This is a genomic window from Buttiauxella sp. B2, assembly GCF_006376615.1.
GTDB lineage: Bacteria > Pseudomonadota > Gammaproteobacteria > Enterobacterales > Enterobacteriaceae > Buttiauxella.
On record NZ_VEXQ01000006.1, the window covers coordinates 115,344 to 173,014 of the forward strand.

The window sequence follows — 57,671 nt, forward strand, 5'->3', positions numbered from 1 at the left end:
CATGGATCCAACGCGCCAGGTGATGTTGAAATGGCCCGTAGCCTGCCTGCTGGTGCCTTGACGATGATTGTCGGTGGCCACTCGCAAAACCCAGTCTGTATGGCTGCGGAAAATAAAAAACAGGTTGATTACGTGCCAGGAACGCCATGTGCACCGGATAAGCAAAACGGTATCTGGATTGTTCAGGCGCATGAGTGGGGCAAATACGTCGGGCGTGCTGATTTTGAATTCCGTAACGGCGAGATGAAACTGGTGCATTACCAGCTAATCCCTATCAACCTGAAGAAAAAAATTACCTACGATAACGGTGAAAGTGAGCGTGTGCTTTACACCCCGCAAATTCCTGAAAACCAGCAAATGCTCTCATTGTTGACGCCATTCCAGAACAAAGGCCAGGCACAGCTAAATGTGAAAGTCGGTAGCGTAAATGGTCATATGGAAGGGGATCGCAGCAAAGTTCGTTTCGTGCAAACCAATCTGGCGCGTCTGTTGCTTGCGGCACAAATGGACAGAACCGGTGCAGATTTTGCAGTGATGAGCGGGGGTGGCATTCGTGATTCGATTGAAACCGGCGACATTACTTATAAAGATGTACTGAAAGTGCAGCCATTTGGTAATACCGTGGTTTATACCGAGATGACAGGCAAAGAAGTGACGGAATATCTGAGCGCGGTTGCACAGAAGAAACCAGACTCTGGTGCCTATCCGCAGTTCTCGAATGTCAGCTTTGTGGCAACCGCCGCAGGTTTGCAAGATTTGAAAATCAAAGGTGAGCCAGTTGACCCTGCGAAAACCTACCGTATGGCGACGTTAAACTTTAACGCCACTGGTGGTGACGGTTATCCTGAAATCGATAAAAAACCGGGCTATGTAAACACCGGTTTTGTCGATGCCGAAGTGTTGAAGCAGTACATCGAAAAGAACTCTCCGCTCGATGTAAATGCTTACGAACCTAAAGGCGAAGTAAGCTGGCAGTAAGAGCTTGCTCCTCTCCGCCTGGAGAGGAGCTATTTTAATGGCAACAAAATATCCGTCTGCTGCGCGTGCTCGGGATGGTTTTTATCCAGTTCCAGGTAGCGGAAGTAAACCGGGAAATCACGTAATTCCTCGCCACTTTGCGGTAACCACTGGCGATAAAGATAGTAAACGCTATCGCTGATTCGCTCATAAGCACCAACATGCCGAACGATCGCACAACGCCCGCCAGGAATGGTTTTACTGATAACGCCCTGCGGGTTTTCAGGAACTTGCCCGTTGGCTTCGGGGTTCAATTCACCGCAGACATCGAAACGAAACTCATCACCAGGTGTGGTGAGCGGATCGTTCCACGGCACGCCGTATGTGCCTTGCGTGGTGTAGTCTGAAAGACCTGATGCTTTACGCCACTCAATAAACGTCGCGACCGTATTATTCACGAGCATCGGGTCGCCAAGATGTTCCAGAACAGCCACTTTCATCGGTTCGACGTTAATTATTTTCACATCCATATTCGCAAGCCTCTGCTGATTTTCCCGTCCGGGAAATTGAAAATGTATATGCCAGTCAACCCATACAGGATCTTTGCGAAATTCGCTGGGCGTCAGGCCGAAGGTATTTTTGAAGGCTCGGGAAAATGATTCAGGATTTTCAAATCCGGCATCAAGGGCAATGTTAATCACTCTTTCCTGCGGGTCATTCACCAGCCGGAAAGAAGCCCTTTTCAGCCGCATCAGCGTGATATAACGGCTGATGCTTATTCCGCAGAACTGGCTGAACTGGCGATGAAAGTGAAAACGTGAAAAACAGGCGACGTCACTGAGTTGCTCGACGGATAACGAGCTGTCCAGATGCTGTTCAATATAGGCAAATACTTGTTCAAAACGCCGGGTATATCTTTCGTGTTTTTCGCTATTCATTATTCCTCCCTCAAGGCGTTAACTTTGCCAGTGACCATTGAACTTGTCCTGACCGAGATTGCTCTTTTGGAGGGATGTCTGCGTAAAACACGTTAGTCTCGGCGGGCAATTTCAGCGAAAGTCGCATTCAGCAGTTTTGCGAGATCTGTGGCGGCTAGTTCAATATCCAGACCGCGTTTTCCGCCAGAAACATAAATGGATGAGAATGTCTGTGCCGGGGCGTCGATGACTGTCGGCAGGCGTTTTTTTTGCCCCAGAGGGCTAATCCCTCCCACCAGATAACCGGTAATCCGCTGGGCAACCATCGGGTCGGCCATATCCACTTTTTTGGCTCCCAACGCTTTCGCCACTTTTTTTAAATCCAGTTGGCCGGAAACCGGAGTCACCGCTACCGCTAACTGCTTCATGTCGCCATTAATGGCAACCAGCAACGTTTTGTAGACTTGCTCGGCATTCAGTCCAAGTTTGCGTACCACTTCATCACCAAAATTTGTTTCACTCGGATCATGGTCATAAGCATGTAACTGAAATGGAACGCGGTTTTTTTCGAGAAGTTTAACGGCTGGTGTCATGTGTCCTTCTTAGTGCTTTGTCTGAAAAGCGCACAAATTAATAAATGGAGTGATAAGTTTATTAAATATTATATTGTCACTTAATAGTGATAGCGTTAATCGTCACATTGAGCGACAATTCTGTTTCTGGTCATTAATTTGGTCAGAATAACTACAATAATATACAAATTCCTCTTTGACGGGCCAATAGCGATATTGGCCGTTTTTTTATTTGTTTTTCAACAACTCAGATAAATTCCCTTCGCCATACAAATGCAACGCTCCTACAGCAACAACATAGCTTCCTTCGGGTAATCGTTGCAAAAAAGCCTGCCACCGAAGGTTACGCTGAAGCATAAGTACATCATATAACTCGTCACCAAATGTATTGGGCAGTGAAACTTTCCCGCGTAGTGGAGGGCTTTCCATCCACCAGCTGATCATCGTTTGTAGCAAACGTGCGTTGGTATGCCAGTGTTCGAGGGTGTCGGTTAACAGCGGCATTCCGCCATCGGGTAATTTGGTGAGGATATCAATCTGATGTTGAGCACCTTCCAGTTCAATCACTGGAACCGCCATGGCTTTTGCGGCCTCCAGTAACTGAAAATCAATCCCGTACTCAGCGCGCAAACCCAGGCGCTGCGCCTGATAAGCTTGCAGCACCAGCGCAATTTGCCAGGCAGGCTGGTTATCAATTTGGCTCAGTGGGATGCCCAATTCCTGCGATAACGAGACAATCTGCGCCCAGTCATCGGCGGGCAGGCGTTGCTCAAGCGGGAGTTCATCGGGATTATTCGGGAAAGGCGAGCCGCCTTCAGAAATATCAGCTTCGACAATCAGTGCGTCGGCATCTCTGAGCTTGTTGATAAGCTTATCGGATAGCGGCGCCATGTCGCGCGTGCCCATATGGATGCTGCCGACCAGGTGTAGCGAACGGTTGCCCGCAAGTGTGATATCAAGCGCAGGCCAGGGATAAGTGGTGGCAGTTAAGCGGGAGAAAAGCGTGCGAACTCTTTGCAACAGACCCATATAGCTGATTTCCTGGCTAAAAAGTCATGCTACCGCTGCGATGAGTCTGGTGCAAATTTCCCCACGCGAGGTAGCGTGGGGAAGATGGATTAGTCTTTCGGTTTAAAGCGCAATAAACGGTTGGCGTTGCTGACCACCGTAATGGATGACAGCGCCATTGCAGCCCCGGCAACAACTGGGTTCAGTAATGTTCCTGTCAGCGGGTACAAAATCCCTGCAGCAATCGGAATCCCCAGAGTGTTGTAAATAAACGCCCCCATCAGGTTTTGCTTCATGTTGCTGAGCGTAGCTTTGGATATCGCCAACGCATCAGCCACCCCAACCAGACTGTGGCGCATCAACGTAATTGCGGCGGTTTCGATAGCGACGTCACTACCTCCACCCATCGCAATCCCTACTTCAGCTTGCGCTAATGCTGGCGCATCGTTGATACCGTCACCAACCATCGCAACCTGCCGGCCTTGTTGTTGCAGGTTTTTAATCGCTTCGGCTTTGCCATCAGGCAATACGCCTGCGATAACTTCATCAATACCTGCTTCTTTGGCAATCGCGTTAGCGGTGGTTGGGTTGTCCCCGGTTAACATCACCAGACGGTAGCCGTTACGGTGCAAGCGTTGCAATGCACTGACGCTATCGGAGCGCAGTGGATCGCGGATGGCGAACAATGCGACCAGTTTCCCGTCTATCGCCAGCAGAACCGGTGTGGCCCCACGGCTGGCCTGAGCTTCAATTTCTGCGGCCATCAGACGGGTATCAACACTTTGTTCATCAAGCAGCGCTTTGTTGCCGAGCAGTAACTGATGCCCTTCGGTTTCACCGCTGACACCCAATCCACGCAAAGTGCGGAAGGCATTCACCTGCGGCAATTCAACACCGTCCGCTTTATCAAGAATAGCGCGGGCGAGTGGGTGGCTGGAGCCTTGTTCCAGCGCTGCGGCCAATCTCAACGTATCAGCCTCAGACCAGTCGTTGTAGGTCACAACTGTGACGACCTGCGGTTTACCTTCGGTCAGCGTACCGGTTTTATCAAAGACGATAGTATCGAGCGTGCTGGCGCGTTGCAGGGCATCGGCATCACGTACTAACACGCCAAACTCAGCGGCACGGCCCACACCAGAAATAATCGACATCGGCGTTGCCAGACCAAGCGCACAAGGACAGGCAATAATTAGCACCGTGGTGGCAATCACTAGCGTGTATACAATTTGCGGGGCCGGGCCGAAGAAATACCAGATTGCGGCGCTAAACAGGGCAATCAGAACCACTACTGGCACGAATACCGCTGAGATTTTATCGGCCAGTTGGCCGATTTCAGGCTTGCTGCTTTGTGCCTGGCGTACCATACGGATAATACGAGACAGCGTAGTGTGGCTGCCTGTTGCTGTGGCGCGGAACAGCACGCTGCCATCTTGCACGACAGTCCCCGCATGAATAGGCTCATCGGTAGATTTTTGTTGTGGCACCGGCTCGCCAGTCAGCATCGCTTCATCAAACCAGGCTTCACCCTGGGTAATTTCCCCGTCGACTGGCACACGGTCACCGGTCGTCAAACGCAGAACCATGCCTGCTGTCACTTCCGCCAGAGGGACACTTTTTTCGCCTTCATCAGTAACCACTCGTGCAGTTGGGGGCGTTAAATCCAGCAGGCGTTCCAGCGCTTTAGAAGAGCGTTGGCGAGCGCGTTGTTCCAGCATATGCCCAAGGTTAATCAGGCCAATAATCATTGCGCTGGCTTCATAATAGAGATGGCGTGCTTCCATCGGGAAGTGCTGTGGCCAAATGTTGACAGTAATGGAGTAAATCCACGCGGCACCGGTACCCAGAGCGACCAGTGTATCCATGGTGGCGGTTTTATTGAGCAAACTGCGCCAGGCGCTACGATAGAAATGACCACCAGCGAATACCATTACGCCTAACGTGACAATACCGATTGCCAGCCACAATGAACGGTTGTCGTCGGTGACCATCATATTGTCACCGAACATTCCCCACACCATCACCGGAATACCAACGGCAAGGGCTAAAATAGCTTGCCAGCGGAAGCGTTTAACGGCGGCATTGGCAGTTTCTTGCTGGCGTTCACGGCGTTTCGCATCGTCTTCGATGGCTTCTGCCCCGTATCCGACGCTTTCAACCGCTTTTACTAAAGATTCGGCAGAGGCAGAGCCCATAATCAGGGCGCTGCGCTCGGCAAGATTTACCCGTGCCAGGCTGACTCCGGGGACGTTTTGCAACGCACTCTGTACCCGGGTCACACAACTGGCGCAGCTCATCCCGTTGATCAACAACTGTTGGCTATCGTCGTCATCTTCGGTGGCTGTCGGAAGCTGTGGAGCGGCCGCTGTCAGTGCTTCCGACGGGGTTGATGACTCTGTCAGCGGATCAGACTTTGGGTGGCTGGCAGCCGCCGCGTCGTACCCGGCTTGTTTCACTGTGTTGATTAATTCGTCAACGGTTGCAGTGCCCGTTACGCTGGCGTGAGTTTGTGTGACTTCGGCCTGCTCAACGTCAGGGCGTTGTTCCAGACTTTCTTTAACGCGTTTAACGCAATGACCACAAGTCAGGCCATCAAGATTTAGATCGATAACGTGAGACATCATCCGACTCCTTTTATTTGGGATTACGATAAGCCTAAACCTTCCATCAAGGGGAAGGTCAAGGTTTTATCTGGCAGATGATCGTTTTAGATCTTTTATTACAGTAATAGCAGAGTGAAAGAGAGATAATCGAGGGCAATAAACAGCCTATCACCATGAATAGTCAATTTATTTCATGAATGAGATCGCGTTTCTTCCACCGCGTTTAGCTTTGTAGAGTTCTTTATCTGCGGCTTCCAGCAATTCCTTTAAGTTCATTCCGGGCTGCCATTGGGCAATCCCCTGGCTGACAGTGAGCAATGAGGAAACCTCAGAACCTTGATGAGGAATTTTTGCCGCGGCAATATTCGCTTTGATGCGATGGCTGATTTTGATGGCCTGGCCAATATCTTTGCAGTGTGTGATAACAACAAACTCTTCGCCGCCAAAACGAAATGCAGCATCACTGGTCTGGCGCAACGAATTCTCAATACATTGTGATGTTTTGAGCAAGCACTCATCACCCGCTACATGCCCGTATATATCGTTGTACTGCTTAAAAAAATCAATATCCAGGACAATAAGAAATAACTTTTCCTGCCGTTTTTCCAGTGCGCGAATACTGTCGTGATAAAACGTCGCCAGGCTGCTTTTGTTATACAAACCCGTTAGCGAATCATAATGAGCAAGCTTAGTGAGCTTCTGGATTAACAGGTTTTTTTCATATTCACTGCGTTGTGAACGTTGATACCACTCGAGCAGGATGTAACGTGCAGAATAGATAACTGCCATAATAATGAAATAAGCCGCTATTTGTAGCAGATTAAACTCCTGCCATGGGCCTACGTCACTACAAAACCATGCAAGAATTAGCGGGACTGAAAAAATTAATAATAATTTCCCTGAGATATAAAATGCAATCGTCGCTGGAAGCAGGATTATCAGCATGAAACAGAGAGAAATCATCGTATTTTGGTAGAGGGCAATCAAAGTGAAAAGTATCGCGGCCCATAGCAAACTGAACACTAAGACAATGGCAGGAAGCAATCGTTGGTACAGTTTTTTAGCAATGCTCTGCTTTAAAGTTACATAAAAAATAAGGTTTATAGCAGCGAAGGAAATTATGCAGATGTTAAAAGCCGTGAGATTGCTGGATTGATAATGTGCGTGCGGGGTATAAATATTCCATAACATCAGCCAGGTGCAACAAACAATATTCAGACACAAAAACCACGCATATCCTTTACTGAATGCAATGCTAGTCTTCGTTTCTTTTTTCTGATTATCTTGAAAATTCACACATTTTCCTCTTTCAATCTGACTAATACAGTAGGTGATTAAGCCTCTTATTTCAAAGGGAAATGGCATTTAAGGAAGTAGAGTCCAATGACTGTATTGATCTTTCACATAGAAAACCTTGTGAGATCATATATATAAGGATTGGCTGCAACTCGAACGATTTGGGGTTAATATCACAGCTTCTTCCACGAACGGAAGATTGAGGAGGAAACATGAATATCAGCGATGTCGCGAAGAAGACGGGTTTGACCAGTAAAGCGATTCGTTTTTACGAAGAGAAAGGGTTGGTGACGGCGCCTCTTCGCTCTGAAAACGGCTACCGTAGCTATACGCAAAAGCATCTTGATGAACTGACGTTACTGCGTCAGGCACGACAGGTAGGGTTCAATCTTGAAGAGTGCCGTGAACTGGTTAACTTGTTCAATGATCCGGCGCGACACAGTGCAGATGTGAAAACCAGGACACTGCAAAAAGTGGCAGATATTGAGCAACATATCAGTGAATTGCAGGCGATGCGCCAGCAACTGCTCGCGCTCGCCGAATCATGCCCTGGAGATGACAGCGCTGATTGCCCGATAATCGACAATCTTGCGGGCTGCTGCCACCGCCAGTAACAAGTTTAAAGCGCTTTTACTTTCAACGTGATGCCTTCAACAGCTAACACAACCACTTCTGTGCCAGCAGTTAAATCGCTATCTGCCATCACCGGCCATGAGCTATCCGCAACCCGCACATGGCCACGACCATTCACCAGCGGAGCGTCCAGGCGCAGATGCCGGCCAATAAGCTGGTGGCCGCGCTGGTTAAGCACTTCTCCGGGTTCTTGCTGTTTGCGCGTTGACAGCCAGCGCCACCACAAAAATGCGGCAACCAGCGTCAGAATAGCAAAGCAAACACCTTGCCATTCCCAGCCTAACGGCACAATCCACACCAGCAAACCGGTTAGCACAGCCGCCACACCACTCCATAGCAGATAACCACTGGCACCTAACATTTCAGCAGCCAACAGCAGGCCACCTAGCGTCAACCAGAAGATATGTGCGTGGGCAAACAGCAGGGCTATCATTTTTTACGCTCAGTACCGCTTTGCGCGATAAGTTCGCTAATCCCGGCAATAGAACCCATCAGACTGGTAGCGTCCAGTGGCATCAACACCACTTTGCTGTTATTGGCAGAACCAATCTGTTGCAGCGCGTCGGTGTATTTCTGGGCAACAAAGTAGTTAATTGCCTGAATGTCACCTTTGGCGATAGCCTCGGATACCATTTGCGTGGCACGAGCTTCCGCTTCAGCACTACGTTCACGGGCTTCTGCTTGCAGGAATGCAGACTGACGCTCACCTTCTGCTTTCAGGATTTTCGATTGCTTGTCCCCTTCAGCTTTGACGATTTCAGCCTGACGGATCCCTTCGGCTTCCAGAATATACGCACGCTTAGTACGCTCGGCTTTCATCTGAGCATTCATCGCGTCTATCAGTTCAGCGGGTGGACGCACATCACGAATCTCGATACGTGTGATCTTAATGCCCCACGGATTGGTGGCTTCATCGACGATATGCAGCAGGCGGGTGTTGATGTTGTCGCGTTGCGAAAGCATTTCGTCCAACTCCATAGAGCCGAGCACGGTACGGATGTTGGTCATGGTGAGGTTCATGATAGCCAGCTCAAGATTACTGACTTCATAAGCGGCACGCGGGGCGTCGACGACCTGAATAAAACACACAGCATCGATAGCAACGTTGGCGTTATCTTTGGAAATAATTTCTTGAGAAGGGATGTCGAGAACTTGCTCCATCATATTGATTTTGCGGCCAATACGGTCCATAAATGGCACCACAAGGCTCAGTCCTGGCATCAGGGTTTTGGTATAACGGCCGAAGCGTTCCACAGTCCATTGGTAGCCCTGCGGCACGATTTTTACCCCTGCGCCAACGATGATCAGCGCGACGAGGATCAGTACGGGAATGACGATTAGCATCAAAAAACCTCCATTGTTATTTTGATGTAAGTCTAACTCTTAACGCGGAAACATTCAGTGACTTCCCTGTCCTGAATTGCTCATTTATTAAATGAACACTTAATACAGCAACGAATAAATCTGGCGGCGATATTTAGAAGCCAGCGCGTCACCCGTTCCGAGGGCGGCGAGGATCTCCATCATGATTTTGCGTATTTGCCCATCGGCAGCACCCAGGTCTTTCTTCAGATGGGTAAACAGTAACTCCAGTGCCTCTTCATTACGCCCAACCTGATGCAGTTGCAGCGCCAGTTGGCTGGCAAGCTGTGCATTTTCAGGATCTTGCTTAACTTGCTGTTGCAGCAATTGGATCTCTGGAGTGTCAGCGGCTTGTTTGAGCAGATCAATCTGCGCGACCAGCCCCTGATAACGCGAATCTTGATCCTGCAACGGAATGGTTTTCAGCACGGCTTCTGCATCTTCGCTACGGTTCAATGTAATTTGCACTTCCGCCAGCAACAGACCAATTTCGCTGTTTTGACTGGAAAGCTGCCACGCATCTTTCAGTAACGGCAGCGCTTCAGAATGCTTGCCTTCTTGCATCAACTGCATGGCTTCTTGCGCTTTAAGCTCTTCTTCACGCGGCAATACCTTTTCCAGCAGCGCACGAATCGCTTCTTCTGGCTGCGGCCCCTGGAAACCGTCCACTGGCTGCCCGTTTTGGAACAGATAAACCGTCGGAATACTGCGCAAACCAAACTGTGAAGCGACCATTTGCTCGGCATCACAATCTACTTTGGCAAGAATGAACTGGCCTTGATACTGCGCGGCGAGCTTGTCCAGAACGGGTGTCAACTGCTCACAATGTTGGCTGCGCGCTGACCAGAAGTAGAACAAAATCGGTGTAGTAACAGATTGCTCCAGCGTCTCGTGCAGATTCGCTTCGGTAATGTCGATATTGTATGGTGCAGACATGGCTTAGCTCTCTTTTAAATATTTAACATTTACATGGGGGTTGGCTATTGGCGCTTCAACTAACCACGTAAAATTTTATCCAACATACGACCAGGCAACAGGCGGCGTAACCAACTTAAAGCATGGGCGACCAGTGTTACCGGATAGCGTAATTTCGGCTTCGGGCTCGCAAAAGCATGGCGTACTTTTTCCACTACCGCTTCCGGGCCTAGCGTAAAGCGTGCAGCGATACCCGGATTTTCTACCGGTTTGTCCGCTTGCGTCTGGTTTACGTTTTGCGAAAACTGCGTACGAATCGGGCCCGGTTCAATCAAACAGACTTTAATACCGCTGTGATGCAGTTCCATACGCAGCGCATCTGACCACGCTTCAAGCGCGTATTTGCTGGCGGCGTAGGCTCCGCGTCCTGGTGTGGCCACCAGTCCCATTACCGAGCTCGTCATCACAATGCGCCCTTCACGATGAGGCAACATGGCGGGGAGTAGCAGCATGGTTAGCTGGTGGGTGCCAAATAAATTGGTTGAAAATTGTTGCTCAAGTTGTTCGCGGGAAAGCGTCTGTAACGGCCCGTAAACGCCAAATCCACCATTATTAAACAATCCGTATAGGCGATTATCAGTCAGCTCGATAATGTATGCCGCTGCTGTTTTTATGCTTTCGGGGGAGTCGAGATCGAGCTGTACGCCGGTAAATCCGCTTTGATTCATACGTTCGACATCTTCAGGCTTGCGACACGCAGCCAGAACGCGATAACCCTGGCGCTTTAAATCTTGTGCGCAGGCAAGACCAATCCCGCTGGAACAACCTGTAATTAAGACTGATTTTTGCATAACTTTACCCGAGAGGTACCCCGATTGTTCATGAGTCGTGGTTAACTAAAGGTGCCAGACGGGAAGACATCCAGTCGGCGATAAACGGTTGAGCATCACTGTTAGGATGTATACCGTCATCCTGCATCCATTGCGGTTTTAAATAGACCTCTTCCATAAAAAATGGCACTAGAGGAATCGCAAACTCTTTGGCAAGCTGCGGATAAATAGCGCTAAAAGCTTCATTATAACGACGCCCGTAGTTTGCTGGCAGGCGTATTTGCATCAGCAATGGTTGAGCGTTTGCTGCTTTCACATCGCTGATTATCTGACGCAAGCTTTTTTCGATGGCTTGTGGCTGAAAACCGCGCAGGCCGTCGTTGCCACCAAGTTCAATTAACACCCAGCGAGGCTGATGTTGTTTCAGCAGTGCCGGTAACCGTTCCAGCCCTTGTGGCGCGGTGTCGCCACTAATACTGGCGTTCACGACTTTAGTATTTTGCTGGTGCCATTTCGCATCCAGTAAGGCAGGCCAGGCCGCAGTTGCCGACATTCGGTAACCGGCGCTCAGGCTATCGCCCAAAATCAACAACGTGTCCGCATGTGCGGCGCGAAAGGTCATCAAAGCCAGAAACAGGAAGGGCAAATGCCAGCGGAAAACATTGTTGAAGTTCATCATCTTAGTAAATCCGTAGGAACTGGGGAACATCAGCTCTCCATCCTTACTGGAGTTGAGCTGGTTGTCAAACCGGCGCAGACCATTGCGCTAATCGGTGAATCAGGTTCGGGGAAGTCTACACTACTGGCGATTCTGGCAGGGCTTGATGACGGCAGCGAAGGGGAGGTTCACCTTTGCGGGCAGCCACTACATAGCATGGATGAAGAAGCGCGAGCCGCGCTGCGGGCAAAAAGCGTCGGTTTCGTGTTCCAGTCATTCATGCTGGTTCCCACGCTCAACGCGTTGGAAAACGTCGAACTTCCCGCACTGCTGCGTGGTGAAAACGATGCATCAAGCCGCACGCAGGCCAAAGTATTGCTTGAACAGCTTGGCTTAGGAAAACGCCTGGATCACCTTCCGGCGCAGCTTTCAGGTGGTGAACAACAACGTGTCGCGCTGGCCCGTGCTTTTAATGGCCGTCCTGGCGTTTTATTTGCCGATGAGCCAACCGGCAATCTCGACCGCCACACGGGCGATCGTATTGCAGATTTACTCTTCTCTTTGAATCGTGATTTCGCCACCACGCTCATCCTTGTGACACACGATGAACAGCTCGCTGCCCGCTGCGACCGCCGCTTACGTTTGCGCGAAGGCCAATTGTGGGAGGAAGCATGATTGCCCGCTGGTTCTGGCGCGAATGGCGCTCACCATCGTTATTGATTGTCTGGCTGGCGTTGAGCCTGGCTGTGGCGTGCGTTCTGGCGCTGGGCAATATCAGCGATCGAATGGAGCAAGGGCTGAACCAGCAAAGCCGTGACTTTATGGCGGGTGACCGCGCGCTGCGCAGTTCGCGTGAAGTCCCACAAGAATGGTTGGATCAGGCAAAAAAAAACGGTCTTAAAGTCGGCAAACAACTGACGTTCGCCACCATGACGTTTGCCGGAGATACTCCACAACTGGCATCGGTAAAAGCAGTGGATGATGTATATCCGATGTACGGTCAACTCGATACCGACCCGCCAGGGCTTAAACCAGAGCCCGGAAGTGTGCTGTTGGCACCGCGTTTAATGGCGTTGCTGAATCTTAAAGTCGGCGACATGCTTGACGTTGGTGACACCACACTGCGCATTGCAGGTGAAGTCGTCCAGGAGCCAGATTCGGGTTTTAACCCATTCCAGATGGCTCCGCGCTTAATGATGAATTTGGCTGATGTGGAAAAAACCGGTGCAGTTCAACCAGGTAGTCGCATCTCATGGCGTTATAAATTTGGCGGCACGCCGCAACAGCTAGAGCAATTTGAAAAATTTGTTCTGCCAAAACTCAAGCCGGAACAGCGCTGGTACGGCATGGAACAAGATGACGGTGCGCTGGGGAAATCACTTGAGCGCTCACAACAATTCCTGCTGCTTTCAGCACTTCTTACGCTGCTGCTTGCAGTGGCTGCTGTCGCGGTGGCGATGAACCATTATTGCCGTAGCCGTTACGATTTGGTCGCTATTCTGAAAACACTCGGAGCGGGGCGTGCCGCGCTTCGTAAACTAATTATCGGTCAGTGGTTGATGGTATTGGCGTTGGCGGCAATTACGGGAGGAGCCGCCGGGTTGCTATTTGAAGCGGTGCTGATGCGCTTGCTTAAACCGGTATTGCCCGCAGCACTGCCGCCCGCGAGTTTGTGGCCATGGGTGTGGGCCATCGGTTCTATGGTGGTGATTTCTCTGCTGGTGGGTTTGCGTCCTTATCGTTTATTACTGGCAACACAACCGCTACGCGTTTTGCGTCGTGATGCGGTGGCAAATGTATGGCCGCTGAAAATCTATCTGCCGATTATCGTGATAGTGGTGGTGGCGTTGTTAGCTCTGCTAATGGGCGCAAGCACGCTGCTGTGGGCGGTACTAGCAGGAACGGTCGTTCTGGCCGTACTGTGTGGTGTTGTCGGCTGGGGTGTGCTGAAGCTGCTCAAAAAGCTGACGCTGAAAAACCTCGCACTGCGCCTGGCGGTGAACCGGTTGCTGCGCCAGCCATGGGCAACGTTAAGCCAACTGGCTGCGTTCTCGCTGTCGTTTATGTTGCTGGCGTTATTGTTGGTGCTGCGCGGGGATCTCCTCGACAGATGGCAACAACAACTGCCGCCAGAAAGCCCGAACTATTTCCTGCTCAACATTGCTACTGAGCAGGTTCAACCAGTGAAAGAGTTTTTGGCTGAACACCAGATTATCCCGGAATCGTTCTACCCGATTGTGCGTGTTCGCATGACTGCGATAAACGGTAAGTCTACTGAAGGCAATCCTGATGAGGCACTTAATCGCGAGCTAAATCTGACGTGGCAGAGCCAAAAACCGACGCATAACCCAATCCTTGCAGGCACCTGGCCACCAAAAGCGGGTGAGGTTTCGATGGACGAGGGTGTGGCAAAACGCCTGAAAATTGAACTGGGCGATACCGTCACATTTATGGGAGATACCCAGGATTTCTCGGCGAAAGTATCCAGCTTGCGTAAAGTCGATTGGGAAAGCCTACGTCCTAACTTCTATTTTATCTTTCCACCAGGTGCTCTGGATAATCAGCCACAAAGCTGGCTGACCAGTTTCCACTTAGAAGGTAAAAATGGGGTACTAACACAGCTTAACCGTGAGTTCCCAACCGTCAGTTTGCTGGATATTGGCGCGATTTTGCGCCAGGTAAGCCAGGTGCTGGATCAGGTAAGCCGGGCGCTGGAAGTGATGGTCGTGCTGGTCACGGCTTGCGGTATCTTGCTGTTGCTCGCTCAGGTTCAGGTAGGCATGCGTCAGCGCCATCAGGAACTGGTAGTTTATCGCACACTGGGTGCTGGAAAACGCCTGCTGCGCACTACGCTGTGGTGTGAGTTTGCGGTACTAGGTTTGGTTTCCGGGCTGGTTGCCGCGATTGGTGCTGAAACGGCGCTAGGTCTACTGCAAACTCAGGTGTTTGATTTCCCATGGGAGCCAGACTGGCGTTTGTGGGTGATTTTGCCGGTTAGCGGTGCGGTGCTGTTATCGATTTGTGGCGGATGGTTAGGTGTGCGTTTGCTGAAAGGCAAAGCGCTATTCCGCCAGTTTGTTGCGTGAATTTAACGGTGCTATAAATCCCGTAATGGTGCTGGTGTTGTCCTGAAACAAACGGACAATTTCCAGCGCCGCTTTCCCTGTCTGCTCTTTATGCCAGGCCAGACTCAGTTGAGACGGCGGGCGCATTGCTGGAATCATTCGTGCCACGAGATCGCCACTTTCCAGGTAACGTTGGCACAGAGAACGCGGTAAAAAACCAATGCCCACGCCTGCGAGATGTGCCGCGAGTTTGGTTTCCAAATCAGACACCTGAATTTCTTTTTGCCCCGTCAGTCGCCAGGCCACACGCTTGGTTATGCGCCGGGCGCTGTCTTCAATATTTATGGCTGGATATTGCCGCAGCCTTACCTCGGTCAGCATCGCCGTTTCCTGAGCCAGCGGATGATTCGCCGCCATCACAAATACCCAGTCAATTTCCCCTAGCGTATGTATTTCTACCGTATCTGAAAGCGTTTCGGTCCCTGAAACACCAATGGCCAGTGCAAAATCATCGTGAAGAAGTGCATCCCATACGCCCATATAAATCTGGCGTGAAAAGGTGAATTGTGTCAGGGGGAATTGAGCCACAAGGTGTGCCATTAGCTGCGCAACAGCATGCGGGGCGTATAGCAAATTGTTGATGACGATATTAACCTGCCGCTCAACGCCATCATTAATCTGGCGCAGTTCACCGGGCATCGCGTCTAGCCAGGCAAGCCATTCACGCGAACGTTCCAGAAGGTGCAACCCTGCAGGTGTCAGCAATACGCTGCGGGTTGTACGATTAAAAAGAGGCGCGCCAGTGTTCTCTTCGAGCAGTTTTATACGGTAGCTAATCGTCGCCGTTGTTTTATGTAACCGCTTTGCTGCGTCTGAAAAACTGGCCGTTTCGGCGACGGTCAGAAACGTACGGATCATTTCTTGATCTAACATCGCGTTCTCCTTGAACTCTTAATGTTTTCTTATCTTGCTGATTTGTAATTATATTTACAGATTAACCTTAATAATGATGTGGCACACATCTCTTTTTTGGAAAAATATTCCAACTTAATGTTGATCCAGTGAAGGGTTAGGATTTAGATTGTCTGCAGAAGGTTGCTGAGCTACCAGGCAGAGCAACAATAAGGATTGAAAATCAGCAAGGAAAAGTAGATGAAACTCAAGATATTACCGCTTACTCAGGACGCATTTGCGCCTTATGGCGATGTAATCGAAACGCAGGGTAAGGATTTTTTCCATATCAATGATGGGCAGACCGAGCGCTATCATGACCTGGCAAAAATCGATGTGATTGAACAAATCAGGCCACTGATCAGCATTAATCGCGCTCAGCCGCTCGATTTTCCTCTGACGGTAAAACTGCTGGAACGCCACCCGCTTGGCTCACAGGCCTTTGTACCGATGAACGGTGAAGCTTTTCTCATCGTTGTCGCTCTGGGTGATGACAAACCTGAACTGACCACGTTGCGTGCATTTTTCACCAATGGTCTCCAGGGTGTGAATTACAACCGTAATGTTTGGCACCATCCGTTATTTGCATGGAAAACAGTGACTAATTTCTTAACTGTTGATCGTGGCGGCCTGAATAACTGTGACGTGGCCGAACTCCCATTTTATGAGCTTGAACTTAGTAAGGATCCGGCGCATTAACGGGACAAAAACCGTGACGCTTCTGGGTATCTTTCATAAGATGGCAGCGTTTATTCATGAACGCTGCACGCTTCCTGAAACGTTTTTACTGACGAACAGGCGTGGGAGATAAAAGAAGTATGACTGAAGTAAGACGCCGTGGTCGGCCAAGCCAACCGGAGTCGGGAGCGCAAAAAGGTGCCCAGGCCCTGGAAAGAGGGATTGCGATTTTGCAATACCTGGCAAAAGCCGGAGGGAGCTCCTCAGTGACAGACATTGCCGAGACTCTCGAACTTCCGCTCTCTACGACCTTTCGATTACTGAAAGTGCTTGAGAACGCAGAGTTTATTTATCAGGATACTCAGCTTGGCTGGTGGCATATCGGACTTGGGGTATTTAATGTCGGTGCGGCTTACATCCATAATCGGGATGTATTGTCAGTTGCCGCGCCCTTTATGCGACGCCTGATGCTATTGTCTGGCGAAACAGTGAATGTCGCGATTCGCAACGGCGGCGAAGCAGTACTGATTGGACAGCTTGAATGTCAGTCGATGGTGCGAATGTGTGCCCCGCTAGGCAGCCGCTTGCCCCTTCACGCATCCGGTGCTGGGAAAGCGCTGCTCTATCCGCTGATGGAAGAAGAACTGATGGATTTGATTGTTAAAACCGGTCTGAAGAGTTTTACTCCAGGTACACTGGCCGATTTGCATCAGTTAAAGAAAGACCTGATATTGTCGCGTAAACGCGGTTATATAGTTGATAAAGAAGAACATGTTATAGGTCTTAACTGTATCGCTTCAGCGGTTTACAACAGTGCAGGTGATGTCGTTGCGGCTATCTCCATTTCCGGCCCCAGCTCTCGTCTTTCACCAGAACGTTTTGACAGCCTGGGTGAATTGGTCAGAGAAACGGCAAAAGACATCAGTACCGCTCTTGGACTGAACGCAGTTACACGTTAATAGAAACTATCCCACGCCAGTGCGCGTGGGATTTTTTGAATTATTTTTAATGTTGGAAAAATATTCCAACAATGACATGCGAAAAGGAATAGTACCATGGCCAAAATGAGAGCCGTTGATGCGGCAATGTATGTACTGGAAAAAGAAGGCGTTACTACGGCCTTTGGCGTACCGGGAGCAGCAATCAACCCCTTCTATAATGCGATGCGCAAACATGGCGGAATCCGTCACGTATTGGCGCGCCATGTGGAAGGTGCTTCACATATGGCAGAAGGATATACCCGCGCCAAAGCCGGGAATATTGGCGTGTGCCTTGGCACATCTGGCCCTGCGGGCACAGATATGATCACCGCACTTTACTCAGCTTCCGCCGACTCGATTCCTATCCTTTGCATCACCGGTCAGGCACCACGCGCTCGTTTGCATAAAGAAGATTTTCAGGCAGTTGATATTGAATCCATCGCTAAACCGGTCAGCAAAATGGCGGTAACGGTACTGGAACCAGCGCTGGTTCCACGGGTGCTTCAGCAAGCTTTCCATTTAATGCGTTCCGGTCGTCCTGGCCCTGTACTGGTGGATTTGCCATTTGATGTTCAAGTTGCCGAAATAGAATTTGACCCAGACAGCTACGAGCCATTGCCGGATTACAAACCCGCGGCTTCCCGCAACCAAATTGTAAAAGCTTTGGAAATGCTGATGCAGGCCGAACGCCCGGTGATTGTTTCGGGTGGCGGTGTGATTAATGCTGATGCATCGGAACTTCTACAACGCTTTGCGGAAATTACCCAAGTTCCGGTGATCCCAACGCTGATGGGCTGGGGAACTATTCCTGACGATCACGAACTGATGGCGGGTATGGCGGGTCTGCAAACGTCACATCGTTACGGCAATGCCACACTGCTCGCATCCGACATGGTGTTTGGTATCGGCAACCGTTTTGCTAACCGCCATACCGGTTCGGTAGAGAAATATACCGCAGGCCGTAAAATCGTTCATATCGATATCGAGCCTACGCAAATTGGCCGTGTGTTGTGTCCGGATCTGGGCATCGTTTCTGACGCCAAAGCCGCACTGACGCTGCTGGTTGAAGTGGCTGAAGAACTGAAAAAAGCGGGGCGCTTGCCAAATCGTCAAGCATGGGTGGCGGATTGCCAGCAGCGTAAACGTACTCTACTACGTAAAACTCACTTCGATAACGTGCCGATTAAACCGCAGCGTGTCTACGAAGAGATGAACAAGGCATTTGGCCGTGATGTTTGCTACGTCACCACCATTGGTCTTTCACAGATTGCGGCCGCACAAATGCTGCACGTGTTTAAAGACCGCCGCTGGATTAATGCAGGGCAGGCCGGTCCGCTGGGGTGGACAATCCCTGCTGCGTTAGGTGTGAGTGTTGCTGATCCGACCCGCGAAGTGGTTGCCATCTCCGGAGATTACGACTTCCAGTTCATGATTGAAGAATTAGCCGTGGGTGCGCAATTCAATATTCCTTATATCCATGTGCTGGTGAACAATGCTTATTTAGGCTTAATTCGCCAGTCGCAACGTGCTTTTGATATGGATTATTGCGTGCAGTTAGCGTTCGAAAATATTAACTCGGAAGAAGTCAACGGTTACGGCGTCGATCACGTAAAAGTGGCGGAAGGTTTAGGTTGCAAAGCGATTCGCGTCTTTAAACCGGAAGATATTGCCCCTGCACTTTCACAGGCCAAAGAGCTGATGGCGAAATACCGTGTGCCAGTGGTAGTGGAAGTTATTCTTGAGCGCGTAACCAATATTTCCATGGGTAGCGAACTGGATAACGTCAATGAATTTGAAGAGATTGCAGAAAGTGCCGCCGATGCGCCGACTGAAACCTGCTTCATGAAATACGAATAACGGAGAATACCATGCTACGTTTTTCAGCTAATTTATCGATGCTGTTTCTGGAATACGACTTCCTTGAGCGTTTTGACCGTGCCGCTGCGGCCGGGTTTAAAGCGGTGGAATTTATGTTCCCTTATGGTTATAGCGTTGCGGTGCTGCAAGAAAAATTAAAGTCCAACGGGCTTGAACATACTTTGCATAACTTGCCGGCCGGTGAGTGGGAAAAAGGGGAGCGAGGCATTGCGTGCATTCCGGGGCGTGAAGAGGAATTCCGTAGCGGCGTACAGGCGGCAATTCTTTATGCAAAAGCGTTGGGCAATAGCAAAATCAATTGCCTGGTAGGGAAAACGCCGCAAGGCGTAAGCGCTGAAACTGTCCATCAGACACTGGTCGATAACTTGCGTTATGCCGGAAATGAATTGGCAAAAGAGGATATTCTTCTGGTGCTTGAAGCGATCAACCATTTCGATATCCCTGGTTTCCATCTCACCGGTACGCAACAGGTTTGCGATTTAATCGACGAAATTGGCTGCGACAATATTCGTGTGCAATATGATATTTATCATATGCAACGCATGGAAGGCGAATTAGCCAATACGCTGATGCGCTGCTTGCCGAAAATTGGTCATATTCAACTGGCAGATAATCCAGGCCGTGGCGAGCCAGGCACCGGTGAAATTAATTATGACTATTTGTTTTCACTGATTGAAAAATCAGATTATAACGGTTGGGTTGGTTGCGAATATAAACCACGCACTACCACTGAAGAAGGTATTTCGTGGATTAATCGCTACCGCTAATTATATTAATTAAACAGGCAGTAAAAATGCTCAGAACTGGGCAGGGGAAACTATTGCCTGAATTAACTTAACAAAGGAAATAAAATGAATCTGGGATTTATTGGTTTAGGGATTATGGGCACGCCAATGGCATTACGTCTGGCAAAAGCTGGACATAAACTCTATGTCACAACGATTGGCCCTATTTCGGAGGAATTGATTACCCTGAATTCTGAAAACTGTGAAAACGCGTGTGAAGTTACAGAAAAATCTGACGTTATTTTTATTATGGTACCAGATACGCCACAGGTTGAAATGGTGCTATTTGGGCAAGGTGGTTGTGCGCAAACATCGCTGAAAGGAAAAACGATTGTCGATATGAGTTCCATTTCACCTATCGAAACCAAGTGTTTTGCAAAGAAAGTAATTGAATTGGGTGGCGATTACCTGGATGCACCGGTTTCTGGTGGTGAAGTGGGTGCACGTGAAGGTTCATTGTCAATCATGGTGGGTGGCGATGAAGCTGTTTTTGAACGTGTTAAACCTCTGTTTGAAGTGCTGGGTAAAAACATTACGCTGGTGGGCGGTAACGGTGACGGACAGACTTGTAAAGTCGCCAACCAAATTATTGTTGCGTTGAATATTGAAGCGGTTTCGGAAGCCTTGTTATTTGCTTCCAAAGCGGGTGCAGACCCTGCCCGTGTCCGCCAGGCATTAATGGGGGGCTTTGCTTCTTCACGTATTCTGGAAGTTCACGGTGAACGTATGATTAAACGTACTTTCGCGCCGGGCTTTAAAATTGCGCTGCATCAGAAAGATTTAAACCTGGCATTACAAAGTGCGAAAGCATTGGCTATTACATTACCGAATACAGCGACGTGCCAGGAGTTATTTAATACTTGTGCTGCCAATGGTGGTAGCCAGTTAGATCACTCAGCTTTAATTCAATCTCTTGAGTTAATGGCGAATCATAAAATTTCTTAATCATATAATAAGACCGTAAAATTCGTCGGGGGGATAAGTTCAACGTCATTCGCTGTGGTTTTCATGTTATTGAAGCAGTGGTGTTAATCTTATTCTCCTTACGTCTTAATAATAAAATAGCACTTGATGTATTTGTTTTTTTATTCGTTATTTTTAACGTTCCGAACAAGCTAAGCCCATCAGCGTTGTCATTACGTGTGTAAGAGGTATGTATGGAAACATTGGAACAGAAACAAAGAGAAATTTATCGTGCCAGGGGCTACAGTGATGATCTTCTTCCAAAAGAAAAAGATAAACGTACCTGGAAATCATTTAACTATTTTACCTTGTGGATGGGGTCAGTTCATAACGTTCCTAATTATGTCATGGTGGGCGGGTTCTTTATTCTTGGTCTGTCGACGTTAAGTATTATGTTGGCCATTATCCTGAGTGCCTTTTTCATCGCTTTTGTGATGGTGATGAATGGTGCGGCAGGTACAAAATATGGCGTGCCTTTTGCCATGATATTACGTGCCTCATACGGCGTTCGTGGCTCACTGTTCCCGGGTATTTTGCGTGGTGGTATCGCTGCAATAATGTGGTTTGGCCTGCAATGCTATGCCGGTTCGCTCGCTTTCTTAATCCTGATAGGCAAAATCTGGCCCGCATTTCTGACATTGGGCGGTGATTTCAATCTACTTGGATTAAACCTCCCTGGCCTGATTGCCTTCCTGCTTTTCTGGGCAGTTAATGTGGCAATTGGTTTTGGCGGTGGCGGTGTGCTGAACAAATTCACAGCGGTACTGAACCCGTGTATCTACATTGTCTTTGGTGGGATGGCTATTTGGGCTATTTCACTGGTTGGCATCCAGCCGATTCTCGATTATGTCCCGGCAGGTGTACAGAAAGCAGAAAATAGTGGTTTCTTATTCTTAGTCGTTATTAACGCTGTTGTTGCAGTATGGGCGGCACCCGCGGTGAGTGCTTCTGACTTTACCCAGAATGCGCAAGGCTTCCGCCAGCAGGCATTAGGGCAAACTCTTGGGTTGGTTGTCGCCTACATTCTGTTTGCAGTAGCTGGTGTCTGCATTATCGCCGGAGCGAGCATTCATTATGGAGTTGATACCTGGAACGTTCTGGATATCGTACAGAAATGGGATAGCCTATTTGCTTCTTTCTTTGCCGTGCTCGTCATTTTAATGACCACCATCTCCACTAATGCGACCGGTAATATTATTCCTGCTGGTTATCAGATTGCGGCCATTGCACCGACCAAACTGACCTATAAAAATGGCGTGCTAATTGCCAGTATTATTAGCCTGTTGATTTGTCCGTGGAAGCTCATGGAGAACCAAAATAGTATCTATTTATTCCTTGATATTATTGGTGGCATGTTAGGTCCGGTCATCGGTGTAATGATGGCGCATTACTTTATTGTTATGCGTTCGCAAATTGATCTCGATACTCTTTATACCAAACCTGGTGATTATAAGTTTTATGATAATGGATTTAACATCACGGCATTCTCCGTCACCTTAATTGCGGTTGTCGTGTCGTTGGGTGGAAAATTCATTCCTTTCCTTGAGCCGTTATCTCGTGTTTCGTGGTTTGTCGGTGTTATCACAGCCTTTGTTTTGTATGTGTTATTGAAGAAGCGAGATGTTGCAGGCATGACAACAGAGCAGAAGGTTGCCTGATTAGATTAATTAAACTCTGTGTTAAATAAAATTTTGTATTAAAAAACTCTATATTTATATAAGGAATATTTTATGTCTTACGATCTCATTATTAAAAACGGTACCGTTATTTTAGAAAATGAAGCACTGGTAACGGATATTGCAGTAAAAAACGGAAAAATAGCAGCCATTGGCAACGACCTGAGCGGTAGCGAAAAAGTAATGGACGCGACGGGTCTGGTAGTTGCACCAGGTATGGTCGACGCTCACACCCATATTTCTGAACCAGGCCGTACTCATTGGGAAGGATATGAAACTGGCACACGAGCGGCGGCAAAAGGCGGCATTACGACCATGATTGAAATGCCGCTTAACCAGTTACCTGCAACAGTTGACCGCGCCAGCATCGAAATGAAGTTCGATGCCGCTGCCGGTAAGTTAACTATCGACGCCGCACAGCTCGGTGGTCTGGTTTCTTATAATCTCGATCGCTTGCACGAGTTGGATGAAGTGGGTGTGGTTGGCTTTAAGTGCTTCGTGGCGACGTGTGGTGATCGTGGCATTGATAACGATTTTCGCGATGTAAACGACTTCGAGTTCTTTAAAGGCGTGCAAAAGCTGGCCGCAATGGATCAAGTGGTGCTCGTGCACTGCGAGAACGCCCTGATTTGTGATGAGCTAGGCAAGGAAGCTAAACGTGAAGGTCGTGTGACCGCTCATGATTATGTCGCCTCACGTCCGGTGTTTACCGAAGTGGAAGCGATTCGCCGCATACTTTATCTGGCAAAAGTTGCGGGTTGTCGCCTTCATGTTTGCCACATTAGTAGCCCAGAAGGGGTCGCTGAAGTTACGCGCGCACGTCAGGAAGGCCAGGATGTGACTTGCGAATCCTGCCCGCATTACTTTGTGCTGGATACTGACCAGTTTGCAGAAATTGGTACGTTGGCAAAATGCTCGCCGCCAATTCGTGATGCTGAAAATCAGAAAGGCATGTGGGAAAAATTGTTCAACGGTGAAATCGACTGCCTGGTTTCTGACCACTCACCATGCCCACCAGATATGAAAGCGGGCAACATCATGCAGGCGTGGGGCGGTATCGCTGGCCTGCAAAGCTGTATGGATGTGATGTTTGACGAAGCGGTGCAAAAACGCGGCATGTCATTACCTATGTTCAGCAAATTAATGTCCACCCGCGCGGCGGATATTTTTGGTCTGCAACACAAAGGGCGTATTGCCCCAGGAAAAGATGCCGATTTCGTGTTTATCCAGCCGAATTCTTCTTACGTGCTGAAAACTGAAGATCTGGAATATCGTCATAAAGTCAGCCCATACGTGGGGCGCACAATCGGGGCTCGCATCCTGAAAACCATCCTGCGCGGTGAAGTTATTTATGACATAGAAAGCGGATTTGGCGCAAAACCAGTCGGTAAATTCATTCTTAAACACCAGCAGTAATTGTTAATCTCCGGCCGCGTTCGTCTTTGACGGGCGCGGCCTTTCGACGTTGATCAAGGTATCTGGTCATGAAGGGTTTGCATCTTAGTCGGGATAACTGGCTATCTGGCTTTCAATGGTTCTTCTTTATTTTCTGCAATACGGTGGTTATCCCTCCAACCTTGCAATCGGCTTTTCATCTCTCGTCTGCCACTACCTTTATGCTGACACAGTATTCGTTTTTGACGACGGCTGTGGCTTGTCTGCTACAGGCTGTTTTTGGGCATCGCAGAGCATTGATGGAAGGGCCGGGGGGGTTGTGGTGGGGCACAATGCTGACGCTTGCTTTGGCCGAGTCGGCCCAGGGAACACCGCTCGCTTCGATTGGCGGTAGCCTGGTGGTTGGTATTGCGCTTGCGGGGGCATTAACGGTGGTCATCGGTGTCAGTGGTCTTGGCCCTTTGCTGGCAAAATTGTTCCGCCCAGCCGTGATGGTCGTGTTTATGTTTTTACTCGGTGCACAGCTCACCACTATCTTTTTTAAAGGTATGTTGGGGCTACCATTTGGGGCGGTAAGTGGCCCGGTAAATCTTAACGGATCTATGTTTGGCCTGGCCGTCGCAGTGGTTATTTTTATCGTCGCCTTTATTACTATCCTCCCACTGCATATCGGCAAATTTGCTGTTTTGCTTGGCACAATACTGGGTTGGTTTATTTACGTTTGTTGGTTTGGTTCGTCCTCACAAGTTGCAAGTAGCTCGCTCTGGCAACTCTTTCCGCTTGGCGCGCCAGAAGATATTCGCCCGGGTATTGTTATCACCGCTGTTCTCACCGGCCTTGTGAATATTTCAAACACCTTTGGCGCGATACGCGGCAGTGATACGTTTTACGGCAATGAACCGGCATCGGCTGCATTGTATCGGCGGAGTTTTATTGTCTCCGGTGTTGTTACGCTTGCTGGCGCACCGCTTGGTGTGGTGCCGTTTTCTCCGTTTGTCTCCTCAATTGGCTTGATAACCCAAACACGCGACGCCACCCAGCGTGCGTTTATCGTTGGCAGTTTGCTGTTTCTTGTTATCAGTTTGGTTCCTGCGTTCACCCGCTTTTTCTGCGCTATTCCTCTGACCATCAGCAGTGCGGTAATGCTCGTCGCCTATTTGCCGCTGCTCTGGTCGTCGTTCTTATTTGTGAATTTAACGTCGCTTAATGCGCGAAATATTTACCGCATTGCCATCCCGCTTTTTTGTGGTGTTTTTTTGATGGGCATACCCGGTATCTATTTGCAGCAACTGCCACTGCTAGTGCGCCCGTTGCTCAGTAATGGCTTGCTAATGGGCGTGCTACTTGCGGTGGCACTGGAAAACCTTTTTCCCTGGGATCGCGTGAAATAACGCGTCTGTTTTTTTAAGGATGAAATAATGAAAATTGTTATTGCACCGGACTCTTTTAAAGAAAGCCTTAGCGCAGAACGCACCGCACAGGCGATTAAAAAGGGCTTCAAAGACATATTTCCCCATGCCAACTATATTTGCCTGCCCATTGCCGACGGAGGAGAGGGCACGGTAGATGCGATGATTGCCGCCACAAACGGTAAACGCGTTGAGCTAAATGTTACCGGCCCACAAGGCACATCGGTTGCTGCATTTTATGGTGTGACGGGGGATGGACAGACGGCGGTGATTGAGATGGCTGCCGCCAGCGGTTTGATGCTTGTGGAACCGGAACAACGTAACCCGCTGCTGGCAACCAGTTTTGGTACCGGTGAGCTAATAGGGCATGCTCTGGATGTGGGGATCCGCCACATTATTCTCGGAATTGGCGGTAGTGCGACTGTCGATGGTGGCGTGGGTATGGCGCAGGCGTTGGGTTTTCATTTTTACGATGAGCACAATAACGAACTGCCTGCCGGTGGGGGCGGATTAGTTTCTCTTACACGAATCGACAGGCAACACCACGATCGGCGTCTGGAAGCGTGCCGTTTTGAAATCGCTTGCGATGTCGATAACCCTCTAACGGGAGCACTGGGTGCCGCTGCGGTATTTGGGCCACAAAAAGGGGCGACGCATGAGATGGTGGCTCAGTTAGAAAAAGGGTTGGTAAATTATGCCGCTGTACTCGGTGTAGAAACTGGGTGTGACATCAATGCGATTATCGGCGGCGGGGCCGCCGGTGGAATGGGGGTTGCCGCGCAAATTTTCCTCGGCGGTACAATGAAACCGGGAATCGACATTATTATGGATGCTGTTGGGATGGATGTGGCACTGGAAGGTGCAAATCTTGTTATTACCGGTGAAGGCCGCATCGATAGCCAGACAGTGGGTGGCAAAGCACCGATAGGCGTGGCAAGAGCCGCCCAAAGGCACGGGGTTCCCGTTATTGGTATCGCGGGTGTGTTGGGTGAAGGGAGCGAGATTGTGCATCAGCACGGTATTGATGCGGTCTTTAGTATTTTACCGCGCCTTGCTCCGCTCTCAATGGTGCTCTCGCAAGGTGAAATAAACCTTCAGCATTGCGCACGTAATATTGCTCAAGTCATGAAGTTAGGTCAGGTGTTAGTCGACTGACGAAAAAAGGCCACGGTATTACCCGTGGCCAACCGACTAGCTAAGAAAAATGGGTACTTAAATTTCTACATCACGATTGCAATCTTTTGAATAAATATAGCTGAAAGCTTCATTGCGCCCGACGCCATAGCCCGCCTGTAATGAATAAGCGCCCATAAAAATGTAATCGCCTGTTTTCACGGGTATCCATTCGTTATCGAGATTATAAACCCCCTGGCCGCTGAGAATATATGCACCATGTTCCTGAACGTGAGTTTCGATATAACCGTGTGAAGCACCTGGCGCGAAAGACAAAATGTGCATGTTCATATCAAAACCGAGATCTTTGGGCAGGAAATCTTGCAAAATGACGTCGCTCATACCTTCGTATTCAATGCGTTCGAGTTGATTGACATTGCCGCTAACCACATGCGCTTTATGACCAACGGCAGGAATATAACGACGCTTATACAAGAACAAACGGCTGTATTGTTTACTACTATTGGTAAAGGTCATCACAGTATCGGCTGGGCAATACAAGTAGCCACCCTGCGATAAGGTAAAGTTCTGCGAACCTGCGCTGGCTTTAATTTCACCGTCAATCACGTAAACAAAGGTTTCTACACCGTTGCCACCAAAACCGCTTTGATTGCCACCTTCCTGATGTAATGTCACCAAATAATCCACGAAAGTAGCACCCAGTTTTGGGGTGGATAAAATAGTTACATCACAGTTTTCGAAACCAGGAATAATGTTTTTTACCAGACCATCTGGGGTAATTAAGGCGTAATTTCCCCGTTTGATAATTGAACGGGATGCCAATAAATCGCTAATATAGCCAGTGTTGTTATTAATATAACCCATGTTGATTTTCCTTATTCTTTATAAGCTAGTTCATAAAGCATTAGCGCAAGTGTTTTCACGCCAGCCGCCAGATCGGTAATGTGTGTATCTTCCGCCGGGTTATGGCTGATGCCACCGATGCTCGGCATAAAAATCAGGCAAGTTGGAATAACAGGTGCAAATATTTGCGAATCGTGTCCGGCACCGCTGTGCATCCGGCGATAATTAATCTTTCCGGACTGACAAAGTGTTTCCAGCTTACCGACCAGTTGAGTATCCATTGGCACTGGAGCTTCATCCATCCATAAATCGATATCGATACCAATATCCATTTCATCGCAGATACGGTGCATGTCACTTTCTAACTGCTCAGTAAATTGTTTGAGCGCGATGGCGTCAGTGTGGCGGCAATCGATAGTGAAACACGTTTTTCCCGGCACCACGTTTACGGTATTCGGTTGTGGTTCAACTTTACCGAACGTTAGCACCAATGGATCGCCTGCCGCATTAGCTTTGGCGATTGATTCGCAGCAAATGCGACTAAAAGCATGAACAGTGTCGCGGCGATAACTCATTGGCGTACTGCCCGCATGATTTGATTCACCGCTGAGCATCACGGTATAACGACGCTGACCGACAATCGCTGTTACCACTCCAATTGATTGCTGATGGGTTTCCAGAATTCGCCCTTGCTCGATGTGTAATTCGACAAAGGCTTTTATGTCGCTACGTGCCTTGAGTGGCGCATCTGCAAGTGTAAAACCGCAGGCTGCCATGGCATCAATAAAACGCACGCCTTTTGCATCTTCAATATGGCGCACATCTTCGGGCTCAGCTTTGCCGAGAATATTTTTGCTGCCCCAGAAAACGTAAGGGAAACGGCTACCTTCTTCTTCTGCTAGCGCCACCATTTCCAGGGTGCGTAATGGTGCACCGTAAGTTTTATTCAACCAGCGAATAGCAAGCCATGCCGCCAGTGCGCCAAATTGCCCGTCAAGACGGCCGCCATTAACCACTGTATCAATATGTGAGCCGCTCAGAACCACTTCATTCGGATAACGCTGTCCGGTAATACGACCATATAAATTACCTACTTCATCAAAACGAGTTTCTAATCCATCTTGCTGCATACGCAATTTAAATTGCTGTTGTGTTTCCAGCCACAGTGGTGAATAAAGTAAACGCGTTATTCCCCCAGTGGGATCGGCTCCTATTGACGAAAGCCAGGGTAGAACATCTTCAATATCAGCCTGAAATGAATTCATCATTAATTATCCTTAATTATTGCGCGAAAGGATTTTTAGTTTCATAAGAACGGGTATACAGCGCATCGGAAACTAAATATTCATAAATATCGTCAACAATATCGATACCTTCACGGTCGGTAGTTTGTTCATAAATATCGAGGTTTTGTCCTGGATAATAAACCTGAGAGAAGGCTGGTGCCGGTGTGATGGCGTTGAGTTGCTGCATCGTCTGGGTTAATGCACGGCGGAAATATTCACTATCACCGAAATATTCGGGATTAATCACCAGGTGGAGCTGGCCAAGATTACGGCCGGCGCTCAGGTCGTCATACATAGAGGTCACTTCTTTGCCAAACGGCAGGCCAAGTAGGATGCCGGAAAGTACGTCAATCATCATCATCAAACCGTAACCCTTGGGCCCGGCGGCTGGAAGCAGCGCGTGTACTGCAAAGGGGTCGGTAGTGGGTTGGCCGTTTTTATCAACGGCCCAGGTATCCGGAATCGTACTGTTATGTGCCCGAGCGTCGAGAATTTTGCCCCAGGCCTGCACGGTGGTCGCCATATCAAAAGTGATTATATCGCTGTTTTCCCCTGGTGCAGCAAAGGCTAGAGGATTCGTGCCATAGTAGATCTCTGCGCCACCAAAGGGGACGACCATTGGGTCGGACTGGCATACGGAAAGCCCAACCAGCCCAGCTTTTGCAGCCATTTGTACAAAATAGGAAAGTGCCCCGCTGTGCCCCATGCTGCGAATGCCGACCACAGCCACACCGTTTTCCTGCGCCATATTAATCGCGTGTTCCATGCCGAGTTTCGCCATGACCTGGCCCGCGCCGTTATCGCCATGCAAAATAGCGGAGCAGGGGCCTGTTTTCTCAAAGCGAATCTCCGGGTTGCAGTTAGTGCCCCCCTTTGAAATCCTTTCAGCATAATATTCAACACGCACCGCGCCGTGGGAATGAATGCCGCGAGCATCTGCATAAACAAGCACTTCTGCCACAGTTGCCGCGTGAGCGTTTTTTAACCCGGCCAGAGATAATTTATTTTTTATAAGCTGCAGGAGTGTTTCCCGACTGATTTTCATCTGCCTTCCTTTTTCTAACATATAGAGCTTTTTCCTGGGGTAAACATACCTGTTGATAAAAGTAAAATTGTGATCTGTGTGGGCTAATTTCCATTGTTAGAATTAATTTGAAGGTGGCTATGTTTTCTGTAATTAATTTCTACTAATAATTTTTCTGTATAATATTAAATAATAAGATGGGGAATGTTTAAATTCATTTGCTAATAACACTAGCGTGATATCTATCACCTTATTATCCATTGTGAACAAATAATCTTCGTGCCATTAAACAGGCTTTTCGGTGATGAGGAATTATCAATGATTCACGCCTTTATTAAAAAAGGATGTTTTCAGGATTCGGTCAGCTTAATGCTTATTTCACGTAAGCTGAGCGAAACCGAAGGTGTTGAGGATGTCTCGGTAATGATGGGGACACCCGCTAACAAAGCGTTGCTTGAGACAACGGGTTTTTGGCATGACGATTTTGCCACTGCAACGCCTAACGATATCTGTGTGGCGATCCTTAGCCAGAATGAAGATCCAGCCATTGTACTGAAGATCTGCCAGCAACTTGATTCAGCGCTTGAAGGTGTTGGGCAAGCTAATGGTGCAGGGCAAAAGTTGGTGCAGGCGAGACGTTGGGAGAGCGCCTGTCAAAAATTACCGCTGGCTAATTTAACGCTGATTTCTATCGCTGGTGAATATGCCGCAGAACTGGCTAATCAATCATTAGATAGCGGTAAAAACGTTATGATCTTCTCCGATAACGTCTCTCTCGAAGATGAAATTGCGTTAAAAACTAAAGCTCGAGAGAAAGGGTTAATTGTGATGGGGCCGGATTGCGGCACGACAATTATCGCAGGAACGCCGCTGGCGTTTGCCAATGTCATGGCCGAAGGCAATATCGGTGTGATTGGCGCATCCGGTACCGGCATTCAAGAACTGATTTCGCAAATTGCCCTTAATGGGCAGGGTATCTCCCATGCGCTAGGACTCGGGGGACGCGACCTATCGGCACAAATTGGTGGTATCAGCGCACTTACAGCCGTTGAAATGTTAAGTGCTGATTCGCAAAGCCAGGTGCTGGCGTTTGTATCAAAACCCCCTGCGCAAAGTGTGCGGAAAACCGTCATTGCCGCAATGCATGCGCAAAGCAAGCCGGTTGTGGCGCTCTTTTTGGGGCATAAATCGGCGCAAAAACGTGATGGCAATATCTGGTTTGCCGAAACCCTCGATGACGCCGCGCGCCTGGCTTGTTTGCTTGCAAACGTGGAACGCCAGCGAGCCATGGCACCTCTTGTCGCAGGTGGCAAAATCACTGGGCTGTATACCGGCGGTACGTTGGCGGCAGAAGCAGCCATGCTGTTAGCCGAACAGCTTGGTGTAGAAGCTGATGATGAACATCATCACGGTACGATGCTGGACGCGGATGGTCATCGGGTGGTCGATCTTGGCGACGATTTTTACACCGTTGGCAAACCGCACCCGATGATTGACCCCACCACCCGCAACCAAATGATTAAAGATTTGGCCACGCAAGATGAAGTTGGCGTACTGCTGCTCGATGTGGTGATTGGTTATGGCGCGCAAGCCGATCCTGCTGGAACGCTGGTGAGTGCGATAACCGCGCTTCAGGATAAACGCCGCAAACCGTTGGCGATTATTGCGACCGTAACCGGTACCGAATCAGACCCGCAATGCCGCTCAAAACAACGCGCTATTTTGCGCGATGCCGGAGTTATCGTGATGGATACCCTGCCGGAAGCCACTTTGCTTGCAAGCAAGCTTATCCATTCTCAACCCCTTGTCACCCAACAAACCACTCACCCGTTGCTTGAATACGTTGCCGTTATTAACGCGGGATTGCGCAGCTTTGCTCAGGATTTGCAGGCAACCGCGACGCCAGTTGTGCATTTCCAGTGGGCACCTGTGGCCGGTGGAAATCCCAAATTAGCCCGTTTATTAGCCCTATTAAAGTAAGAGGTTGTTATGACTACATCTCTGGCTCAAGCCAATACTGATGTGATTGAACGTATCCGCAAAGCTCGCCCACATTGGCTGGATGTTAAGCCCGCAGGCTTGTTAATCAGCGTGTTAAATCAAGGCATGACCTTACTGCATTCCGGCCCACCAATACGTTGGGAGCAAATGACCGGCCCGATGAAAGGGGCGTGTATTGGCGCTTGCCTGTTTGAAGGCTGGGCGAAAGATGAGACACAAGCCGTACAGTTGCTGGACGGTGGTGACGTGACGTTTGTGCCATGTCACCACGTTAGTGCAGTCGGACCGATGGGCGGGATCACCTCGCCGCACATGCCGATGTTAGTCGTAGAAAATATCACTGACGGCAATCGTGCTTACTGCAACCTGAACGAAGGTATTGGGAAAGTGATGCGTTTTGGCGCATACGGTGAAGATGTTCAAGTGCGCCACCGCTGGATGCGCGATGTGTTGGGGCCGGTACTCAGCGGGGCACTTTCAAGTATGGAACGTGGTATCGATTTAACCGCGATGATGGCGCAGGGCATCACCATGGGCGATGAATTCCACCAGCGTAATATCGCCACGTCTGCACTGCTGATGCGCACACTGGCCCCTTACATCATCCGCCTGAACCATGATAAAGAGCAGCTCGCCGAAGTGATGGATTTCCTAAGCATCACCGATCAGTTCTTCCTGAACCTGGCAATGTCTTACTGCAAAGCCGCTATGGATGCTGGGGCAGAAATTAAAGCTGGGAGCATTGTCACCGCCATGACACGTAACGGCCATGAATTTGGTATCCGCGTCAGTGGATTGGGCGATCGATGGTTTACCGCACCGGTAAATATGCCGCAAGGGCTGTTCTTTACTGGCTATTCGCAAGAACAAGCCAACCCAGATATGGGCGATAGTGCGATCACCGAAACCTTTGGTATTGGTGGAGCGGCGATGATTGCAGCCCCTGGTGTAACCCGTTTTGTGGGGGCTGGCGGTATGGATGCGGCGCAGAGCGTATCCGAAGAGATGGCGGAGATTTTCCTCGAGCGCAATATGCAACTCACCATTCCTGGCTGGGATTTTCAGGGGGCCTGTTTAGGGCTGGATATTCGCCGCGTGGTGGAAACGGGGATTACGCCGCTAATCAATACTGGAATTGCACATAAAGATGCAGGTGTCGGGCAAATCGGTGCGGGAACAGTGCGTGCGCCGCTGGCCTGTTTTGAGCAGGCGCTGGAAGCGCTAGCTGAAGCCATGAATCTTTCTTGAGGTAGCCGGTGATTTACGCACAGGCAAGCAGTCTGCACGCACCATATCATCTTGATAACTGGCGAGTGGCAGGGGTGTATACCCGCGCCATTAATCTGGTTGGGAAATCGGGGAATTTATTAACGTTGCAGCGAGCTGGAAACGGCATCAGTCCGATGAGCTGGGTGTTACGCAGCCACGATTTCGACTCACTGCGTGAAACGTTAACCTCAGGCTGCAAAGTGAATGTGACTCCACATTACCTTGAGTTGGGTAAACGTAAGGTTTATGCACCGCAAAGGCGCTATTCATTGCGTTTGGTCTCGACAGCCAGTGGCGGCAATACAATACCGGAGAGTTACGTGAAGCGCGGGGATGAAACGGGCCTGTATGGCCCGCTTTCTTCGGCACTGTCTCATCCGTTGCATAGTGAGTTGCTCAAGCTAATGAGTCTGTTTCGTCAGACACTACGTGGGCGAAATGTTGACTGGTGCAGCCATCTGGGCAAAGGGCCGGGTTTAACGCCGACACATGATGATTTGCTGGTAGGCATGTTACTGGCAGCAAGGCTTAACGGAGTGCTAAAGGATGACCGTTTTTTTGCTGCATCCGGCAGTTTGCGCGCCGCGACCACGATGGTAAGCGTGGCTTATTTAGAGTACGCCGCGCGGGGGATTTTCGCCTCGCCGCTGCTTCATTTTGCTTACGCGCTTTCAAAGACGGAGCGCTTGCCCATGGCTGTGGAACAACTGTTGTCGTTAGGGCATACCTCTGGCGCGGATACATTACTGGGATTCTGGCTAGGGCTGCAGGCCATCCGATTATTATAAAGGAATCGTTATGAAGACTTTGGTCGTCGCCCTTGGCGGCAATGCTTTGCTTGAGCGTGGAGAAGCGCTGACAGCAGAAAATCAGTATCGCAATATTGATAAAGTCGCCGCAGCACTTGGGCAGTTGGCAAGCAAATATCGTCTGGCGCTGATTCACGGCAACGGGCCACAGGTTGGGCTACTTGCCTTACAAAATCTGGCCTATCGTGACGTGACACCTTATCCGCTGGATATCCTGGTGGCGGAAAGTCAGGGCATGATTGGCTACATGTTGGCTCAACGTCTGGCGCAACAGCCAGGCGTTCCTCCAGTGACCACCGTTTTGACGCGTATGCTGGTCAACGCGGGCGATCCCGCATTTTCAAGCCCGGAAAAGTTTATTGGCCCAATTTACGACCCAACGCAACAGGCGGAGCTTGAAGACCGCTACGGCTGGACGATGAAAGCCGATGGGCGTTATTTACGCCGCGTAGTGCCTTCGCCAGCACCGTTGAAAATCGTCGACAGCGAGGCTATTAATCTGCTGCTACAACACAATCATATCGTTATCTGTAGCGGTGGAGGTGGTGTGGCAATGGTCGAAGGTGAAGAGGGTGCACAGGGCGTTGAAGCGGTGATTGATAAAGACTTGGCCGCTGCACTGCTAGCTCAACAAATTGGCGCGGATGGCCTGATTATTCTGACGGATGCTGATGCGGTTTATCAGAACTGGGGCACGCCAAAGCAGCGTGCTATTCGTCATGCCACGCCGGATGAACTGGCACCGTTTGCTAAATCCGACGGTTCAATGGGGCCGAAAGTGGCGGCGGTAAGCGACTTTGTCCGCACATCAGGCAAGCCAGCTTACATTGGTGCGATTCATCAGATTGACAAAATTCTCGCGGGTGAAGCGGGGACTTGTATCTCGCTTTAAATCTTATCCCTGCCGGCTGCTGCTGATATTCTCACGCAGCCAGGCTTCCACTTGCTGGTAATCCCCACGAAAGACAATGTTGGCTGCTTTTTTGCTCAATTGATAGCGATACATTGGGTCGTAATATTCTTCGAGCAGCGGGGCAAGCCAGGCGAGATGTCCATCAACGGAACCGGTTTTACGTTGCAATTCCAGTGCTTCATCCAGACGTGCTGTGAATTGTGCAAAGCGCTCCATTCCTAAACGGCGACGAATGGCAAACAGGCCGTGATGCAAATACTCACCGTAATTCTGCCAAGCCGTTTCTTCATCGTTAACCGACAAAAATGCCGCGCTCATTTGCTGGAAATATTCTATTTTTAGTCGCTCTAAGCGTTTTTCAAACGGATCGTCAATCACCACAATCGGTGAGCGCAACATTTGCTCTCTGAAGCATTCCGGGATATGGCGTGAGCCAATCATGCGGCCTTCATCTTCGACAACCCAGGTAACTTCTGCGCCGTCACTTTTCTTGAGTAATGACACCGCCAGGTTGTTTTCAAAGTTTGTCTGTGAAGGTTGTTCGACAATCGTGCGGCCAAATGACGAGCCGCGATGATGCGCCAGCCCTTCCAGGTCGACACCGGTTGGCAGCGAGCGAATCAGGATGGTTTTACCACCGCCGGTGTTGCCACTGACGAGGATCATCGGCCAGCGCGAGCGGGTTTCAATCACGTCCATCGCATAATGGCGCAGCGCTTTATAACCGCCTTCAACCAGCGGGTAGTCAACGCCTGCGTCGCGTAACCATTCCTGAGCAAGGTGAGAGCGCATACCGCCTCTGGCGCAGCACAGATACCCTTGCGGATTCTTGCGGCAATGTTCAAGCCACTTCTGCAAACGAGCTTCACGGATTTCGCCATTGACGAGGCTATGGCCCAATTCCACCGCAGCTTCCTGCCCACGCTGTTTGTAGCAGGTGCCCACTTGCGCACGCTCATCATCAGACATCAGCGGTAAATTTAGTGCAGCAGGCATTGCCCCCTGGTTAAATTCAACCGGAGCACGCACGTCGATAAGTGGGATATCAGCGCGCAGCAGATGTTCATAATTTTGGGTATTGGGACGAGCGTTTTGCATACATAAACCTTAAAGCGAGTGAGGCCGAAACGCCGTGGATTGTGCGCCTTGCAACGAAGAAAAGAAAGTTATGCGGGGATTGAGTTGTAGGGCAGGCCAGCGCAAGCGCCAGCTGCCGCTATGATTACTTGGTGAGTTTACTCTGCGCCCAGGCAATGCCGCTGGCATAATCCGCAGTTAACAACGGCACTATCGCTTCAAGCGTTGCACTCAGTCTGTCGGTGTCGTTGTCGTTCAGGTTGAGATGGCCCACTTTGCGCCCATCACGGACGTCTTTATCGTACCAATGCAAATGCACTAACGGCAGTTTTAGCCAGTCGTAATTCAGATCGGTGCCGATAAGGTTGATCATGACTGAAGATGAGTTAACAACCGGTTGTGGCAATGGCAGGTCAACAATCGCACGCAGGTGCAATTCGAACTGGCTGATTGATGCACCGTTTTGCGTCCAGTGCCCGCTGTTGTGCACGCGTGGCGCCAGTTCATTAATCAGTAATCCGGCTGGCGTGATGAAGCACTCCATCGCCATCACGCCGACATAGTTCAACTCATGCATGATAGCTGAAAGCATGGCTTCAGCCTGCAACTGTTGTTCCACGTTGGCGTGTGGAAAAACCACGCTGGTGCGAAGAATGCCGTCCTGATGCAAATTATGCGTCAACGGGTAAAACACTGTTGTACCGTCATACCCACGCGCACCGACAAGAGAAACTTCTCCAGAGAAGTTAATGCCTCGCTCAACGATACACTCGCCATAACACTCATCAGGTAATTGATCTGTTTCGTTGCTGCGTAAACGCCATTGTCCGCGCCCGTCATATCCACCGACGCGGCGTTTCACAATCGCCAGTTCGCCCAGGTTTTGGAACACGTCAGTCCATTCGTCGCGGCTGGAAAGTAATTGCCACGGGGATGTCGCCAGTTCGAGCTTATCGAATAGCTGTTTTTGCGTCAGACGGTCGGCAATTATCGGGAAAACATCACGGTTCACAAACGCATTATGACGAGCCAGTTCGCGTGTGAGGGCAGTTTCAGGCCAGCGCTCAATTTCAGCGGTGATAACACTTTGTGCAAAAGGGACGGCCTCGGGTTCAGCGTCTAACCCAACGGGATAAACTGCGATACCCAATGGTTCGCCCGCCTGGCGTAACATTCTGCCTAATTGGCCGTTGCCCAGTACGCAGACGCGTTTCATGCCTCACCCCGAGGATCTGGGTTTTCCAGCACTTCATCGGTTTGCGCCTGGCGCCAGGTTTCCAGGCGTTGAGTGAGAGCCTGGTCATGCAGAGCGAGGATTTGTGCGGCCAGCAGGGCTGCATTGGCTGCACCCGCTTTGCCAATTGCCAGAGTACCGACCGGAATACCACGCGGCATTTGTACAATGGAATAGAGACTGTCCACGCCGCTTAATGCAGCACTCTGAACTGGCACACCCAGAACGGGAACCAATGTTTTCGCTGCTATCATGCCCGGCAAATGCGCAGCACCGCCCGCACCCGCAATAATGACCTGATAACCGTTGCTGCTTGCTTGTTCGGCAAAACTGAAAAGTTTATCGGGAGTGCGGTGTGCGGAAACCACTTCTACGTGGTGTGGGACATCAAGTGCGGTGAGGATTTCTGCGGCAAACTGCATGGTAGCCCAGTCACTTTTGGAACCCATGACAATGGCGATACGCGCCGGGGTCTGGTTGGAGGACATGCGTCTCAAAACTCCTGTGGGTATGCAAACATCACCGAACGTGGCTCGAACGGTCAGAAGGGCTCAGAGAATAGCATGAACATAGAGCAAGGAAAACGGTTGCGTGGCTAACAAGGCAGCAAAAAGAGGTGATTTTGTTTAAAAGGGGAAAGGAATTAATTCGACGTCTTCGGCGGTAACTTTAATCATCGAACCTTCGCTATGCCATGCGCCAAGTACGCAGCGAAACGCGGGTTTGCCATTTGCACTGATAGAGTGAATTTCTGGGCGGTGAGTATGTCCGTGGATGGCCCACTGCACCTGGTGGCGTGTGAGGGCATCGATAACGGCTTGCGGATTCACATCCATAATCGCCATCGATTTAGAGCTGTTAGACGCTTTACTGTTGGCGCGCATTTTGGCGGCCACACGTTTACGAATAAACAGCGGCAGGGCGAGGAACAAACATTGCAACCATGGTTGATGGACTTTCTTGCGGAAGGCTTGATAACCGTGGTCGTCGGTACAAAGTGTATCGCCATGCAGCAGCAACATTTTGCGCCCATACAGGTTTAGCACTTGTTCTTCCGGCAGCAACGTCATTCCACTTAAACGTGCAAAACGTTTGCCGAGCAGAAAATCACGGTTGCCATGAATAAAGAAGCAGGGCACACCTGAATCAACCAAATCTTTAATGGCTAAGGCAATTTGGCGGTGCAACGGCTCGGGGTCGTCGTCACCAATCCAGGCTTCAAACAGATCGCCAAGAATATAGAGTGCATCGGCCTCGCGCGCAGTGCCCGCCAGAAAACGCAGAAAACCGGCGGTAATCGCCGGTTCTTCTGAACACAGATGTAAATCTGCGATAAAAAGCGTCGCCATGGGGCGAATTATTCGCTTACGGTTACGCTTGTGATAACCACGTCTTCTTTAGGAACGTCCTGGTGCATACCGCTGCGGCCAGTGGACACGCCTTTGATTTTCTCAACAACGTCCATGCCTTCTACTACTTCAGCAAACACGCAGTAACCCCAACCTTGCATGCTTTCGCTGCTGAAGTTCAGGAAATCGTTGTCAGCTACGTTAATGAAGAACTGAGACGATGCAGAGTGTGGAGCCTGAGTACGCGCCATTGCCAGCGTACCACGGGTGTTTTTCAGGCCGTTGTTCGCTTCGTTTTGAATGGTGTCTTTGGTCTCTTTCTGCTTCATACCCGGTTCAAAACCGCCGCCCTGGATCATAAAGCCGTTGATCACACGGTGGAAAATGGTGTTGTCGTAGAAACCTTCGCGGCAGTAGTCGAGGAAGTTTTTAACAGTAATCGGCGCTTTATCATCAAAAGTTTTGATTACGATATCGCCGTGATTAGTATGAAAAGTAACCATGCTGTGTATCCTATATTAGTCAGACAGTGTTCAGGCAGACGGTGCCATGACACAAGGTGGTTGTTATAGCATAACTGCACCTGTTCATCACCTTGCAAAGCGTGCTGCTTCCAGGCGGAATTTTGAGGTAACATATAGTCCAATATCGTCTACACACGCTTATATGGAATCCCCTGATGCTAAAAATCTTTAATACAATGAGCCGCCAAAAAGAGGAATTCAAACCTATTCATGCCCCAGATGTTGGCATGTACGTGTGTGGTATCACCGTTTACGATTTGTGTCATATTGGACATGGACGTACTTTTGTTGCCTTCGACGTGGTGGCACGTTACCTACGTTATCTCGGTTATAACCTGAAGTACGTGCGCAATATTACCGATATCGACGATAAAATCATCAAGCGTGCCAACGAAAATGGTGAGGATTTTGTCGCTCTTGTTGACCGTATGGTAGCTGAAATGCATACCGATTTTGACGCATTGAATATTTTGCGTCCGGATAGCGAGCCACGCGCAACCAAACATATCCCAGACATCATCGAAATTGTTGAACAGCTTATCGAGCGCAATCACGCTTATGTTGCCAGCAACGGTGACGTCATGTTCTCCGTCGAATCAGATACTGATTACGGGAAACTTTCCCGCCAGGACCTGGAGCAATTGCAGGCCGGTGCACGCGTAGAAGTGACGGCAGACGTTAAGCGTAATCCAATGGATTTCGTATTGTGGAAAATGTCTAAACCTGGCGAACCGAGCTGGTCATCCCCATGGGGTGAAGGCCGTCCAGGCTGGCACATTGAATGTTCAGCGATGAACTGCAAACAGCTTGGCAATCATTTTGATATTCATGGTGGCGGTTCAGATCTCATGTTCCCGCACCACGAAAACGAAATTGCTCAGTCAACCTGTGCGCACGGCGGCGAATACGTCAACACCTGGATGCACTCCGGGATGGTGATGGTCGATCGTGAGAAAATGTCTAAATCTTTGGGCAATTTCTTCACTGTGCGTGATGTTCTGAAGTATTACGATGCGGAAACTATTCGCTACTTCCTGATGTCCGGCCACTATCGTAGCCAGCTGAACTACAGCGAAGAAAACCTGAAACAAGCGCGTACTTCGCTGGAGCGTTTGTATACCGCACTGCGTGGTACAGATGCCAATGCACAGCCTACGGGTGGCGAAGTGTTTGAAGCCCGTTTCCGCGAAGCGATGGACGATGACTTCAACACTCCAGAAGCTTACTCCGTGCTGTTTGATATGGCGCGTGAAGTTAACCGCCTGAAAACAGAAGATTTGGCAGCGGCAAATGGCCTGGCAGCTTCGTTACGTCAGCTTTCAGCAGTGCTTGGCTTACTTGAGCAAGAACCAGAAGCCTTCCTGCAAAGCAGCGTACAAGCTGATGATGGTGAAGTGACTGAAATCGAAGCGCTTATCAAACAGCGTAACGATGCCCGCAAATCAAAAGACTGGGCGCTAGCAGACCAGGCCCGTGACCGTCTTAATGAGATGGGTATCGTGTTGGAAGATGGCCCACAGGGTACAACCTGGCGTAGAAAATAGGTCCTGATCTTGTTAGAGATAAAAAAAGCGGCGTAAGCCGCTTTTTTTATCAGCTATTATACTGGATATAAGCATACAAAAAGGTTGATTCATGGGTAACGTAAATGACCAGAATAGTGATGCTGCCACTCATTCTATTTACCCGCCACGACCCATTGCTGAGATAGCAATTTTGCAGCAGGCACTTTCTACGTTAGGAACGGAACATATTTTTCATCCACGAGATGAAATTTATGCCGTCCAGGAAAATGAAAAATCCCTCTACTTGTTCAATGATGGGCACTTTACGTTTCTTCGGGCAAGCGATGGCTTAGTGCTTTCTTCGGGGCAAGGTGGGATGATTTATGGCATTGCTGAGTGTTTACGACCTCGTGGAGGCTGGTATCTGAAAGTTGGAGAACCTTGCATGGCACAGGTTGTAAAGGCCGAAGAGGCATTTGAAGTTTTTACCAAACAGCAGTTATGGGAACCTGTGGCTAGTCTTCTGGCCTGGTATTTGCAGATTTATTCTTTACGTGACGAGCATCTATTCGGTGTAACGGCGTATGTGATGATCCGTAATAAATTGTTGGAATTACATTCGCAACCACCTGGAATACGCAGCGGAATTAATGTAGCGGATTATATTCAGGAACGAACTCAACTGTCGCGCAGCACAATAATGGCGATTCTTGGCGAGTTACGCCGCGGAAATTACGTTGAGATTAAACGTGGAAAGCTGGTGGACATTAAGTATTTGCCAAAAGAATATTAAAAATGGCCCACAAGTGATGGGCCATTTTTTTAGTACTGACAGTATTATGAGTTACGAATCAAATAATCAAATGCGCTCAGAGAAGCTTTAGCGCCTTCGCCAGTCGCAATAATGATTTGTTTGTACGGTACGGTGGTGCAGTCGCCAGCAGCAAACACACCTTTCACGGTTGTTTCGCATTTCGCATCAATAATTATTTCACCCATGCGGTTGCGTTCAACGCTGCCTTCCAGCCAGTTGGTATTTGGCAAGAGACCAATTTGTACAAATATCCCTGCCAGTTCAATGTCATGTACACTTTCAGTGTTGCGGTCTTTATACTGCAAACCGGTCACTTTCGTGCCGTCACCTTTCACTTCCAGCGTTTGTGCGTTCAGAATAATATCGACGTTTTTCAGGCTGCGAACTTTATTTTGCAATACCTGATCGGCTTTCATTTCTGGTGCAAACTCCAGCAAAGTAACGTGTTCTACAATACCCGCCAGATCAATTGCCGCTTCCACACCGGAATTACCGCCGCCGATGACCGCCACGCGTTTGCCTTTAAACAGTGGGCCGTCACAGTGCGGACAATAGGTCACGCCTTTAGTACGATATTGATCTTCACCCGGAACATTCATGTTGCGCCATTTCGCTCCGGTGGCAATGATAATGCTGCGTGCGCTCAGCGTGGCACCGGATGCAGTTTGAATCTGATGCAGGCCGCCTTCCGTTTTAGCCGGAATCAGCTTGCTGGCACTTTGAGTATCAATAACATCAACGTCGTAATCGTCAACGTGGGCTTTCAGTGCGCCCGCCAGTTTCTGACCTTCGGTTTTCGGTACGGAAATGTAGTTTTCGATATCAACAGTATCTAATACCTGGCCGCCAAAACGCTCACCCATCAGACCGGTACGGATGCCTTTACGTGCGGAATAAACCGCTGCTGCTGCGCCTGCTGGGCCGCTACCGACAATCAGCACATCGTAAGCTTCACGTTTGTTCAACGCTTCTGCCGAGCGTTTTTCAGCTCCGGTATCAATTTTCCCAACGATTTCGGCAAGCGTCATACGCCCCTGGCCGAACTCTTTACCGTTGAGGAACACCGCAGGCACACCCATTACGTTGCGTTCCTGAATTTCATTCTGGTAAACGCCGCCGTCAATCGCGGTATGGCTGATGCGCGGATTTAGTACCGTCATCAGGTTCAGCGCTTGCACTACATCCGGGCAGTTATGGCAGGAAAGCGAGTAATAGGTCTCAAAATGGAAATCGCCGTCGATCTCGCGGATTTGCTCAAGCAAATCTTGCGATTCTTTCGACGGATGTCCCCCGGTTTGAAGCAACGCCAGCACCAGAGAAGTAAATTCGTGGCCGAGAGGGGAACCTGCAAAACGCGGACCCTTATCGGAACCTGGATTTGTAATTAAAAACGACGGCTTGCGCACCGGCAAGTCGTTATTAATGCTGAAAGAAACTTTGTCTGATAACTCCGCGATTTCTGCCAACAGTTCCTTTATCTCGGTTGATTTTGCACTGTCATCCAGCGTGGCAATCAACTCAACAGGTTTGGTTAATCTCTCAAGGTAGGCCTTGAGTTGGGTTTTCATGTTGTTGTCGAGCATGTGTAATCTCCCTGATGGCGAGAAAAATCGGCAGCAAAATGCTGCCGATAAATTAGAAATAGTGCGTGGTAATTTAGATTTTACCGACCAGGTCCAGAGACGGAGCCAGAGTCGCTTCGCCTTCTTTCCATTTAGCCGGGCAAACTTCACCTGGGTGCGAAGCAACGTACTGAGCCGCTTTCACTTTACGCAGCAGGTCGGATGCATCACGGCCAATGCCTTCAGCGGTGACTTCGATAGCCTGGATGATGCCCTGTGGGTCAACAATAAAGGTACCGCGGTCCGCCAGGCCCTCGTCTTCACGCATATTCTCGAAGTTACGAGTCAGTGCACCAGTTGGGTCGCCGATCATCGCGTATTTGATTTTACGGATGGTGTCAGACGTTTCGTGCCATGCTTTATGGGTGAAATGGGTGTCGGTAGATACAGAGTAAATATCCACGCCCATTTTCTGGAATTCTTCGTAATGGTCAGCCACATCGCCCAGTTCAGTTGGGCAAACAAAAGTGAAGTCAGCTGGGTAGAAGAAGAAAACGCTCCAGCGACCTTCTACATCTTTCTCGGTAACTTCAATGAATTCACCGTTTTTAAAAGCGCTGTTTTTGAATGGTTTGATTTTGGTATTAATTAAAGACATTTGTACTTCCTCCGTTTTGCGATGGGAGAAAGGTACCGAATATTGTTGTAAGGCTCTAATGGGTAGAATGTATTGAATTGATAAGTAATACCTAACAACCGAAACGGCAGATATAAAAAAAGCCACCCTGTTGCCAGGGTGGCCTCTTAATGTTGCGCGTTACAATTCCACTTTAAAAAATCATAACAGCGGCGGGATTAAATCATTGATGCGCAGGACGGGTCAATCCATCCAATCGTTGTATTAACGATGACTCTGATAGTTATTAGCTATCAGACTTATGCTTTAACTACGTACATTTCTGAAATGAAGCACACTTTTGTGTCAGAGAAATTGCAGGAGTGTGACAACAACGCTAGATTTAGCGCTCAGATATTATTGAGCACAGCTTTGCGCCATTGCGCGCGTTAATTTCGAGGGTTTGGCGTTGTCGGAAATGCTTTCAATTGTGTTGTTTGTCGCAGCTGTTGCCGTGTACGCCGTTAAAGCAGGCCGTAACACCTGGTGGTTTAGCGCCATCCTTTTTATTCTAGGTCTGTATATTGTTCTGAACGTGACGTTTGTCGCCTGTAACTACTTTACCGGCGAAGGGATTAACGATGCTGTGCTTTACACCCTAACCAGCAGCCTTACCGGGGCAGGAATCGGAAAGTATGTTCTGCCCGGTATAGGGGTTTTTGTTGCTCTGGTAGCGGTGTTCGGTGGCTTAACCTGGATTTTACGGCGCCGTAAAGGATATCCCCATCATTTTGGCTACAGCCTACTGGCGTTGGTCTTGGCGATGGCATCAGTGGACGCGTCCTCCGCGTTTCGCCAGGTTGTGGAGCTGGTCAAATCCCAGACTCGAAGCGGTGATTCTGATTTCGATGTTTATTATAAAGTCCCGCAAGGTACCATTAAAAATCCGAAACTGAATCTGGTTTATATTTATGGCGAAAGCCTTGAACGCACTTATTTACAACCAGAGTTATTCCCCGATTTAGCGCCGGAATTAACCGGGCTTAAAAATGAAGGAATAGATTTCAGTCATACAGTACAATTGCCGGGTACTGATTATACTATTGCCGGGATGGTTGCCTCACAATGTGGTATTCCATTATTTGCGCCATTTGAAGGTAATTCATCGGCTTCGATGTCGAGTTTTTTCCCTAAAAACATCTGCCTGGGTGATATTCTGAAAGCCTCAGGATATGAAAACTACTTTATGCAAGGTGCAGACCTGCGCTTTGCTGGTAAAGACATCTTTTTACAGTCTCATGGCTTCGAAAATATGTACGGTGCCCAAGAGCTGAAAAGCATGGTTGCCGATCCGCTGTATCGTAATAACTGGGGCTTCTACGACGACACTGTGTTGGATGAAGTCTATGAAAAATATATTGAACTGTCGAAGACGAATAAACGCTTCTCACTCTTTACGTTGACCGTTGATACGCATCATCCTGACGGTTTTATCTCTAAAACCTGTAAACGTCGTAGCTATAAGTTTGATGGCAAAGAAAATCAATCATTTAGCGCAGTTGCCTGTAGCCAGGAACATATCGCTGCGTTGATAGAGAAAATAAAGGCGTCACCGTATTTTAAAAATACAGTCATTGTCGTGAGTTCCGATCATCTGGCAATGAATAATACTGCGTACAAATACCTCAATCAGCATGATCGTAATAATCTGTTCTTTATTATTCGTGGCGATAAACCGCAGGCGGAATTGGTATCGGTAAAACGTAGTACCCTTGATAACGGGGCGACGGTATTAGATGTGTTGGGTGGTGATAATTATCTTGGATTAGGGCGTAGTAGTTTATCCGGGCAGTCGATTGCATCGGTATTTCTTAACGTTAAAGAAAAGGTGATGGAGTGGAAACCGGACGTTATTGATCTGTGGAACTTCCCGAAAACCATTACTCAGTATGAAATTGACCAGAAGAAAAATACCTTCAGCTACTCTGGCGCACATTTCAAAATGCCGCTGCTGCTACGTATTCTGGATAAAAAAATAGAGCCATTACCTGAAAGCGAATATTCAGCCCCGCTGCGCTATCAACTGGCTGACTTTAAAGAAAATGATAAATTTGTTTGGGCTGATCGCTGTTTCAAAATGGCACGTTTGTGGGAACCTAAACTGGCATTGTCCACCGGGCTTTGTGTGGCTCAAGGACAAGTCGGCGGCCAACCGTCAGTGCGTTTAATTGAACAACAACAAGAGCAGCATACTGTGCAATTCGCGCCGCAAGACATCGACAAGGCGCGTTTTAAAAAGAATATTGCCTTGTTGAAACTGGACGAAAATGCCATTCGTTATCAGGCGGATAGCTTTATCTTCAATGTGCCGGGTGCACCGCAAAACGTGAAAGAATTTGCCGGGATTTCGCGCCCGGAAGACTGGGGCCGTTGGTCAAATGCCAATCTGGCACCAGAAGTGAAAATTGAATACGCTGAGCCGCTACCGGAGAAATTCGACCTGGTGATTACGGCCAAAGCATTTGGCCCAAATATCGGCCAACCGGTACCGGTAAAAGTGGGAAGCCAGCAGCAGACGGTAACGCTTGGTGAGGAATTGAGTACCACGACACTGCATTTTGATAACCCGGAGCGCAGCAATCTGCTGGAAATTATTCCGCCGCAGCCGCAGTTATCTAACGAAGGCAATATTCTTGGTCATGAACCGCGCAAGTTGGGGATTGGTATGGAAAATATTAAAGTGGTGCCAGCGGTATAAAGGTTAGCCCTCAGCCTAAAAAGTTGAGGGCGTATGACCTTACAAAATACCTTGCCCTAACATCGCATCGGCAACCTTAACGAAGCCTGCAATGTTCGCGCCGCGTACATAATGCGTTTGCTTATCTTCACCGCCGTAGTTCACACAGGCTTCGTGAATATCTAGCATGATGTGATGTAGACGGATATCAACCTTCTCTGCCTTCCAGCTCAGACGTGCCGCGTTCTGCGCCATTTCCAGACCAGAGGTTGCTACACCGCCAGCGTTAGCTGCTTTACCCGGTGCAAACAATACTCCCGCATCCAGGAACAGATTGGTCGCTTCGATGGTGGTTGGCATGTTTGCACCTTCAGCCACGGCTTTCACGCCGTTAGCAATCAGTGTGCGCGCAGCTTCGGTATCGAGCTCATTCTGTGTAGCACAAGGCAGCGCGATATCAACCGGCACGTTCCACGGTTGCTGGCCTTCGAGGTATTGCAAACCAAACTCTTTTGCATAATCGGCAACACGTCCGTCGCGGCTGGCTTTAATTTCGGCCAGACGAGCCAGTTTCTCTTTAGTGAAACCTTCTTCATCGACAACGGTACCGTTGGAGTCAGAGGCAGTAACCACACGCGCACCCAGAGATAACGCTTTTTCGATGGCGTATTGCGCCACGTTACCTGAGCCGGAAACCGAAACCCGCATCCCTTCAAAGCCCAGACCATGGCGCTGGAGCATTGCATCGGTAAAATAGATGAGACCATAACCCGTCGCTTCGGGGCGAATCAGGCTTCCACCAAATGACAGCCCTTTGCCCGTGAACACGCAAGCGGTGTTGTTGGAGAGTTTTTTCATCATCCCCGCCATGAAGCCCACCTCACGCCCACCAACGCCAATGTCGCCCGCAGGCACGTCAGTATCTGGCCCCAGATGGCGATACAACTCGATCATCAGTGCCTGGCAAAAACGCATGATCTCGCCTTCGCTTTTACCTTTAGGGTTAAAGTCGCTACCCCCTTTACCCCCGCCCATTGGCAGTGTGGTTAACGCGTTTTTAAAGGTTTGCTCAAAGCCTAAGAATTTCAGAATCGAGAGGTTAACAGATGGATGGAAGCGCATCCCGCCTTTGAATGGGCCAATTGCGGAGCTGAACTGTACACGCCAGGCACGGTTAACCTGCACCTGATTATTGTCATCAACCCAGGTTACGCGGAACTGAATCACTCGCTCGGGTTCGACTAAGCGCTCCAGCAAGGCTGAACGGCGGTACTGAGGATTTTGTTCCAGAAACGGCCACAAGGTGGTCATAACTTCGCGGACTGCCTGAGCAAATTCTGGCTGGTGTGGATCACGCAGTTGTACAGAGGTGAGGAAGGATTCGAGGGAAAGCGAGTTTTCCATAGATTAAGGAGTCCTTGTTATAAGTGATGTTATAGATGTGTGTGTTCTTTCGAATATAACATTCACTTATTACTGTGCCGCAAGCGATTTCTTTTTATTATCATCCAAGCCGTATTAGCGTTATTAATTGCGCTGCGTCACCTTTCCATGTGGCTATGAATGTGTCACCTTTTTGATATGGCCCAAGCGAATGATTTAATGTCAGACTCAGGTGTTGGTAATCTATTTCATTTAGCGACGCAGCTGAAAAATCAAAGTAACGCCCGACGTGGCGAAACAATGCTTTGAATAAACTTTCCTTCGCGGAAAACACTAGCGTTAATGCGTAATTAAACGAGAAGGGTGAAGCGCTGATAAGCTCTTTCTCCGCACAATCTATAATGCCACCATAGATTTCTTCGGCAACCTGTGGCGCGATAATTTCTTCATAATCAATACCAATCCCCATGCGCTGCAATGGATTGTCAGTAATCACTGTCGCAAGCGCCACATTGCCACTGTGAGTAATGCTGCCGGTAAACCCCGGCGGCCAGCAGGGCTCACGGTGTAAACCAATACCGGGAATATAATCCTTTATTCCATGAAATCTCAGGGCCTGGTTTGCAGCGATTCTTCCTGCCAAATGTTCGGCTTTACGCTTATTCACTGCATTGGATAAACGATTATGGTGAGGGATCCATAATAGGTCTTCTGGCTTAAAAGTTGCGGCATCAAAATCCACGCGATAAACGTGAATATCAGGGGAAATATCGAATTGAGATAGCTGATGTTCCATCGTAAAAAGGGAGGAGAAAACTCTCCTCCCATCCATTTTTAGAAATGGGTATTCACACTCACATAGTAAGTACGACCGGATTCGTTATAAGTTTCGGCGCCTGCGCCATACATATAACCAACATCACCGCCCGTGGTTTGGGCATTACCCGCACGCCAGTGGCGTTTGTCGAACAGGTTATCGATACCTGTAGTCAGGCTGACGTTTTTGGTCGCATCCCAGGTTCCGCTCAGACCAACAATGCTATATGGGCTAACTTCGTTGGTTTCTGGTCCTGTCGCCGGTTGACCTTTGTAGTTGTACTTCTTCGGCTGCTGTTTGCCGTACCAGGTAAAGGTCGATTGCACAGAAATATCCTGACGAACCTGCCAGCTTAGCAACGAGTTCAACGTATATTCCGGGATAACCGACAAACGTTCACCGGTTTCTTTGTTCTTACTTTGCAGCATATAAGTGACGTTGTTGGTCCAGTTTACGGTAGTCGAAACGGGTACGTTCAATGTCCCTTCAAGGCCTTCAACCACAGCCTTAGGAATGTTTTCCCACTGATAGATATCAGTTTTGGTTTTGCCTTTTGAGGTCTGGCCGATAGGAGCGTAACCCGCTTCAATTTTGTCGCGATAATCGTTACGGAACCAGGTCACACCCGCGAGCCAGCCATCGCGTTTGAACTCAAGACCGATCTCTTTGTTGATGCTGGTTTCAGCCTTCAGATCGTCATTGCCCATCATGTAACAACCCACGCCGGTGCCGCTTGCATAGCAACCCTGGCCTTTACTGTACAGAATGTAGTTCGGGTTGGTTTGATACAGGCTCGGCGCTTTATACGCCTGGGCGATACCCATTTTTAGGGTGAAGTCGTCGCCCAAACCTTGAGACAGGTTCAGGGATGGGCTCCAGTTATTGCCCACGATGCTGTGGTGGTCAAAACGCAGACCTGGCGTCAGCATGGTGCTGTCTGTCAGTTCCATGTTGTCTTCAGCAAACAGCGAGAAGATTTCTGCCTGGGAATACGGGCTACGGTTAGTCCCGCTTGAGCCCGGAATATCCCCACCCATAAAGGTTTGATTGTTCGAGGACAGATCCTTCATTTTCTGCTGGTTCCATTCAGTACCCAGCGTCAGGTTCTGGTTGAACACGAGATCAATCGGGATATTCACTTCGCTGTGTAGCAGTACGTCACTCAGATCAATATCACTGAATTTATCGCTGGAGAAAATCCCTTCAGTGCCACCGGCCAGGCCTTCTTGCATACGCGAGTTACGCGTGTGTTCGTACTGAACCCAGTTGCTGGTCGTCAGGCCGCTGTCCCAGCCACCGTTCCACGTCAAAGAGTAGCTCTGGCGATACAGACGGTTAGTCTCATTGCCATAGTTATCTTTAACAATCTGGTTGGTATTGGTGTTCTGTGTATCACCGGAATACAGGTTACCCTGGCGGCTGTAACCCGCTTCCAGTTCCAGAGATTGCATTGGCGCAAAGTCCCAACGTACCACACCGTTAATGTCTTTATTAACAACACCTTCACGGCCGGCTGGCAGTGTATCGGCATAAATACCTGTGCGTTCAGACTGATGACCCTGGTTGATATCCCACGCGTCAGCCTGGGTTTTATCGAGGTTGCCATACAGACGGAAGCTGAAATCCCCGCCCAACGGGCCATTCAAGCTAAAGTTGGTGCGTTTAGTGGAGCCCTCATCTTTATGCTCTGGCGCATTGAGATAAGTGTTCCATGAACCATGCCATTCGCCGCTGCCTTTTTTGGTGATGATATTCACCACACCACCTGCTGCGCCGTTACCGTAACGTGCGGCAGCTGGGCCACGAATGACTTCAATACGTTCAACCATTTCTGGCGGAACCCAGCTTGCGTCGCCACGTGTATCACGCTCGCCACGCCAGCCAAGACGCACTGAGTTACGGCTGGTCACGGGTTTACCGTCGATGAGAATAAGGGTGTTTTCCGGTCCCATGCCGCGAATGTCAATCTGACGGCCATTACCACGCTGACCACTGGTGGAGTTACCCGTCAGGTTTACGCCTGGCATGGTACGGACGATTTCGGAAATATCACGCGCTGGTGGGCGTTTTTTCAGTTCTTCTGCGGTGATGGTTGAAACGCCCGGAGCCTGCAAGTTTTGCTCGGCTGCGGTAACCACCATAGTGTCTTCATTTGCGAGGTTCTGTGTGTCGTCGTTGTTAGTGGCAGCGGTCTGAGCCGCTGCTGATACCGCTTGTTCTGCTGCGAAGACAGGTTGAGCGACACCGTATATTCCCAGATTAATGAGCATAGCGAGGGAATAGTTAATTTTTTTATTCATTATAGCAGCCTGCTTTTCCGCTGAGCCCGGCGTAATTCCATTCCCTTAAGGGATCGGGCACAGCATGGATTTCACGTAGTGATACCGAGATCTATCCGGCAATCGCCCTGAAATGAGGGATTCGTGCGTTCAAGTTCGGCAATTTATTGTTTTTGCACCTGGAATCGGGTAACCCAAAGCGCGGAAATACGCTATTGCAAATGAAAATAATTATCAATATTATTATCAATATATTTCAGCTTTATTGATCGTTATCATTAATTTCATAGGGTTATGTGCGAGTGACAATTTTGCTTACAGGAAGTAAGGGCTGGTGGCAGGAAAAACAGGCACAGGGAATTCCCCTGGTGACGCGCGAAAATGCTGGCCAGTGTGCAGTGGTTTTTTTGTGGCGTGACCCCCAAGGCTGTGAGCAAACCTCTCCGGTCAAACGAGTATGGGTTTATGTCACGGGCGTCACCGACCATCACCAACGTTCCCGTCCGCAAACCCTCGAGCGCGTGCCTGGAACGGATGTCTGGCAATGGCAAACCCGCTTAAGCGCGACCTGGCGTGGCAGTTATTGTTACATCCCGTCGACCAACGAAGACGATTTCCCAGCCGCAGCCTTCGAAGGAATCGTGCCAGCGCCTATGGCGCTGCGTGAAGGTTGGCAAAAACTGCTACCTCAAGCGATTGCCGATCCGCTCAACCCTGAAAGCTGGCTCGGTGGGCGAGGGCATCCGATGTCGGCGCTGCATCTTCCTGGTGCGCCAAAACAAGCGGGTTGGGATAAACCACACACACCTTTCAGCGCACCGCTTTGCATCACCTGGCAAAGCCATTGTCTGGATAATCAACGCAATGTCTGGATATTTTCGACCGGTGACGCGCAACCAGAACAGCGTCCATTAGCTATTGTGCTCGATGGCCAATTTTGGGCAGAAGGCATGCCAGTATGGCCCGCGCTACAGGCTCAAACGGATGCCGGGGAATTACCACCTGCGGTTTACGTGCTGATTGACGTCATCGACAACACGACGCGCAGCGATGAACTCCCGTGTAATGCGCAGTTCTGGCAGGCAGTGCAGGAAGAGTTATTACCGCAGATCCGCACACTTATCCGCTGGAATGAAAATCCAGAAACCACCGTGGTTGCCGGGCAAAGTTTTGGCGGGCTTTCAGCGCTTTATGCCGCACTCCACTGGCCGGAAAAATTTGGCTGCGTACTGAGCCAATCAGGTTCGTACTGGTGGCCACGTCGTGAAACATACCAACAAGGTGGGCTGCTAATACAGCAACTGGAAGAGGGTTTTCAGTGTGATAAACCGCTACGTATCTATCTTGAAGCAGGGGTCAGAGAACCTCTCATTCATCAAGTAAATCAACGCTTATATCCCTTACTACAACAAACACAGCTAGCTGTTTTCTACCGTCAGGTTGACGGTGGACACGATACGCTTTGCTGGCGTGGCGGTCTGATTGATGGGCTTGCCTGGCTTTGGAAAGCATCTCATTGACAGGAGAGACGTATGGAATTCAGCAACCCCTTTGATTCGCCACAGAGTCGTTTTTTCATCCTTGAAAATACGTTAAAGCAGTTCAGTTTGTGGCCTGAACATTGTGCAATACCTGACGGCTGGCTAGTCGTTTGCGAAGCTGCATCCAACGAAGAATGCAATCGTTGGCTACTCGACAACTGGACGCAGCTGCAACCCACAACTTTTGCAAAACCAGGGGTGAGCGGTGAGTGAGTTAATGATGGCACCAGCTCAGGAACAACAGATCGAAACCATGCCGTTAGAAACCATGCCGTTAGTCGCGGCGCAGCCCGGTATCTGGATGGCGGATCAACTTTCACCACAGGCGAATGCGTGGAGTGTGGCGCATTACGTTGAAATAAAAAGTGTTGAAATAGAAAGTGCCGAGCCAAACGGCAATATCAACGAAGCGCTATTGTGCAAGGCGATAATGGCGGGCATGAAAGAGGCCGATACTCTTTGCATGCGCTTTAGCGAAGTGGACGGTGAGGTGCGCCAATGGGTCGACGGCCGCGCATCGTTTACTTCGCCACTTTGCCGCGACTTGCGTGATGAAGCCGAACCAGAAGCCACAGCGTTAGCCATTATGCGTGACTGTCTCGAGCAGGACTTGCGCATCAACAGTGGTAAACCGCTCTACCATCATCAGTTACTGCGTTTGAGCGAAAAGCGCTGGTTCTGGTATCAGCGTTTTCATCATTTAGTGGTAGATGGCTTCAGTTTCACGGCTATTACCCGCCGAATTGCTAATATTTATAGCGCGTATTCCCAAAATAAAACGCCCGAACCTGGCCCGTTTACACCGTTTAGCGAAGTTGTCGCGGAATATGAGCAATATCGCCAAAGCGACACGTGGAAACGCGATGCTGCGTTTTGGGCAGATTATGCTAAACAATTGCCGCCGCCAGCCACGCTATCAACACAACCGTTGACCGGTCCTGGTTCCACTACGCAACTGATTCGCCAGTCGCTCAGTTTTGATAACGCTGATTTCCACTCGCTGTTAGAGGGCGCTCGCGCCCACAACCTGACTGCCGCCGATATGGCATTGGGTTTAGTGGCTCTTTGGCTCGGGCGATTAAGTGGGCGCGCTGATTATTCAGCCGGGTTTATCTTCATGCGCCGCATGGGCTCTGCTGCGTTATGCGCAACCGGGCCGGTGTTAAACGTGCTGCCGTTTGGTGTGCGTATTGAACCGAACTTTACCCTTGCGGAACTCGCGTCAAACCTGGCTAAAGAATTGAAGGGAATACGCCGTTATCAGCGCTACGACGCCGAACAAATCCAGCGTGACCTGGGGAAAGTCTCAAGTGGCGAGCCACTTTATGGCCCGGTACTGAATCTGAAAATGTTCGACTATCGCCTCGATTTCGCTGGTATCGAAGGTATCACGCACCAGTTGGCTTCAGGCCCGGTACGGGATCTGGAAATTGCGCTGTATATCAGTGAACAAGGTGACTTTTCCCTTGAAATGCTGGCAAATTCAGAACGCTATGATACGCAGACTTTGCAGCAACATATCGCACGTTTACCACTGCTTTTGCGCCAGTTTGCGGGCAATCCCGCATTACGTTGTATCGATGCACAACTGCTGCACACGCCGGAAATAGAGCTTCTGGAAAGCGTGAATACGACGCAATCTGATGTTCCCGCGACGACGTTAAGTCATTTGATAGCGGAACAAGCCTCTCGTACGCCAAATGCCCCAGCGCTTGCCGATGAAAACCATCAGTTTACCTATCGCGAAATGCGCGAACAGGTCCAGGTATTGGCGTGTGAACTTATCGCGCGTGGTGTAAAACCGGGGGATGTCGTTGCTGTGGCGCTGCCTCGCTCGGTGTTTTTATCATTGGCATTGCAGGCCATTGTTGAGGTGGGGGCGGCTTGGTTGCCGCTGGATACCGGTTATCCCGACGACCGCCTGCATATGATGCTGGAAGATGCTGCACCACGATTACTGCTGACTTCATCCGAACAATTGCCGCGTTTTAGCGCCATAAACAGTCTGCAAACCTTCTGCTATCAGAAGATGTTAGCGCCGGAAAATATGGCGGAATGCAAGAATCGCTCGGCTCCTGAGCATACTGCCTATGTGATATTCACTTCCGGTTCTACAGGCCGCCCGAAAGGTGTCATGGTCGGGCAACAGGCCATCGTTAACCGGTTGTTGTGGATGCAAAATCACTATCCGCTGAATGGCAATGATGTGGTTTTGCAAAAAACACCGTGCAGTTTTGACGTTTCAGTATGGGAGTTTTTCTGGCCGTATATCGTTGGTGCACAACTGGTGATGGCACCACCTGAAGCACATCGCTGTCCGGAATCGTTACAGCAACTTTTTGCCCAATATCGTGTGACCACCACGCATTTTGTTCCGTCGATGTTAGCGGCTTTTGTCGCGGCATTAACCGACGATGACGCGATTGCAAATTGCGCCACGTTACAGCGTGTTTTTTGTAGCGGCGAAGCGCTGCCAACCGAGCTTTGTCGCCAGTGGGAAACGCTTACCCATATACCATTGCACAACCTTTATGGGCCAACCGAAGCTGCCGTGGATGTCAGTTGGTATCCGGCATTTGGCAATGAACTGGCTCGCGTAACGGGTAGCAGTGTGCCGATTGGCTGGCCTGTCTGGAATACCGGATTACGTATTCTGGACTCAGCAATGCGCCCGGTTCCTGTGGGGATCGCAGGTGATCTTTATCTCACCGGCATTCAACTGGCGCAGGGCTATTTATCCCGCCCGGATCTGACTGCCAGCCGCTTTGTTGCCGATCCTTTTGATGCGGGCGAGCGAATGTATCGCACTGGCGATGTGGCCCGTTGGCTTGATAACGGTGCGGTGGAATATCTTGGGCGCAGTGACGATCAACTAAAAATTCGTGGTCAGCGCATTGAATTGGGTGACATTGACAGGGCATTACAAGCGTTGCCGGATGTGGCTCAAGCCGTCACGCACGCCTGCGTACTCAATCTGGGGGCGGCTGCAAGCGGTGGCGATGCTCGTCAGTTGGTGGGTTATTTGGTGTCGGCATCGGGGCAGGTGTTGCCAGTTGATGCGATGCGTGAACAGCTCAGCGCCATTTTGCCTGCGCATATGGTGCCAGTCGCACTGGTCCAACTGGATGATTTCCCGCTGAGCGCCAACGGCAAACTGGATCGCAAAGCGTTACCGTTGCCTGAACTGGCGTTGCGTGGTTCTGGTCGCGTACCTGAATCGAGTCTTGAAAAAACCATCGCTGAATCTTTTTCCCAGCTATTGGGCTGCGAAATTCAGTCTGTTGATGACGACTTCTTTGCACTCGGTGGGCATTCGTTGCTGGCGATGCGCCTGGCAGCACAGTTACGCCGTACGCTCGCAAGGCCTGTGACCGTTGGGCAAGTAATGGTTGCGTCGACAGTCGGGCAACTTGCCGAAACTCTGGCGCAAGAACAGAGTGAAGAAGAAGCCAATCTTGCTGGTTTTGATGTGGTGCTGCCGTTGCGTAAAAGTAGCGGGCCAACGCTTTATTGTTTCCATCCGGCGTCCGGTTTTGCCTGGCAATTTAGCGTGTTGCAACGCTACCTTGACCCACGCTGGTCAATTACGGGTATTCAGTCTCCACGCCCTACAGGGCCAATGCAACTGGCTGAAAATCTTGCGCAAGTTTGTGAAGCGCACCTGCAAACGCTACGTGAACTTCAACCCCATGGCCCGTATTACCTGATGGGATATTCTTTAGGCGGTACACTGGCGCAAGGTATTGCAGCACGGCTTGAAGCAGCAGGGGAGAAAGTTGCTTTCCTCGGTCTGTTGGATACCTGGCCACCAGAAACGCAAAACTGGGCTGAAAAGGGCGCGAATGAACTTGATCCGGCTGTTCTTGACGAGATCAATCGCGAACGTGAGGCCTTCGTTGCGGCACAGCTTGGGTTGGCGTCTGATACGTTATTCCAGGCAATTGAAGGGAACTACGGCGATGCGGTGCGCTTGCTAACCACAGCGCAAAGCGTGCCATTTGGCGGTAAAGCGACGTTATTTGTTGCAGAGCGAACGTTACCGCAAGGGATGGAACCGCAAAAAACCTGGGCACCGTGGGTAGCTGAACTTGATGTGTTCCGTCTGGATTGCGCCCATGTCGATATTATTTCCCCAAATGCTTTTGCGGAAATTGGGCCAGTGTTGCAGCGGGTATTAGCGCTGGATTAAATCAAAAGGGTGGATGTCGCTAATCCACCCTACAAAATCCGAGTCCGTAGGTCGGATTAGCGTTAGCGACATCCGACATTAACCAAACCTTCAAAGTGCTGGCTCATCCGCGTCCCAACGGCACCACCAAAGGTGTATGCGCTACCGGGTCCTCGATAATCATGCAGCGTAAACCGTAAATCGCTTCGATAAGCTCTGGCGTGACAATCTCGGTCGGAGCACCTTCGGCAACAATCTTTCCATCACGCAGCGCGATTAAGTGCGTGGCGTAACGGCAGGCCTGATTCAAATCGTGCAACACAGCGGCAAGCGTAAAACCTTGTTTTTGGTTCAGTTCACGCAATAACTCGAGCAAATCAATTTGATGGCTGATATCGAGCCAGGTTGTTGGCTCATCAAGCAGCAAGATCGAGGTTTCTTGTGCCAGTACCATAGCAATCCATGCACGCTGCCGTTGACCACCAGAAAGCGTATCGACAGGTTGTTCGGCTAGATCTTCAATGTTCGTGGCTTTTAACGCACGTTCTACCGCCTGGCTGTCTTCTTCTCGCCAGCGGGAAAACATCGGCTGGTGGGGATATCGCCCGCGAGCGACCAGTTCTGCCACGCTAATATCGCCCGGTGCACTGGAGTTTTGTGCCAGTAATCCTACACGCCGCGCCACTTCTTTGGTCGCAAAGCGGTGGATTTCATTACCGTCTAGCCACACCTGGCCGTTCATCGGTTTCATCAGACGGCTTAACGTGCGCAATAGCGTCGATTTTCCGCAGCCGTTGGGGCCGATAATGGCAGTAAATTTGCCATCAGGAATGGCAACTGTCAGGCCGTCGGCGACCACATGATTGCCATATCCCAGCTTTAGCTGTTCGCCATGCAGGCGCGATGGAGAGGAGATTTGGCTCATTTCTTACGGGACTCCTGAATCAACAACGCAATAAGATAGATGCCGCCGAGGCTTACGGTAACTACGCCAACCGGCAACTGATATGGCATGAAAAGTTGTTGGGCGCACAAGTCAGCCCCAAGTAACAAGGCTGCACCACATAATCCCGATTGCAGTAAACCCCAGCGCGAAGTGCCACTCAGACGACGTGCGATGTGCGGTGCCACTAGCGCAATAAATGAAATTGGCCCGGCTAATGCGGTTGCTGCAGCGGTGAGGATAACGCCGGTCAGCATCAGCATCAGGCGGGAGCGCTCAACTGAAACACCGAGTGCGCAGGCGCTGTCATCACCC

49 protein-coding genes (2 of these 49 cut by a window edge) are annotated in these 57,671 nt (G+C 49.7%); 23 read left to right on the plus strand and 26 right to left on the minus strand.

What is annotated here, in order from left to right; translation table 11 throughout:
• Positions 1-978 carry the 3' portion of a bifunctional UDP-sugar hydrolase/5'-nucleotidase UshA gene (gene ushA, locus FH968_RS09470; protein WP_139878904.1) on the plus strand. 675 nt of this gene lie to the left of the window's left edge, so the window shows 978 of its 1,653 coding nt (coding positions 676-1,653); its start codon lies off the left edge, out of view; the stop codon is at positions 976-978.
• Positions 979-1,007: 29 nt separating this feature from the next.
• On the opposite strand, the gene FH968_RS09475 is transcribed toward ushA, so the two are convergent.
• The 5 genes from FH968_RS09475 to FH968_RS09495 all read right to left on the minus strand — a co-directional run bounded on the left by FH968_RS09475 (position 1,008) and on the right by FH968_RS09495 (position 7,350).
• The gene (locus FH968_RS09475) at positions 1,008-1,895 is read right to left on the minus strand and encodes a GyrI-like domain-containing protein (RefSeq protein ID WP_139878905.1); all 888 of its coding nucleotides are present in this window, start codon (positions 1,893-1,895) and stop codon (positions 1,008-1,010) included.
• Between the two features lie 92 nt (positions 1,896-1,987).
• Positions 1,988-2,467, minus strand: a complete 480-nt coding sequence (gene ybaK / locus FH968_RS09480) for a Cys-tRNA(Pro)/Cys-tRNA(Cys) deacylase YbaK (protein WP_139878906.1) — start codon at positions 2,465-2,467, stop codon at positions 1,988-1,990.
• 207 nt (positions 2,468-2,674) lie between these two features.
• A complete protein-coding gene (locus FH968_RS09485) occupies positions 2,675-3,475 on the minus strand; it encodes a TraB/GumN family protein (RefSeq protein WP_139878907.1) in 801 nt (266 codons plus the stop codon).
• A gap of 89 nt (positions 3,476-3,564) precedes the next feature.
• Entirely contained in the window at positions 3,565-6,072 is a 2,508-nt protein-coding gene (gene copA / locus FH968_RS09490) for a copper-exporting P-type ATPase CopA (protein WP_139879007.1), read from the minus strand.
• A gap of 168 nt (positions 6,073-6,240) precedes the next feature.
• On the minus strand, positions 6,241-7,350 hold the full coding sequence (locus FH968_RS09495; RefSeq protein WP_189389050.1) for a GGDEF domain-containing protein: 1,110 nt from the start codon (positions 7,348-7,350) through the stop codon (positions 6,241-6,243).
• Between the two features lie 212 nt (positions 7,351-7,562).
• On the opposite strand from FH968_RS09495, the gene cueR reads away from it, so the two are divergent.
• Complete coding sequence (gene cueR / locus FH968_RS09500; protein WP_139878909.1) at positions 7,563-7,964, plus strand: Cu(I)-responsive transcriptional regulator; 402 nt, start codon at positions 7,563-7,565, stop codon at positions 7,962-7,964.
• Between the two features lie 5 nt (positions 7,965-7,969).
• Here cueR and FH968_RS09505 read toward each other — a convergent pair whose 3' ends face one another.
• The 5 genes from FH968_RS09505 to tesA form a co-directional block, all read right to left on the minus strand.
• A complete protein-coding gene (locus tag FH968_RS09505) occupies positions 7,970-8,416 on the minus strand; it encodes an NfeD family protein (RefSeq protein WP_139878910.1) in 447 nt (148 codons plus the stop codon).
• Complete coding sequence (locus FH968_RS09510) at positions 8,413-9,327, minus strand: SPFH domain-containing protein (RefSeq protein ID WP_139878911.1); 915 nt, start codon at positions 9,325-9,327, stop codon at positions 8,413-8,415. The genes FH968_RS09505 and FH968_RS09510 overlap by 4 nt, the downstream gene beginning before the upstream one ends.
• Before the next feature lie 99 nt (positions 9,328-9,426).
• On the minus strand, positions 9,427-10,281 hold the full coding sequence (locus FH968_RS09515) for a co-chaperone YbbN (protein WP_139878912.1): 855 nt from the start codon (positions 10,279-10,281) through the stop codon (positions 9,427-9,429).
• 59 nt (positions 10,282-10,340) lie between these two features.
• Positions 10,341-11,111, minus strand: a complete 771-nt coding sequence (locus FH968_RS09520) for an SDR family oxidoreductase (RefSeq protein WP_139878913.1) — start codon at positions 11,109-11,111, stop codon at positions 10,341-10,343.
• Between the two features lie 28 nt (positions 11,112-11,139).
• Complete coding sequence (gene tesA / locus FH968_RS09525; RefSeq protein ID WP_139878914.1) at positions 11,140-11,769, minus strand: multifunctional acyl-CoA thioesterase I/protease I/lysophospholipase L1; 630 nt, start codon at positions 11,767-11,769, stop codon at positions 11,140-11,142.
• Here tesA and ybbA point away from each other — a divergent pair.
• Together ybbA and ybbP are read left to right on the plus strand one after the other, a co-directional pair.
• A complete protein-coding gene (ybbA, locus tag FH968_RS09530; RefSeq protein WP_139878915.1) occupies positions 11,737-12,423 on the plus strand; it encodes a putative ABC transporter ATP-binding protein YbbA in 687 nt (228 codons plus the stop codon). The genes tesA and ybbA overlap by 33 nt on opposite strands.
• Positions 12,420-14,834, plus strand: a complete 2,415-nt coding sequence (ybbP, locus tag FH968_RS09535; protein ID WP_139878916.1) for a putative ABC transporter permease subunit YbbP — start codon at positions 12,420-12,422, stop codon at positions 14,832-14,834. The genes ybbA and ybbP overlap by 4 nt, the downstream gene beginning before the upstream one ends.
• Here the strand turns inward: ybbP and allS are convergent.
• Entirely contained in the window at positions 14,811-15,746 is a 936-nt protein-coding gene (allS, locus tag FH968_RS09540; RefSeq protein ID WP_139878917.1) for an HTH-type transcriptional activator AllS, read from the minus strand. The two genes, ybbP and allS, sit on opposite strands and share 24 nt — an antisense overlap.
• A 219-nt stretch (positions 15,747-15,965) precedes the next feature.
• Here allS and allA point away from each other — a divergent pair, with 219 nt between their 5' ends.
• From allA to FH968_RS09585, 9 genes are all read left to right on the plus strand, one after another.
• Positions 15,966-16,463, plus strand: coding sequence for an ureidoglycolate lyase (allA, locus tag FH968_RS09545; RefSeq protein ID WP_139878918.1), 498 nt, complete (start codon positions 15,966-15,968; stop codon positions 16,461-16,463).
• Between the two features lie 119 nt (positions 16,464-16,582).
• The gene (gene allR, locus FH968_RS09550) at positions 16,583-17,401 is read left to right on the plus strand and encodes an HTH-type transcriptional repressor AllR (RefSeq protein ID WP_139878919.1); all 819 of its coding nucleotides are present in this window, start codon (positions 16,583-16,585) and stop codon (positions 17,399-17,401) included.
• Between the two features lie 96 nt (positions 17,402-17,497).
• The gene (gene gcl, locus FH968_RS09555) at positions 17,498-19,279 is read left to right on the plus strand and encodes a glyoxylate carboligase (protein ID WP_139878920.1); all 1,782 of its coding nucleotides are present in this window, start codon (positions 17,498-17,500) and stop codon (positions 19,277-19,279) included.
• Between the two features lie 11 nt (positions 19,280-19,290).
• Positions 19,291-20,067: a hydroxypyruvate isomerase gene (hyi, locus tag FH968_RS09560; protein ID WP_139878921.1), complete on the plus strand. Its 777-nt coding sequence runs from the start codon at positions 19,291-19,293 to the stop codon at positions 20,065-20,067.
• A gap of 84 nt (positions 20,068-20,151) precedes the next feature.
• Positions 20,152-21,030: a 2-hydroxy-3-oxopropionate reductase gene (glxR, locus tag FH968_RS09565; protein WP_139878922.1), complete on the plus strand. Its 879-nt coding sequence runs from the start codon at positions 20,152-20,154 to the stop codon at positions 21,028-21,030.
• Positions 21,031-21,242: 212 nt separating this feature from the next.
• Positions 21,243-22,706 (plus strand): putative allantoin permease, encoded by a 1,464-nt coding sequence (locus tag FH968_RS09570; RefSeq protein WP_139878923.1) that lies wholly within the window; start codon positions 21,243-21,245, stop codon positions 22,704-22,706.
• A 72-nt stretch (positions 22,707-22,778) separates the two neighbouring features.
• The gene (gene allB, locus FH968_RS09575; protein WP_139878924.1) at positions 22,779-24,140 is read left to right on the plus strand and encodes an allantoinase AllB; all 1,362 of its coding nucleotides are present in this window, start codon (positions 22,779-22,781) and stop codon (positions 24,138-24,140) included.
• Positions 24,141-24,208: 68 nt separating this feature from the next.
• On the plus strand, positions 24,209-25,510 hold the full coding sequence (locus FH968_RS09580; protein WP_139878925.1) for a uracil/xanthine transporter: 1,302 nt from the start codon (positions 24,209-24,211) through the stop codon (positions 25,508-25,510).
• A gap of 27 nt (positions 25,511-25,537) precedes the next feature.
• The gene (locus FH968_RS09585; RefSeq protein WP_139878926.1) at positions 25,538-26,683 is read left to right on the plus strand and encodes a glycerate kinase; all 1,146 of its coding nucleotides are present in this window, start codon (positions 25,538-25,540) and stop codon (positions 26,681-26,683) included.
• A 57-nt stretch (positions 26,684-26,740) separates the two neighbouring features.
• On the opposite strand, the gene allE is transcribed toward FH968_RS09585, so the two are convergent.
• From allE to allD, 3 genes are read right to left on the minus strand one after another with little or no spacing between them, the layout of a single operon-like run.
• Positions 26,741-27,526 carry a (S)-ureidoglycine aminohydrolase gene (gene allE, locus FH968_RS09590; RefSeq protein ID WP_139878927.1) on the minus strand — a complete coding sequence of 262 codons (786 nt, stop codon included), beginning with the start codon at positions 27,524-27,526 and terminating at the stop codon, positions 26,741-26,743.
• An 11-nt stretch (positions 27,527-27,537) separates the two neighbouring features.
• Positions 27,538-28,773, minus strand: a complete 1,236-nt coding sequence (allC, locus tag FH968_RS09595; protein ID WP_139878928.1) for an allantoate deiminase — start codon at positions 28,771-28,773, stop codon at positions 27,538-27,540.
• Positions 28,774-28,786: 13 nt separating this feature from the next.
• Positions 28,787-29,836 carry an ureidoglycolate dehydrogenase gene (gene allD / locus FH968_RS09600; protein ID WP_139878929.1) on the minus strand — a complete coding sequence of 350 codons (1,050 nt, stop codon included), beginning with the start codon at positions 29,834-29,836 and terminating at the stop codon, positions 28,787-28,789.
• Positions 29,837-30,133: 297 nt separating this feature from the next.
• On the opposite strand from allD, the gene FH968_RS09605 reads away from it, so the two are divergent.
• From FH968_RS09605 to FH968_RS09620, 4 genes are read left to right on the plus strand one after another with little or no spacing between them, the layout of a single operon-like run.
• Positions 30,134-31,795 carry an acyl-CoA synthetase FdrA gene (locus FH968_RS09605; protein ID WP_139878930.1) on the plus strand — a complete coding sequence of 554 codons (1,662 nt, stop codon included), beginning with the start codon at positions 30,134-30,136 and terminating at the stop codon, positions 31,793-31,795.
• A gap of 9 nt (positions 31,796-31,804) precedes the next feature.
• Complete coding sequence (locus FH968_RS09610; RefSeq protein WP_139878931.1) at positions 31,805-33,064, plus strand: DUF1116 domain-containing protein; 1,260 nt, start codon at positions 31,805-31,807, stop codon at positions 33,062-33,064.
• Positions 33,065-33,072: 8 nt separating this feature from the next.
• Positions 33,073-33,873: a DUF2877 domain-containing protein gene (locus FH968_RS09615; protein ID WP_139878932.1), complete on the plus strand. Its 801-nt coding sequence runs from the start codon at positions 33,073-33,075 to the stop codon at positions 33,871-33,873.
• A 10-nt stretch (positions 33,874-33,883) separates the two neighbouring features.
• A complete protein-coding gene (locus FH968_RS09620; RefSeq protein WP_139878933.1) occupies positions 33,884-34,786 on the plus strand; it encodes a carbamate kinase in 903 nt (300 codons plus the stop codon).
• Between the two features lie 3 nt (positions 34,787-34,789).
• Here the strand turns inward: FH968_RS09620 and mnmH are convergent, their stop codons facing one another.
• The 5 genes from mnmH to ppiB form a co-directional block, all read right to left on the minus strand.
• A complete protein-coding gene (gene mnmH / locus FH968_RS09625; protein WP_139878934.1) occupies positions 34,790-35,905 on the minus strand; it encodes a tRNA 2-selenouridine(34) synthase MnmH in 1,116 nt (371 codons plus the stop codon).
• Between the two features lie 124 nt (positions 35,906-36,029).
• Positions 36,030-37,100 carry a 5-(carboxyamino)imidazole ribonucleotide synthase gene (gene purK / locus FH968_RS09630; protein WP_139878935.1) on the minus strand — a complete coding sequence of 357 codons (1,071 nt, stop codon included), beginning with the start codon at positions 37,098-37,100 and terminating at the stop codon, positions 36,030-36,032.
• On the minus strand, positions 37,097-37,606 hold the full coding sequence (gene purE, locus FH968_RS09635; protein ID WP_139878936.1) for a 5-(carboxyamino)imidazole ribonucleotide mutase: 510 nt from the start codon (positions 37,604-37,606) through the stop codon (positions 37,097-37,099). Before purE ends, purK begins: the two co-directional genes overlap by 4 nt.
• Before the next feature lie 138 nt (positions 37,607-37,744).
• Positions 37,745-38,467, minus strand: a complete 723-nt coding sequence (lpxH, locus tag FH968_RS09640; protein ID WP_139878937.1) for a UDP-2,3-diacylglucosamine diphosphatase — start codon at positions 38,465-38,467, stop codon at positions 37,745-37,747.
• 8 nt (positions 38,468-38,475) lie between these two features.
• Positions 38,476-38,970: a peptidylprolyl isomerase B gene (gene ppiB, locus FH968_RS09645; RefSeq protein ID WP_139878938.1), complete on the minus strand. Its 495-nt coding sequence runs from the start codon at positions 38,968-38,970 to the stop codon at positions 38,476-38,478.
• 176 nt (positions 38,971-39,146) lie between these two features.
• On the opposite strand from ppiB, the gene cysS reads away from it, so the two are divergent.
• Both cysS and FH968_RS09655 read left to right on the plus strand, forming a co-directional pair.
• Entirely contained in the window at positions 39,147-40,535 is a 1,389-nt protein-coding gene (gene cysS, locus FH968_RS09650) for a cysteine--tRNA ligase (RefSeq protein ID WP_139878939.1), read from the plus strand.
• Positions 40,536-40,626: 91 nt separating this feature from the next.
• A complete protein-coding gene (locus FH968_RS09655; protein ID WP_139878940.1) occupies positions 40,627-41,289 on the plus strand; it encodes a helix-turn-helix domain-containing protein in 663 nt (220 codons plus the stop codon).
• 44 nt (positions 41,290-41,333) lie between these two features.
• Here the strand turns inward: FH968_RS09655 and ahpF are convergent, their stop codons facing one another.
• Both ahpF and ahpC read right to left on the minus strand, forming a co-directional pair.
• Entirely contained in the window at positions 41,334-42,893 is a 1,560-nt protein-coding gene (gene ahpF / locus FH968_RS09660) for an alkyl hydroperoxide reductase subunit F (RefSeq protein ID WP_139878941.1), read from the minus strand.
• A 73-nt stretch (positions 42,894-42,966) separates the two neighbouring features.
• Entirely contained in the window at positions 42,967-43,530 is a 564-nt protein-coding gene (ahpC, locus tag FH968_RS09665) for an alkyl hydroperoxide reductase subunit C (RefSeq protein ID WP_139878942.1), read from the minus strand.
• Positions 43,531-43,957: 427 nt separating this feature from the next.
• Here ahpC and opgB point away from each other — a divergent pair, with 427 nt between their 5' ends.
• Positions 43,958-46,246 (plus strand): phosphatidylglycerol--membrane-oligosaccharide glycerophosphotransferase, encoded by a 2,289-nt coding sequence (opgB, locus tag FH968_RS09670; protein ID WP_189389053.1) that lies wholly within the window; start codon positions 43,958-43,960, stop codon positions 46,244-46,246.
• A gap of 39 nt (positions 46,247-46,285) precedes the next feature.
• On the opposite strand, the gene gdhA is transcribed toward opgB, so the two are convergent.
• The 3 genes from gdhA to FH968_RS09685 form a co-directional block, all read right to left on the minus strand.
• Positions 46,286-47,629 (minus strand): NADP-specific glutamate dehydrogenase, encoded by a 1,344-nt coding sequence (gene gdhA / locus FH968_RS09675; protein WP_139878943.1) that lies wholly within the window; start codon positions 47,627-47,629, stop codon positions 46,286-46,288.
• A gap of 100 nt (positions 47,630-47,729) precedes the next feature.
• Positions 47,730-48,350 (minus strand): enterobactin synthase subunit EntD, encoded by a 621-nt coding sequence (gene entD, locus FH968_RS09680; RefSeq protein WP_255431494.1) that lies wholly within the window; start codon positions 48,348-48,350, stop codon positions 47,730-47,732.
• Between the two features lie 92 nt (positions 48,351-48,442).
• A complete protein-coding gene (locus tag FH968_RS09685; protein ID WP_139878945.1) occupies positions 48,443-50,725 on the minus strand; it encodes a TonB-dependent siderophore receptor in 2,283 nt (760 codons plus the stop codon).
• Positions 50,726-51,006: 281 nt separating this feature from the next.
• Between FH968_RS09685 and fes the strand changes: the two genes are divergently transcribed.
• Genes fes through FH968_RS09700 form a run of 3 tightly spaced genes read left to right on the plus strand, consistent with a single transcriptional unit; the run spans position 51,007 to position 56,434 of the window.
• Positions 51,007-52,224 (plus strand): enterochelin esterase, encoded by a 1,218-nt coding sequence (gene fes / locus FH968_RS09690; RefSeq protein ID WP_139878946.1) that lies wholly within the window; start codon positions 51,007-51,009, stop codon positions 52,222-52,224.
• 12 nt (positions 52,225-52,236) lie between these two features.
• Positions 52,237-52,458 carry an MbtH family NRPS accessory protein gene (locus FH968_RS09695; RefSeq protein ID WP_139878947.1) on the plus strand — a complete coding sequence of 74 codons (222 nt, stop codon included), beginning with the start codon at positions 52,237-52,239 and terminating at the stop codon, positions 52,456-52,458.
• A gap of 40 nt (positions 52,459-52,498) precedes the next feature.
• Positions 52,499-56,434 carry an enterobactin synthase subunit F gene (locus tag FH968_RS09700; protein ID WP_139879009.1) on the plus strand — a complete coding sequence of 1,312 codons (3,936 nt, stop codon included), beginning with the start codon at positions 52,499-52,501 and terminating at the stop codon, positions 56,432-56,434.
• A 103-nt stretch (positions 56,435-56,537) separates the two neighbouring features.
• Here FH968_RS09700 and fepC read toward each other — a convergent pair whose 3' ends face one another.
• A complete protein-coding gene (fepC, locus tag FH968_RS09705; protein WP_139878948.1) occupies positions 56,538-57,338 on the minus strand; it encodes an iron-enterobactin ABC transporter ATP-binding protein in 801 nt (266 codons plus the stop codon).
• On the minus strand, positions 57,335-57,671 hold the end of the coding sequence (gene fepG, locus FH968_RS09710; protein WP_139878949.1) for an iron-enterobactin ABC transporter permease. The gene runs 656 nt beyond the window's last position; only the last 337 of its 993 coding nucleotides appear in the window; its start codon lies off the right edge, out of view; it ends in the stop codon at positions 57,335-57,337. Before fepG ends, fepC begins: the two co-directional genes overlap by 4 nt.

Bases quoted from the DNA above. Each gene is read 5' to 3' on its own strand.
- FH968_RS09510 (WP_139878911.1), bottom strand. From the start codon at position 9,327: ATGCTAATCGTCATTCCCGTACTGATCCTCGTCGCGCTGATCATCGTT.
- purK (WP_139878935.1), bottom strand. From the start codon at position 37,100: ATGAAACGCGTCTGCGTACTGGGCAACGGCCAATTAGGCAGAATGTTA.
- FH968_RS09580 (WP_139878925.1), top strand. From the start codon at position 24,209: ATGAAGGGTTTGCATCTTAGTCGGGATAACTGGCTATCTGGCTTTCAA.
- FH968_RS09685 (WP_139878945.1), bottom strand. From the start codon at position 50,725: ATGAATAAAAAAATTAACTATTCCCTCGCTATGCTCATTAATCTGGGA.
- FH968_RS09515 (WP_139878912.1), bottom strand. From the start codon at position 10,281: ATGTCTGCACCATACAATATCGACATTACCGAAGCGAATCTGCACGAG.
- allC (WP_139878928.1), bottom strand. From the start codon at position 28,773: ATGATGAATTCATTTCAGGCTGATATTGAAGATGTTCTACCCTGGCTT.
- FH968_RS09485 (WP_139878907.1), bottom strand. From the start codon at position 3,475: ATGGGTCTGTTGCAAAGAGTTCGCACGCTTTTCTCCCGCTTAACTGCC.
- FH968_RS09620 (WP_139878933.1), top strand. From the start codon at position 33,884: ATGAAGACTTTGGTCGTCGCCCTTGGCGGCAATGCTTTGCTTGAGCGT.
- ahpF (WP_139878941.1), bottom strand. From the start codon at position 42,893: ATGCTCGACAACAACATGAAAACCCAACTCAAGGCCTACCTTGAGAGA.
- allR (WP_139878919.1), top strand. From the start codon at position 16,583: ATGACTGAAGTAAGACGCCGTGGTCGGCCAAGCCAACCGGAGTCGGGA.
- FH968_RS09520 (WP_139878913.1), bottom strand. From the start codon at position 11,111: ATGCAAAAATCAGTCTTAATTACAGGTTGTTCCAGCGGGATTGGTCTT.
- FH968_RS09585 (WP_139878926.1), top strand. From the start codon at position 25,538: ATGAAAATTGTTATTGCACCGGACTCTTTTAAAGAAAGCCTTAGCGCA.
- ybaK (WP_139878906.1), bottom strand. From the start codon at position 2,467: ATGACACCAGCCGTTAAACTTCTCGAAAAAAACCGCGTTCCATTTCAG.
- FH968_RS09655 (WP_139878940.1), top strand. From the start codon at position 40,627: ATGGGTAACGTAAATGACCAGAATAGTGATGCTGCCACTCATTCTATT.
- cueR (WP_139878909.1), top strand. From the start codon at position 7,563: ATGAATATCAGCGATGTCGCGAAGAAGACGGGTTTGACCAGTAAAGCG.
- fepC (WP_139878948.1), bottom strand. From the start codon at position 57,338: ATGAGCCAAATCTCCTCTCCATCGCGCCTGCATGGCGAACAGCTAAAG.
- purE (WP_139878936.1), bottom strand. From the start codon at position 37,606: ATGTCCTCCAACCAGACCCCGGCGCGTATCGCCATTGTCATGGGTTCC.
- FH968_RS09505 (WP_139878910.1), bottom strand. From the start codon at position 8,416: ATGATAGCCCTGCTGTTTGCCCACGCACATATCTTCTGGTTGACGCTA.
- FH968_RS09570 (WP_139878923.1), top strand. From the start codon at position 21,243: ATGGAAACATTGGAACAGAAACAAAGAGAAATTTATCGTGCCAGGGGC.
- cysS (WP_139878939.1), top strand. From the start codon at position 39,147: ATGCTAAAAATCTTTAATACAATGAGCCGCCAAAAAGAGGAATTCAAA.
- copA (WP_139879007.1), bottom strand. From the start codon at position 6,072: ATGTCTCACGTTATCGATCTAAATCTTGATGGCCTGACTTGTGGTCAT.
- FH968_RS09610 (WP_139878931.1), top strand. From the start codon at position 31,805: ATGACTACATCTCTGGCTCAAGCCAATACTGATGTGATTGAACGTATC.
- tesA (WP_139878914.1), bottom strand. From the start codon at position 11,769: ATGATGAACTTCAACAATGTTTTCCGCTGGCATTTGCCCTTCCTGTTT.
- gcl (WP_139878920.1), top strand. From the start codon at position 17,498: ATGGCCAAAATGAGAGCCGTTGATGCGGCAATGTATGTACTGGAAAAA.
- lpxH (WP_139878937.1), bottom strand. From the start codon at position 38,467: ATGGCGACGCTTTTTATCGCAGATTTACATCTGTGTTCAGAAGAACCG.
- FH968_RS09700 (WP_139879009.1), top strand. From the start codon at position 52,499: ATGCCGTTAGAAACCATGCCGTTAGTCGCGGCGCAGCCCGGTATCTGG.
- allD (WP_139878929.1), bottom strand. From the start codon at position 29,836: ATGAAAATCAGTCGGGAAACACTCCTGCAGCTTATAAAAAATAAATTA.
- ybbP (WP_139878916.1), top strand. From the start codon at position 12,420: ATGATTGCCCGCTGGTTCTGGCGCGAATGGCGCTCACCATCGTTATTG.
- mnmH (WP_139878934.1), bottom strand. From the start codon at position 35,905: ATGCAAAACGCTCGTCCCAATACCCAAAATTATGAACATCTGCTGCGC.
- ybbA (WP_139878915.1), top strand. From the start codon at position 11,737: ATGCCAGCGGAAAACATTGTTGAAGTTCATCATCTTAGTAAATCCGTA.
- ahpC (WP_139878942.1), bottom strand. From the start codon at position 43,530: ATGTCTTTAATTAATACCAAAATCAAACCATTCAAAAACAGCGCTTTT.
- allA (WP_139878918.1), top strand. From the start codon at position 15,966: ATGAAACTCAAGATATTACCGCTTACTCAGGACGCATTTGCGCCTTAT.
- FH968_RS09605 (WP_139878930.1), top strand. From the start codon at position 30,134: ATGATTCACGCCTTTATTAAAAAAGGATGTTTTCAGGATTCGGTCAGC.
- gdhA (WP_139878943.1), bottom strand. From the start codon at position 47,629: ATGGAAAACTCGCTTTCCCTCGAATCCTTCCTCACCTCTGTACAACTG.
- glxR (WP_139878922.1), top strand. From the start codon at position 20,152: ATGAATCTGGGATTTATTGGTTTAGGGATTATGGGCACGCCAATGGCA.
- hyi (WP_139878921.1), top strand. From the start codon at position 19,291: ATGCTACGTTTTTCAGCTAATTTATCGATGCTGTTTCTGGAATACGAC.
- ppiB (WP_139878938.1), bottom strand. From the start codon at position 38,970: ATGGTTACTTTTCATACTAATCACGGCGATATCGTAATCAAAACTTTT.
- allE (WP_139878927.1), bottom strand. From the start codon at position 27,526: ATGGGTTATATTAATAACAACACTGGCTATATTAGCGATTTATTGGCA.
- allS (WP_139878917.1), bottom strand. From the start codon at position 15,746: ATGTTAGATCAAGAAATGATCCGTACGTTTCTGACCGTCGCCGAAACG.
- FH968_RS09475 (WP_139878905.1), bottom strand. From the start codon at position 1,895: ATGAATAGCGAAAAACACGAAAGATATACCCGGCGTTTTGAACAAGTA.
- allB (WP_139878924.1), top strand. From the start codon at position 22,779: ATGTCTTACGATCTCATTATTAAAAACGGTACCGTTATTTTAGAAAAT.
- FH968_RS09695 (WP_139878947.1), top strand. From the start codon at position 52,237: ATGGAATTCAGCAACCCCTTTGATTCGCCACAGAGTCGTTTTTTCATC.